The organism is Microbacterium sp. EG9 (genome assembly GCF_059759475.1).
Map to the genome: position 1 here is coordinate 2,029,657 of NZ_CM186217.1, position 56,116 is coordinate 2,085,772.

At 69.9% G+C, this 56,116-nt stretch carries 56 protein-coding genes and 1 tRNA gene (2 of these 57 running past the window's edge); 22 read left to right on the top strand and 35 right to left on the bottom strand.

The window, feature by feature from the left end; translation table 11 throughout:
• The 6 genes in view from AC6CQV_RS09580 to AC6CQV_RS09605 are tightly spaced (at most 10 nt apart) and all read right to left on the bottom strand, a layout consistent with a single transcriptional unit that may run on beyond the window.
• Positions 1 to 805, bottom strand: the 5' portion of a protein-coding gene (locus AC6CQV_RS09580; protein WP_498259331.1) for an aldo/keto reductase. Its footprint begins 170 nt before the window's first position; the window shows 805 of its 975 coding nt (coding positions 1-805); it begins with the start codon at positions 803 to 805; the stop codon falls past the left edge of the window.
• Positions 802 to 1,758 carry a Gfo/Idh/MocA family oxidoreductase gene (locus AC6CQV_RS09585; protein ID WP_498259332.1) on the bottom strand — a complete coding sequence of 319 codons (957 nt, stop codon included), beginning with the start codon at positions 1,756 to 1,758 and terminating at the stop codon, positions 802 to 804. Before AC6CQV_RS09585 ends, AC6CQV_RS09580 begins: the two co-directional genes overlap by 4 nt.
• On the bottom strand, positions 1,755 to 3,107 hold the full coding sequence (locus AC6CQV_RS09590; RefSeq protein ID WP_205282504.1) for a protocatechuate 4,5-dioxygenase subunit alpha/beta: 1,353 nt from the start codon (positions 3,105 to 3,107) through the stop codon (positions 1,755 to 1,757). Before AC6CQV_RS09590 ends, AC6CQV_RS09585 begins: the two co-directional genes overlap by 4 nt.
• Position 3,108: 1 nt before the next feature.
• Entirely contained in the window at positions 3,109 to 4,077 is a 969-nt protein-coding gene (locus AC6CQV_RS09595; RefSeq protein WP_498259333.1) for an amidohydrolase family protein, read from the bottom strand.
• Positions 4,078 to 4,080: 3 nt separating this feature from the next.
• Entirely contained in the window at positions 4,081 to 4,773 is a 693-nt protein-coding gene (ligK, locus tag AC6CQV_RS09600) for a 4-carboxy-4-hydroxy-2-oxoadipate aldolase/oxaloacetate decarboxylase (RefSeq protein WP_060959873.1), read from the bottom strand.
• Positions 4,774 to 4,783: 10 nt separating this feature from the next.
• Entirely contained in the window at positions 4,784 to 5,812 is a 1,029-nt protein-coding gene (locus AC6CQV_RS09605; RefSeq protein ID WP_060959874.1) for an amidohydrolase family protein, read from the bottom strand.
• 104 nt (positions 5,813 to 5,916) lie between these two features.
• Here AC6CQV_RS09605 and AC6CQV_RS09610 point away from each other — a divergent pair, with 104 nt between their 5' ends.
• Complete coding sequence (locus AC6CQV_RS09610) at positions 5,917 to 6,861, top strand: LysR family transcriptional regulator (protein ID WP_498259334.1); 945 nt, start codon at positions 5,917 to 5,919, stop codon at positions 6,859 to 6,861.
• Here AC6CQV_RS09610 and AC6CQV_RS09615 read toward each other — a convergent pair.
• A complete protein-coding gene (locus tag AC6CQV_RS09615; protein ID WP_498259335.1) occupies positions 6,858 to 7,514 on the bottom strand; it encodes a nucleotidyltransferase domain-containing protein in 657 nt (218 codons plus the stop codon). The genes AC6CQV_RS09610 and AC6CQV_RS09615 overlap by 4 nt on opposite strands.
• Before the next feature lie 398 nt (positions 7,515 to 7,912).
• Here AC6CQV_RS09615 and AC6CQV_RS09620 point away from each other — a divergent pair, with 398 nt between their 5' ends.
• Both AC6CQV_RS09620 and AC6CQV_RS09625 read left to right on the top strand, forming a co-directional pair.
• Positions 7,913 to 9,172, top strand: a complete 1,260-nt coding sequence (locus tag AC6CQV_RS09620) for a calcium:cation antiporter family protein (RefSeq protein WP_498259336.1) — start codon at positions 7,913 to 7,915, stop codon at positions 9,170 to 9,172.
• Positions 9,173 to 9,182: 10 nt separating this feature from the next.
• The gene (locus AC6CQV_RS09625; RefSeq protein ID WP_498259337.1) at positions 9,183 to 9,887 is read left to right on the top strand and encodes a metal-dependent transcriptional regulator; all 705 of its coding nucleotides are present in this window, start codon (positions 9,183 to 9,185) and stop codon (positions 9,885 to 9,887) included.
• 58 nt (positions 9,888 to 9,945) lie between these two features.
• Here the strand turns inward: AC6CQV_RS09625 and AC6CQV_RS09630 are convergent, their stop codons facing one another.
• Positions 9,946 to 10,416 (bottom strand): HEAT repeat domain-containing protein, encoded by a 471-nt coding sequence (locus AC6CQV_RS09630; RefSeq protein WP_498259338.1) that lies wholly within the window; start codon positions 10,414 to 10,416, stop codon positions 9,946 to 9,948.
• 720 nt (positions 10,417 to 11,136) lie between these two features.
• Positions 11,137 to 11,583: a barstar family protein gene (locus AC6CQV_RS09635; protein WP_498259339.1), complete on the bottom strand. Its 447-nt coding sequence runs from the start codon at positions 11,581 to 11,583 to the stop codon at positions 11,137 to 11,139.
• A 310-nt stretch (positions 11,584 to 11,893) separates the two neighbouring features.
• On the opposite strand from AC6CQV_RS09635, the gene AC6CQV_RS09640 reads away from it, so the two are divergent.
• Positions 11,894 to 12,826, top strand: a complete 933-nt coding sequence (locus tag AC6CQV_RS09640) for a hypothetical protein (protein WP_498259340.1) — start codon at positions 11,894 to 11,896, stop codon at positions 12,824 to 12,826.
• 14 nt (positions 12,827 to 12,840) lie between these two features.
• Positions 12,841 to 13,242, top strand: a complete 402-nt coding sequence (locus AC6CQV_RS09645) for a hypothetical protein (protein ID WP_498259341.1) — start codon at positions 12,841 to 12,843, stop codon at positions 13,240 to 13,242.
• 36 nt (positions 13,243 to 13,278) lie between these two features.
• Here the strand turns inward: AC6CQV_RS09645 and AC6CQV_RS09650 are convergent, their stop codons facing one another.
• On the bottom strand, positions 13,279 to 13,578 hold the full coding sequence (locus tag AC6CQV_RS09650) for a hypothetical protein (protein WP_498259342.1): 300 nt from the start codon (positions 13,576 to 13,578) through the stop codon (positions 13,279 to 13,281).
• Between the two features lie 155 nt (positions 13,579 to 13,733).
• Here AC6CQV_RS09650 and AC6CQV_RS09655 point away from each other — a divergent pair, with 155 nt between their 5' ends.
• Positions 13,734 to 13,922, top strand: coding sequence for a hypothetical protein (locus AC6CQV_RS09655; RefSeq protein ID WP_498259343.1), 189 nt, complete (start codon positions 13,734 to 13,736; stop codon positions 13,920 to 13,922).
• Between the two features lie 431 nt (positions 13,923 to 14,353).
• On the opposite strand, the gene AC6CQV_RS09660 is transcribed toward AC6CQV_RS09655, so the two are convergent.
• From AC6CQV_RS09660 to AC6CQV_RS09685, 6 genes are all read right to left on the bottom strand, one after another.
• A complete protein-coding gene (locus AC6CQV_RS09660; RefSeq protein WP_498259344.1) occupies positions 14,354 to 14,902 on the bottom strand; it encodes a HEAT repeat domain-containing protein in 549 nt (182 codons plus the stop codon).
• Between the two features lie 23 nt (positions 14,903 to 14,925).
• Complete coding sequence (locus AC6CQV_RS09665; protein WP_498259345.1) at positions 14,926 to 15,396, bottom strand: DUF4265 domain-containing protein; 471 nt, start codon at positions 15,394 to 15,396, stop codon at positions 14,926 to 14,928.
• Between the two features lie 144 nt (positions 15,397 to 15,540).
• Positions 15,541 to 16,185, bottom strand: a complete 645-nt coding sequence (locus AC6CQV_RS09670) for a T6SS immunity protein Tdi1 domain-containing protein (protein ID WP_498259346.1) — start codon at positions 16,183 to 16,185, stop codon at positions 15,541 to 15,543.
• A 666-nt stretch (positions 16,186 to 16,851) separates the two neighbouring features.
• Positions 16,852 to 17,322, bottom strand: a complete 471-nt coding sequence (locus AC6CQV_RS09675) for a DUF4265 domain-containing protein (protein WP_498259347.1) — start codon at positions 17,320 to 17,322, stop codon at positions 16,852 to 16,854.
• A gap of 661 nt (positions 17,323 to 17,983) precedes the next feature.
• Positions 17,984 to 18,056 (bottom strand) — tRNA-Thr (locus AC6CQV_RS09680).
• Positions 18,057 to 18,091: 35 nt separating this feature from the next.
• Positions 18,092 to 19,036 carry a DsbA family protein gene (locus AC6CQV_RS09685; RefSeq protein WP_101305849.1) on the bottom strand — a complete coding sequence of 315 codons (945 nt, stop codon included), beginning with the start codon at positions 19,034 to 19,036 and terminating at the stop codon, positions 18,092 to 18,094.
• A 246-nt stretch (positions 19,037 to 19,282) separates the two neighbouring features.
• Between AC6CQV_RS09685 and AC6CQV_RS09690 the strand changes: the two genes are divergently transcribed.
• Positions 19,283 to 20,383 carry an ABC transporter ATP-binding protein gene (locus AC6CQV_RS09690; RefSeq protein WP_060959902.1) on the top strand — a complete coding sequence of 367 codons (1,101 nt, stop codon included), beginning with the start codon at positions 19,283 to 19,285 and terminating at the stop codon, positions 20,381 to 20,383.
• Positions 20,384 to 20,470: 87 nt separating this feature from the next.
• Positions 20,471 to 21,781 carry a DUF4032 domain-containing protein gene (locus AC6CQV_RS09695; RefSeq protein ID WP_060959903.1) on the top strand — a complete coding sequence of 437 codons (1,311 nt, stop codon included), beginning with the start codon at positions 20,471 to 20,473 and terminating at the stop codon, positions 21,779 to 21,781.
• An 83-nt stretch (positions 21,782 to 21,864) separates the two neighbouring features.
• On the opposite strand, the gene AC6CQV_RS09700 is transcribed toward AC6CQV_RS09695, so the two are convergent.
• From AC6CQV_RS09700 to cysS, 3 genes are read right to left on the bottom strand one after another with little or no spacing between them, the layout of a single operon-like run.
• A complete protein-coding gene (locus AC6CQV_RS09700; RefSeq protein WP_060959904.1) occupies positions 21,865 to 22,503 on the bottom strand; it encodes an NAD(P)-dependent oxidoreductase in 639 nt (212 codons plus the stop codon).
• Between the two features lie 29 nt (positions 22,504 to 22,532).
• The gene (gene rlmB / locus AC6CQV_RS09705; RefSeq protein WP_060959905.1) at positions 22,533 to 23,525 is read right to left on the bottom strand and encodes a 23S rRNA (guanosine(2251)-2'-O)-methyltransferase RlmB; all 993 of its coding nucleotides are present in this window, start codon (positions 23,523 to 23,525) and stop codon (positions 22,533 to 22,535) included.
• Complete coding sequence (gene cysS, locus AC6CQV_RS09710) at positions 23,518 to 24,921, bottom strand: cysteine--tRNA ligase (RefSeq protein ID WP_492491072.1); 1,404 nt, start codon at positions 24,919 to 24,921, stop codon at positions 23,518 to 23,520. The genes rlmB and cysS overlap by 8 nt, the downstream gene beginning before the upstream one ends.
• 57 nt (positions 24,922 to 24,978) lie before the next feature.
• Here cysS and AC6CQV_RS09715 point away from each other — a divergent pair, with 57 nt between their 5' ends.
• Positions 24,979 to 25,452: a GNAT family N-acetyltransferase gene (locus AC6CQV_RS09715; protein ID WP_492491071.1), complete on the top strand. Its 474-nt coding sequence runs from the start codon at positions 24,979 to 24,981 to the stop codon at positions 25,450 to 25,452.
• 28 nt (positions 25,453 to 25,480) lie between these two features.
• Here the strand turns inward: AC6CQV_RS09715 and ispD are convergent, their stop codons facing one another.
• Together ispD and AC6CQV_RS09725 are read right to left on the bottom strand one after the other, a co-directional pair.
• Positions 25,481 to 26,671, bottom strand: a complete 1,191-nt coding sequence (gene ispD, locus AC6CQV_RS09720) for a 2-C-methyl-D-erythritol 4-phosphate cytidylyltransferase (RefSeq protein ID WP_498259348.1) — start codon at positions 26,669 to 26,671, stop codon at positions 25,481 to 25,483.
• 48 nt (positions 26,672 to 26,719) lie between these two features.
• The gene (locus AC6CQV_RS09725) at positions 26,720 to 27,202 is read right to left on the bottom strand and encodes a CarD family transcriptional regulator (protein WP_023954865.1); all 483 of its coding nucleotides are present in this window, start codon (positions 27,200 to 27,202) and stop codon (positions 26,720 to 26,722) included.
• 145 nt (positions 27,203 to 27,347) lie between these two features.
• On the opposite strand from AC6CQV_RS09725, the gene AC6CQV_RS09730 reads away from it, so the two are divergent.
• Positions 27,348 to 27,815, top strand: a complete 468-nt coding sequence (locus AC6CQV_RS09730) for a hypothetical protein (RefSeq protein ID WP_060959908.1) — start codon at positions 27,348 to 27,350, stop codon at positions 27,813 to 27,815.
• Between the two features lie 28 nt (positions 27,816 to 27,843).
• On the opposite strand, the gene AC6CQV_RS09735 is transcribed toward AC6CQV_RS09730, so the two are convergent.
• Both AC6CQV_RS09735 and AC6CQV_RS09740 read right to left on the bottom strand, forming a co-directional pair.
• On the bottom strand, positions 27,844 to 28,527 hold the full coding sequence (locus AC6CQV_RS09735; RefSeq protein ID WP_060959909.1) for a response regulator: 684 nt from the start codon (positions 28,525 to 28,527) through the stop codon (positions 27,844 to 27,846).
• On the bottom strand, positions 28,524 to 29,717 hold the full coding sequence (locus AC6CQV_RS09740) for a sensor histidine kinase (RefSeq protein ID WP_498259349.1): 1,194 nt from the start codon (positions 29,715 to 29,717) through the stop codon (positions 28,524 to 28,526). The genes AC6CQV_RS09735 and AC6CQV_RS09740 overlap by 4 nt, the downstream gene beginning before the upstream one ends.
• A gap of 168 nt (positions 29,718 to 29,885) precedes the next feature.
• On the opposite strand from AC6CQV_RS09740, the gene phoU reads away from it, so the two are divergent.
• The gene (phoU, locus tag AC6CQV_RS09745) at positions 29,886 to 30,587 is read left to right on the top strand and encodes a phosphate signaling complex protein PhoU (protein WP_060959911.1); all 702 of its coding nucleotides are present in this window, start codon (positions 29,886 to 29,888) and stop codon (positions 30,585 to 30,587) included.
• A gap of 84 nt (positions 30,588 to 30,671) precedes the next feature.
• Here the strand turns inward: phoU and AC6CQV_RS09750 are convergent, their stop codons facing one another.
• Positions 30,672 to 31,421, bottom strand: a complete 750-nt coding sequence (locus AC6CQV_RS09750) for a phosphoglyceromutase (RefSeq protein WP_492491069.1) — start codon at positions 31,419 to 31,421, stop codon at positions 30,672 to 30,674.
• Positions 31,422 to 31,462: 41 nt separating this feature from the next.
• Between AC6CQV_RS09750 and AC6CQV_RS09755 the strand changes: the two genes are divergently transcribed.
• Entirely contained in the window at positions 31,463 to 32,302 is an 840-nt protein-coding gene (locus AC6CQV_RS09755) for a class I SAM-dependent methyltransferase (RefSeq protein WP_492491068.1), read from the top strand.
• Positions 32,303 to 32,323: 21 nt separating this feature from the next.
• Here the strand turns inward: AC6CQV_RS09755 and AC6CQV_RS09760 are convergent, their stop codons facing one another.
• The 4 genes from AC6CQV_RS09760 to AC6CQV_RS09775 form a co-directional block, all read right to left on the bottom strand.
• Positions 32,324 to 33,466 (bottom strand): FUSC family protein, encoded by a 1,143-nt coding sequence (locus AC6CQV_RS09760; protein WP_498259350.1) that lies wholly within the window; start codon positions 33,464 to 33,466, stop codon positions 32,324 to 32,326.
• A 5-nt stretch (positions 33,467 to 33,471) separates the two neighbouring features.
• Positions 33,472 to 34,569: a CAF17-like 4Fe-4S cluster assembly/insertion protein YgfZ gene (gene ygfZ, locus AC6CQV_RS09765; RefSeq protein WP_498259351.1), complete on the bottom strand. Its 1,098-nt coding sequence runs from the start codon at positions 34,567 to 34,569 to the stop codon at positions 33,472 to 33,474.
• A 7-nt stretch (positions 34,570 to 34,576) separates the two neighbouring features.
• Positions 34,577 to 35,182, bottom strand: a complete 606-nt coding sequence (locus tag AC6CQV_RS09770; protein WP_061782263.1) for a nitrobindin family protein — start codon at positions 35,180 to 35,182, stop codon at positions 34,577 to 34,579.
• Positions 35,183 to 35,316: 134 nt separating this feature from the next.
• Positions 35,317 to 35,604, bottom strand: a complete 288-nt coding sequence (locus AC6CQV_RS09775) for a hypothetical protein (RefSeq protein WP_061782262.1) — start codon at positions 35,602 to 35,604, stop codon at positions 35,317 to 35,319.
• A gap of 124 nt (positions 35,605 to 35,728) precedes the next feature.
• On the opposite strand from AC6CQV_RS09775, the gene AC6CQV_RS09780 reads away from it, so the two are divergent.
• The 4 genes from AC6CQV_RS09780 to AC6CQV_RS09795 all read left to right on the top strand — a co-directional run bounded on the left by AC6CQV_RS09780 (position 35,729) and on the right by AC6CQV_RS09795 (position 40,146).
• Positions 35,729 to 36,427: a response regulator transcription factor gene (locus AC6CQV_RS09780; protein ID WP_060959915.1), complete on the top strand. Its 699-nt coding sequence runs from the start codon at positions 35,729 to 35,731 to the stop codon at positions 36,425 to 36,427.
• A 69-nt stretch (positions 36,428 to 36,496) separates the two neighbouring features.
• A complete protein-coding gene (locus AC6CQV_RS09785) occupies positions 36,497 to 38,665 on the top strand; it encodes an RNA degradosome polyphosphate kinase (RefSeq protein ID WP_498259352.1) in 2,169 nt (722 codons plus the stop codon).
• Entirely contained in the window at positions 38,662 to 39,600 is a 939-nt protein-coding gene (locus tag AC6CQV_RS09790; RefSeq protein ID WP_060959917.1) for an NUDIX hydrolase, read from the top strand. Before AC6CQV_RS09785 ends, AC6CQV_RS09790 begins: the two co-directional genes overlap by 4 nt.
• A 3-nt stretch (positions 39,601 to 39,603) precedes the next feature.
• Complete coding sequence (locus AC6CQV_RS09795; RefSeq protein WP_234057950.1) at positions 39,604 to 40,146, top strand: 4'-phosphopantetheinyl transferase family protein; 543 nt, start codon at positions 39,604 to 39,606, stop codon at positions 40,144 to 40,146.
• A gap of 135 nt (positions 40,147 to 40,281) precedes the next feature.
• On the opposite strand, the gene AC6CQV_RS09800 is transcribed toward AC6CQV_RS09795, so the two are convergent.
• The 3 genes from AC6CQV_RS09800 to AC6CQV_RS09810 are packed head-to-tail and all read right to left on the bottom strand — an operon-like array spanning position 40,282 to position 46,146.
• Positions 40,282 to 41,589 carry a M1 family metallopeptidase gene (locus tag AC6CQV_RS09800; protein ID WP_498259353.1) on the bottom strand — a complete coding sequence of 436 codons (1,308 nt, stop codon included), beginning with the start codon at positions 41,587 to 41,589 and terminating at the stop codon, positions 40,282 to 40,284.
• Positions 41,586 to 45,515: a Pls/PosA family non-ribosomal peptide synthetase gene (locus tag AC6CQV_RS09805; protein WP_498259354.1), complete on the bottom strand. Its 3,930-nt coding sequence runs from the start codon at positions 45,513 to 45,515 to the stop codon at positions 41,586 to 41,588. Before AC6CQV_RS09805 ends, AC6CQV_RS09800 begins: the two co-directional genes overlap by 4 nt.
• Position 45,516: 1 nt before the next feature.
• Positions 45,517 to 46,146: a hypothetical protein gene (locus AC6CQV_RS09810; RefSeq protein ID WP_498259355.1), complete on the bottom strand. Its 630-nt coding sequence runs from the start codon at positions 46,144 to 46,146 to the stop codon at positions 45,517 to 45,519.
• 192 nt (positions 46,147 to 46,338) lie between these two features.
• Between AC6CQV_RS09810 and AC6CQV_RS09815 the strand changes: the two genes are divergently transcribed.
• The 5 genes from AC6CQV_RS09815 (at position 46,339) to AC6CQV_RS09835 (ending at position 51,876) form a co-directional block, all read left to right on the top strand.
• On the top strand, positions 46,339 to 47,466 hold the full coding sequence (locus AC6CQV_RS09815) for a phosphate ABC transporter substrate-binding protein PstS (RefSeq protein WP_060960444.1): 1,128 nt from the start codon (positions 46,339 to 46,341) through the stop codon (positions 47,464 to 47,466).
• 171 nt (positions 47,467 to 47,637) lie between these two features.
• Positions 47,638 to 48,639 (top strand): phosphate ABC transporter permease subunit PstC, encoded by a 1,002-nt coding sequence (gene pstC, locus AC6CQV_RS09820; RefSeq protein ID WP_060960445.1) that lies wholly within the window; start codon positions 47,638 to 47,640, stop codon positions 48,637 to 48,639.
• Positions 48,636 to 49,736 (top strand): phosphate ABC transporter permease PstA, encoded by a 1,101-nt coding sequence (pstA, locus tag AC6CQV_RS09825; protein WP_060960446.1) that lies wholly within the window; start codon positions 48,636 to 48,638, stop codon positions 49,734 to 49,736. The genes pstC and pstA overlap by 4 nt, the downstream gene beginning before the upstream one ends.
• Positions 49,737 to 49,751: 15 nt before the next feature.
• Positions 49,752 to 50,531 carry a phosphate ABC transporter ATP-binding protein PstB gene (gene pstB, locus AC6CQV_RS09830; RefSeq protein ID WP_060960447.1) on the top strand — a complete coding sequence of 260 codons (780 nt, stop codon included), beginning with the start codon at positions 49,752 to 49,754 and terminating at the stop codon, positions 50,529 to 50,531.
• 508 nt (positions 50,532 to 51,039) lie between these two features.
• On the top strand, positions 51,040 to 51,876 hold the full coding sequence (locus tag AC6CQV_RS09835) for a type IV toxin-antitoxin system AbiEi family antitoxin domain-containing protein (RefSeq protein WP_498259356.1): 837 nt from the start codon (positions 51,040 to 51,042) through the stop codon (positions 51,874 to 51,876).
• A gap of 467 nt (positions 51,877 to 52,343) precedes the next feature.
• Here the strand turns inward: AC6CQV_RS09835 and AC6CQV_RS09840 are convergent, their stop codons facing one another.
• From AC6CQV_RS09840 to sigK, 4 genes are all read right to left on the bottom strand, one after another.
• The gene (locus AC6CQV_RS09840) at positions 52,344 to 53,228 is read right to left on the bottom strand and encodes an aminodeoxychorismate lyase (RefSeq protein ID WP_101305834.1); all 885 of its coding nucleotides are present in this window, start codon (positions 53,226 to 53,228) and stop codon (positions 52,344 to 52,346) included.
• A gap of 299 nt (positions 53,229 to 53,527) precedes the next feature.
• Entirely contained in the window at positions 53,528 to 54,166 is a 639-nt protein-coding gene (locus AC6CQV_RS09845) for a hypothetical protein (protein WP_060960450.1), read from the bottom strand.
• A gap of 61 nt (positions 54,167 to 54,227) precedes the next feature.
• On the bottom strand, positions 54,228 to 55,052 hold the full coding sequence (locus AC6CQV_RS09850) for an anti-sigma factor (protein WP_498259357.1): 825 nt from the start codon (positions 55,050 to 55,052) through the stop codon (positions 54,228 to 54,230).
• A complete protein-coding gene (gene sigK / locus AC6CQV_RS09855) occupies positions 55,049 to 55,648 on the bottom strand; it encodes an ECF RNA polymerase sigma factor SigK (protein WP_060960451.1) in 600 nt (199 codons plus the stop codon). The genes AC6CQV_RS09850 and sigK overlap by 4 nt, the downstream gene beginning before the upstream one ends.
• Before the next feature lie 331 nt (positions 55,649 to 55,979).
• Here sigK and AC6CQV_RS09860 point away from each other — a divergent pair, with 331 nt between their 5' ends.
• Positions 55,980 to 56,116, top strand: the 5' portion of a protein-coding gene (locus AC6CQV_RS09860) for a fasciclin domain-containing protein (RefSeq protein WP_060960478.1). 526 nt of this gene lie beyond the right edge of the window; only the first 137 of its 663 coding nucleotides appear in the window; its start codon is at positions 55,980 to 55,982; its stop codon lies beyond the right edge, outside the window.

Genomic DNA, 56,116 nt, shown 5'->3' on the forward strand with positions numbered 1-56,116 from the left:
TCGTCCCCGGGATCGCCACGACGTGCGGGCCGCGCGAGAGCACCCACGCCAGCGCGAGCTGGGCCGGCGTGTAGCCGCTCTCGGCGGCGAGGCGCCGCCACGCCGGCAGGAGCGCGGCGTTGGCCGACCAGTTCTCCCCCTGGAAGCGGGGCATCGCGCGGCGGATGTCGCCGTCGGGCAGGAGGTCGGGGTCGCGGATCGCATCGGCGAGGAAGCCGCGAGCGACCGGCGAGAAGGCCACCAGGACGATCCCGTCCTCCTGTGTGGCCTGCAGCATCCCGAGCTCCGGGTTGCGGCTCCACAGCGAGTACTCGTTCTGCACCGCCGCGATGGGCGCCGCCTGCTGCGCTTCGCGCAGCCGCGCGACCGACACCTCCGACAGCCCGATGGCGCCGATCTTGCCGCTCGCGACGGCGCCGGCGAGGGCGTGCACGCTCTCCCCGATCGGCACCGACTTGTCCCACCGATGCAGGTAGTACAGGTCGATGTGATCGGCCCCGAGCCGGCGCAGCGACGCATCCACCTGGGCGCGGAGGGTCTCGGGGCGTCCGTCGATCCGCTTCACGCCGTCGACGATCGCCATGCCCCCCTTGCTCGCCAGCAGCACCTCGTCGCGACGTCCCGCGATGGCGCGACCGACGAGCTCCTCGTTGCGTCCGCCGCCGTAGAGCGTCGCGGTGTCGAGGAAGGCGGCCCCGGCATCCAGCGCGCGCCGCACGAACGCGACGCCGTCCTCCACGGGCGGCGCGACCCCGTAGGCGTGGCTGAGCGGCATGCAGCCGAGACCGACGCGGGCGAGGGTCACGCGAGCTGCTCCTCGAGCATTCCCAGCACGCGATAGCAGTCGAACACCTGACGCAGCGACGAGTTCGGCTCGCGCCCCTCCCCGATCGCCGCGATGAACTCCCGGTCCTGCAGTTCGATGCCGTTCATGCTCACCGCGACGTGCGAGACGTCGATCGGCGTCTCGTTGCCGTCGACGAGATCGTCGTAGCGGGCGACGTAGGTGCCGGTGTCGCCGATGTAGCGGAAGAAGGTGCCGAACGGCCCGTCGTTGTTGAACGACAGCGACAGCGTGCAGATCGCGCCGGATTCCGCCTTGAGCTGGATCGACATGTCCATCGCGATCCCGAGCTCCGGGTGCAACGGCCCCTGGATCGCGTGGGCTTGCACGATCCTGCCCGCCTGATAGCCGAACAGATCGACCGTATGGGCCGCGTGATGCCACAGGAGGTGGTCGGTCCAGCTGCGCGGCTCGCCCTTCGCGTTGGTGTTCGTGCGCCGGAAGAAGTAGGTCTGCACGTCCATCTGCTGGATGTCGTACGCCCCGGCGGCGATCCGCTGGTGGATCCACTGGTGCGACGGGTTGAAGCGCCGCGTGTGCCCCACCATCGACACCCGGTCCGAGGCGAGCGCCGCCGCGAGCGTCTCCTCGGCATCGGCCAACGAGTCGGCGAGCGGGATCTCGACCTGGACGTGCTTGCCGGCCGCCAGCACCGCCTGCGTCTGCGCCGCGTGCAGACCCGTGGGGGTGGCGAGGATGACGGCGTCGACGTCGTCGCGCTCCAGCACGGCGTCCAGGCCGGTCACGGCCGTGGCGACGTCGTACTGACGCGCGGCCGCCTCGGTCGCCCCGGGGTCGGTGCCGCTGACGACCGTGACCTCGGCGTCGGGGATGTTCATGAGGCCGTCGAGGTGCTTCCTCCCGAAGGCGCCGGCGGCACCCACGACGGCGATACGGATCTTCTGGGTGCTCACGCGGGTACCTCTTCGACGGGACGGCTCTCGCTCTGAGACAGTACCGGTGCGGGCGCCGTCGGGTTCGAGATGACGAGGTGGCCGACGGCGGTGTTGGATGCCGGGACGTGGTAGAACCGGTGCTGCACGTCCGGCGCACCGCCGCCGAACTGGTCGTCCATCGCGCCGCGCGCGATGAGCCAGTCGACGAGCTCGATGCCCTCCGACCCCGCCTCGTCGACGTACTCCATGTGCGACCACTCCGTCAGACCCAGCGGGTCGGCGATGAGGTGGTCGAGGAAGGCGTTGTCCCATTCCTCGTTGATGAGCCCTGCGCGCGGGCCCTGCAGCTGGTGGCTCATGCCGCCGGTGCCCCAGATCTGCACGTTCAGCGGCTCGCCGTCCCATTTGTCCAGGGCGCGGCGGATGGCCTTGCCCAGCTCGTAGCACCGGCGCCCGGACGGCACCGGGTACTGGACGACGTTGACCGGCAGCGGGATGACGCGGCACGGCCACTCGTCGACGTCGCCGAAGACGAGCGACAGCGGGACGGTCAGGCCGTGGTCGACGACCATCTCGTTGACGAGGGTGAGGTCGAAATCGTCCTGGATGACCGACTGGGCGATGTGCGCGGCGAGCTCGGGATAGCCCTTCACATCGGGCACCGGCCGGGGGCCGTAGCCCTCGTCCGCCACCGGATAGTGGGCGCCGGTGCCGAGCACGAAGGTCGGGATGATGTTCGAGTCGAACGCGGTGGCGTGGTCGTTGTACACCAGGATGATCACGTCGGGCGTGTTCTCCTTCGCCCAGCGCCGCGTCCACTCGTACCCGGCGAACACCTTCTTCCAGTACGGCTCCTCGGTCTTGCCGTGGTCCATGGCCGCACCGATCGCCGGGACGTGGGAGGTGAACAGGGCCGAGGTGAACCTCGCGGGCGCGTCCTCGCGCATCGTCTCGGCCTTCTCGGTCGACGGCGGCGTCCACCCGTCGAGATCCTTCAGCCGCGCCCCCTCGGGGCGCCGGCCGCCGCCGACCATCATGTCGCGGTAGGCGGCTTCGCTCATGCCGGTCATCGAGCCGGCCATCTGCTGGAAGCTCATGCCGTGCGTGGCGCCGATCTTGCTGAGGAAGTAGATGTTGCCGCCCTCGGCCATCATCGCGTTGAGGTCGAGGTCGAGCACGGCCTGGCGCTGGGCGGGCGACAGCGGCCACTCGTCGAGGTACGCCTCGCGGTCGGCGAGGTAGCGCTCGCGGTTCTCGGGCTTCATCAGCGACATGGAGAACTGGTTGAGGTGATAACCCTTGCGCGCCTGATCGGCGTCGAAGATGATCGTGCCGGGGATCTTCTGGTAGGGCTTTTCGAGTGCCATGTCATGCTCCTTCGCGTGAGAGTTCGGGCCAGTAGAGCCGCAGCGGGTTGTCGACGAGCAGCTTGCGCTGCAGCTCGGCGGTGGTCGCGATCTGCGGGATGTAGTCGACCAGCAGTCCGTCGTCGGGCATGTGGTCCTTCAGGTTGGGATGGGGCCAGTCGGTGCCCCACAGCACGCGGTCGGGGAACTCCTCGACGACGCGACGGGCGAAGGGGACGACATCGGTGTAGGCGTGCTGCTCGCCGTCGAGGGCACGGGGGCCGGTGACGCTCAGCCGCTCCGGGCAGCTGACCTTCGTCCACACGTTGGCGTTCTCGCGCAGGAAGCGCAGGAACAGCCCGAACTCCTCGCCGTCGACGTCCTTCGTGACATCGGGGCGGCCCATGTGGTCGACGACGACGTCCGTCGGAATGGCGCTGAAGAAGTCGTACAGGTCCGGGAGGTCCTGGGCTTCGAAGTAGATCACCACATGCCACCCCCACGGCGCGACCTTCTCGACGATGCGCGAGAGCGCGTCGGTGGGGACGGAGTCGACGAGCCGCTTGACGAAGTTGAAGCGCACGCCGCGCACGCCCGCGGCGTGCAGGGCGGCGAGCTCGTCGTCGCCGACGTCGGCCCGCACCGTCGCGACACCGCGCGCCCGGTCGCCGGCCCGCTCGAGCGCGTCGACGAGAGCACGGTTGTCGGCGCCGTGACAGGTGGCCTGGACGATGACGTTGCGCGCGAAACCGAGGTGGTCGCGCAGGGCGAAGAGCTGATCGGCCGAGGCGTCGCACGGGGTGTACTTGCGCTGCGGCGCGTACGGGAACTGCGCACCGGGGCCGAACACGTGGCAGTGCGCGTCGACGGCACCGGCGGGCAGCACGAAGGCGGGGGTGCGGGGACCGTCGAACCAGTCGAGCCAGCCGGGGGTCTTCTCGAACCCGCCGGTGGTCTGTCCGTGCCGCACGGCCGCGTCGGATGCCGTCATCTCTCAGTCCTCCACGTATTCCAGGCCTGCCGCGGCCAGCGGCTCGCGCATCCCGTACAGGTCGAGCCCCAGGACGCCGTCGCGGAACCGCTGCCGCTTGCTCTCCTCGTTGGCCTCGCGGGCGGCCGCGGCGTCGGCCACCGCGCCGACCAGCGCCCGCGGGACGACGACGACGCCGTCGACGTCCGCAACGATGACGTCGCCCGGATTGACGAGGGCGTTGGCGACGACCACCGGGACGTTGACGGAGCCCAGCGTCGCCTTCACGGTGCCCTTCGCGTTGATGGCGCGGGAGAAGACCGGGAAGTCCATCCGCTCGAGGTCGGCGACGTCGCGCACGCCGCCGTCGATCACCAGGCCGGCGCAGCCGCGGGCGGCGAGCGAGGTCGCCAGCAGCTCGCCGAAGAACCCGTCCTCGCTCTCGGTGGTGCAGCCGGCGGCGATGACGTCACCGGGCCGCACCTGCTCGGCCGCGACGTGGAACATCCAGTTGTCGCCCGGTTGCAGCAGCACGGTGACCGCCGGACCGCACAGCGTCGCGCCCGTGTAGACGGGGCGGATGTAGGGGCGCAGCAGCCCGACCCTCCCCATCGCCTCGTGGACGGTCGCGACGCCGAAGTGCGAGAGCCGCTCGACGTCGGCGGGATCGGGGCGGTCGATGACGGTGCGGACCAGTCCGAGATCGTTCAGACGCATGGGGTGCCTTTCAGAGACCGCGGGCTGCGAGGGCCCGATCGATGCGGGGGTAGACGCGGCGCGCGTTGCCCTCGAAGACCTGCTCCCGCTGCGGCGCGGTCAGGGTGGGCGTGGCATCCACGTAGCGCCGGGTGTCGTCGAAGTAGTGGCCTGTGCGCGGGTCGACGTCGCGGACGGCGCCGATCATCTCGCTCGCGAAGAGGATGTTCTCGGTCGGCACGACGCGGGTGAGCAGGTCGATGCCGGGCTGGTGGTAGACGCACGTGTCGAACAGCACGTTGCCGAGGAGGTGCTCCTCGAGCTCGGGCTTGCCCAGCGCCATGGCGAGGCCCCGGAAACGGCCCCAGTGATAGGGCACGGCGCCGCCGCCGTGCGGGATCACGAAGGTGAGGTCGGGGAAGTCGCGGAAGAGGTCGCCCTTCAGCAGCTGCATGAACGCCGTCGTGTCGGCGCCGAGGTAGTGGTCTCCGGTCGTGTGGAACTGGGGCTTGCACGACGTGGACACGTGGATCATCGCCGGGATCTCGAACTCGACGAGCTTCTCGTACAGCGGATACCAGGAGCGGTCGGTGAGCGGCGGCGCGTCCCACCGTCCGCCCGACGGATCGGGATTGAGGTTGACGGTCACCGCGCCGAGCTCTTCCACGGCCCGGGTGAGCTCGTCGATCGTCGTCGCCGGGTCGACCCCGGGCGACTGCGGCAGCATGGCCCCCATCAGGAACCGGTCGGGGAAGAGCGCGCTCACGCGCGCGCAGAGGTCGTTGCAGATGCGCGCCCACGTGGCGCTCACCGTCGCGTCGCCGATGTGGTGCGCCATGAACGACGCCCGCGGGCTGAACACCGTGACGTCGCTGCCGCGCTCGTCCATGAGCCGCAGCTGGTTCGCCTCGATCGTCTCGCGGATGTCGTCGTCGGAGATCCGCAGCGCGGCCGGGTCCGGCTCCGCCCCCTCGCCGGCCGCGAAGGCGATCTGCAGGTCGCGCCAGGCGCCCAGCTGTGCCGGTGCCGTCGTGTAGTGGCCGTGGATGTCGATGATCAACGCTGGTCCTCGCCGTTCGGATGTTGCCTTACAGCGACGGTAGTCAGCGCCGTCACTGCGGTCCAATAGATTCTGCGTAAGACATCTATCGATATCCTCTATAGATGTCGCTTCCCGACCTGAACCAGTTGCGCACGTTCGTCGTGCTGTACGAGCTGCGCAGCCTGACGGCCACCGCCGACCGGCTGCACGTGACGCAGCCGACGGTCAGCTACACGCTCGCCCGCCTGCGCGAGCGCTTCGGCGATGTGCTCTTCCGACGCGAGGCGAACGCGATGGTGCCCACCGCGCGCGCGACCGCGTTGTTCGCGCCGCTGCACGAGGCGCTGGCGCAGATCGACGCGGCCGTGAGCGAGGCCGACGTGTTCGATCCGGCATCCTTCAGCGGAGAACTGGCATTGGGGCTCACCTCGATCGGCGAGCAGACGTTCCTGCCGCCGATCATGGCGAGCCTCGAGCGGGCCGCCGCTCATCCGCGGCTGCGTGTGGAGCGCGTCGACGCCGACCACGTCGAGCACGAGCTGGTGCGGGGCACCGTCGATGTCGCCATCTCCGTCTCGCACCTCGTGAGCGCGCGGCTGTGGCGCTCGCGGGTGCGCAGCGTCGAGTACGTCGCCCTCTCCTCGCACGCCCACCCGCTCCCTGAGACGGGTGCGGACATGTTCGCCGGGCGACGCTTCGTGCAGGTCTCCTCGCGCGGCGGGCACATCTTCCCCGAGCAGTCGCTGGCCGAGCAGGGCCTGATCGACCAGGTCGCGCTCAGCGTCGTCGAGTACGCCACCGTCCCGGCGGTGCTCTCCGCCACCGACCTCGTCGTGCTGCTGCCCCGACACGTCGCCGAGGTCTTCTGCGGCTGGTTCCCCGAGCTGCGGATCGCCGAGTTGCCGTGGCCTGCGCAGAGCTCCCCGGTCGCCCTCTACAGTCGGCGCGAGGCGAGCCTCACGCCGGCGCAGCGCTGGTTCCGCTCACTCGTGCTCACCGCCGTGACCTCCGGCGAGTACGAGCCGGGTCACTCCGCCGAGCCCGACCGGCGACCGCTCGAGGACTAGACGGCCCGCCCGCGGTTCCAGCTGGATTTGGCCGGGGTCAGCGGACTGCGCACGTGGATCGCCCAGGTGGAGTGGGGGTGGATGGTGAGGATGGCCCGCTGCCACCAGGACCGCTTCTCCTCCGACAGGTGGGGCAGCACGGCATCCTTGTCGAGGTCGTCCTCCGGCCGCGGACGCAGCGCCTTCCACACGAGTTGCACCTCCGGAGCTCCCGTGGGGATGCCGTCCAGGTCGAGGATCGCCGCATCCCACGGCAGCTGCAGGCGCGAGTCGCGACGGTACAGCCACGCCCGGTCCGAGCCGTCCTCCACGTTGAGTCGCACCAGCCACTGTCCACGCGCGTCGTCGTGCACGAGCACCCGCTGCACGTCCGCATCCGCGGCGATCCGCTCCCACGGCACGAACTCGCCCTCCTCGCCCGACACCCACACGCTGTGGCCGTCGGGAAGCGCGGCGATCAGGGCCGGGAGCTCGCGCGCCGTCGTGCTCGCGTCGAGGTTCGTGCGCGGGCGAATGGTCTCTCCCAGCCAGCGGTCGAGTGCCGCCCCGCCCGAGAGCCACCACCGCGCGGACGTCTGCGCGAGCACGTCCGCCACCCGCTCGGGCGACGAGGTCGCCCATGCGGTCGCGGGCGTGGGTTGCGGCTGAGACACGTGCCGGCGACAGGATTCGAACCTGAAACCCCCGCACGACGGGAGCCACCTCTGGGCCGGGCCGTCGCACCACGATGCGCGGTGTCGACGCCCCCACACTATCGACTGCGGCCCACCGCCGACCACCCGCCGACGCCGCGCGGGCGTCCCACCCGCACCCCGTGCGAACGTGTGTGACGCGTCCAACTCTCAGGTGCCCGTAGACACACCCGAGGCGCGACGGGAAGGCTCAGGGGCGAAGGGGAGTAGTTCCGCCCGGCTCTGCGGGCGCGTCTGCGTCGACATGCTGACGATCACGATGATCCGTCCGGCGCAGCACCTCGACTCTCGAGGCGAACGAGACCTTCGGCCCTTTGTCGCGGCCGTGGTCCTTCCTCGGTCGCCCCGACGGAAAGACGATGATGCCCCCTGCCCTCATCCTGCGGATCACGGTATGCCTCGCGATCGCCGCCCCGGCCATCGGCTTGCGCATGACCGGCACCCACACCGTGCCCGTGCTCGACATGCTCATCTTCGGCGCTGCCGTGGTCGCCGCCGCATTCCTTCTCGCGTGGGCCGCCGAAGCGGCGCAGAAGGACATCTCCGGAGCGCTCGCCATCGCCATCCTCGCCCTCATCGCGGTGCTGCCCGAATACGCGGTGGACCTCTACTACGCGTTCCGCTCCGGGTCGGATGCCGCCTACCTTCCGTTCGCCGCCGCGAACATGACCGGGTCGAACCGGCTGCTGCTCGGCTTCGGGTGGCCGCTCGTGGTCATCGTCGGGATCGTCGTCGCGAGCCGGGCCGCGCGCAGGACCGGCGCCCGGGCGCAGCGATTCCTCGTGTTGCCGTCGGAGAGTCGCCTCGACATCGGCTTCCTCGCACTCCTCGCCCTCACGGCTTTCGCGATTCCGCTCCGGGGCGCCATCCCGATCTGGTTCGGCGTCGTCCTGATCGCCGTGTTCATCGCGTACCTCTGGCGCGCCGGGCAGGTCCCGTCCGACGGCGAGGAGGAGTTCGTCGGCGCGGCCGCGCTCATCGTCGATCTGCCGAGGCGAGCTCGCCGCGCCAGCGTCGTCGGATTGTTCGTCGTGTCGGCGGCGATCATCCTCGCCTGCGCCGAGCCGTTCGCCGAGGCGCTCGTCGCGTCGGGCAGCACGCTCGGAATCGACAGCTACTTCCTCGTCCAGTGGCTTGCTCCCCTCGCTTCGGAAGCGCCGGAGTTCATCATCGCCGTGATGTTCGCTCTTCGCGGCATGGGGGCAGCCGCGATCGGCACGTTGATCGCGTCGAAGGTGAACCAATGGAGCCTGCTGGTCGGATCGCTCCCCATCGCCCACTTCTTCGGCGGCGGAGGCCTCGCCCTCGCCCTCGATGCCCGCCAGGTCGAAGAGTTCGTCCTGACGGCGACCCAGACCCTCCTCGGCGTCGCGATCATCCTCGCGCTGCGCTTCCACCTCTGGTCGGCCCTGTCTTTGGCGGCGCTGTTCGCGGTGCAGTTCTTCGTGACCGACACCGGCGGCCGCTACGTGCTGAGCGCGATCCAGGCGTCCGCCGCGATCGTGGTGCTGTTCGTGCACCGCCGACACCTCCTGGTCACGCTCTCGGCTCCGTTCCGTCGACCGTCGGCGCGCACGTCGGATGCGGCATCCCTCCCCCCGCAACGCGCGACTGCCTAGGATGACGGGAATGTCGAAACCCGTCGTGAGCCGCATGGCCGAGGACTATCTGACCCTCATCTGGAAGGCCCACGAGTGGCCGGGAACGTCCGCATCCACGACGGAGATGGCCGCCGCCCTGGGCGTCACCGCGTCGACCGTGTCGGCGAACCTGAAGAAGCTCGCCCGCGACGGCCTCATCGCCTACGAGCCCTACGGCTCGATCGCCCTCAGCGACGCGGGTCGCACGGTCGCCGTCGAGATCGTACGTCGGCACCGCATCATCGAGACCTACCTGACCGAACGGCTCGGGCTCACCTGGGACCAGGTGCACGACGAGGCCAACCGCCTCGAGCACGCGGTGTCCGACCTCGTCCTGGATCGCATGGACGAGGTGCTCGGCCACCCGACGTTCGATCCGCACGGCGACCCGATACCGGCCCGCGACGGATCCGTCGCCACCGTGGACTCGCGGCTTCTCACGCAGGTCGCGACGGGAGAACGCGTCACGGTGATCCGCATCTCCGACCGCCATGCCGACGTGCTGCGCTACCTCACCGACAAACGCATCGTCCTTGGTACGACCCTGACCGTCATCCACCACTCGCTCGCCGCCGGCGCCCTCGTCGTCACGATCGGAGACGACCGGCGCGAGCTGACGGCCGAAGCCGCCGCACACGTACGAGTCGTTGCGGCCGACAGCGGCGAGGCCGAAGAGCGCGACCGGCCACGCTGAGCACCTCTCGACGTCTCGTCGCGCGTCGCCTGACTCGAACACGCCGGCGGACGCGACCCTATTCGAGAACCTTCTGCGCCTCTTTGCGTACCCACGTGCGGTCATCCTGGAGAAGTCCGCCGAGCACCGAAGCGGGCAACCGCACCTTTCGCTTACGGAGCGCCGACACGGCATGCCCGTTGACGTCACGATCAGACAACAACCCCAGCAACACCTGATCCGCCTCCGGACGCTTCGACTTGGCGAACCCGAGCACAACCATCTCTCGTCCCCGCCCATACCGCACATCCGTCGCCAGATCGACCAGCTCGTCGAAGTACGCATCGTCCCAAATGATCTCCAGAGCGCTCCCTGTAGCCCACCGTGCTCCCAGATTGGTTGGGTCAGATGCGCGCCGGAAGAACCGAATGAGCGCCGGAATAGCGACCGGCTTCGCCCACGGCACACTCAGTGCGCGGACGATCTCCTCTGCTTCGCGATCATCCGTCTCTCGTTCCAGAGCATCCACCAACACGGGGATGGCGCTCACGTATCGGATGCCAGAACGTCGCAAGTCCGCGAGTGACGAATATGCGTAGCCGAGGGTCGCGAGCTGCAAGAGGATCGGCTCCTTGCCGGATGGGTGAATCACATTCATGGCGGTGTGAACCGATCGATCGGGCCGAGAAATCGACTCCTGCAGGGCCGGAACTCCGGCCTACCCGACGCTAGCATCGGGCGAGCTCGGGAGACATCGCGAAAGCCCGACGGGCACGAAGCTCGAGTTCCAATCGGCGATCCGACCGTCCGCCTCGTTTGGCGACACCTCTGTGTAGTCAGGCGGCGCAGACGCGAGCCCGGGGACCCTGCCGAGGAAGAAGTAGGCGCCCGACGCCTCGAACGAAAGAGATGCCCCCGGCGGCGGCCACATATCGAACTCGAATCGCACAATCCCGGCGCGACGATGGGTGGTGGAACTCCCGACCGGCCAGGCCGACAGCGTACCGCTTCGCGCTGGGCCCGACCATGAAAGCTCTCGAACACGCCGTGCCACAAGCACACCCGTGTTCGCATCCCGCACCTGCAACGACGGGCGCATCTCGAAAAGGAGCCCGGCAACACCCGTAACGGCATCGAACCGGACAGACAAGAGCTGAGCTTCCTGCAGGGCGCCTTCCTGAGCGAAGGGATCGACCTCAGCAGCCGGCAACGCCGCTAGATCAACGCCGTGAGGGCTGAGCACGTCTGCAAGAGGAATCACTGCCGAAAACTAGCCGATCGTTCCGTCGGCGTCTACCGTTCCGAGATCCGAGACGCCGGCCGCTTCCCATCGTGCAATCGATGCCGCGATCGTGGGACCGTCACCGGCAAGAACGATATGGAAGGGAACAGCCGGACGGTCCCACCATTCCCTCAAGGCGATCGGTGTTCCCCACTCCCGCGCAGCATCCTCGAGCGACGAGACCAGCCACCTCAGAGACACCGGCGACTCATCGGCAAGCACTTGATCCGGCTCAGTTAGGAGAACAACGAGCCCAACGTCACGAGAGAACTCGTCCGCTTCACGGATGCACTCGTCGAACGCATCCTTGTTCTCAACGAAGTAGGTGGGGAACTGCAGAGCAGCCGCGAACTCGTCGAACACGCCCGCCACGTCCCTCATCTTCCGCCCGCGCACGACGCGCACCGCGACTCCCAGCCCGTGCTCCACTTCCACCGGGCCGTGGCGATCTCGTCTCGTCTCCCGGCAAGCACGACGAAGGTGCTCCCCGTCCGCACGGGTTCAACAAGGCTTGTCACTCCATGGCCCCTCGAATAGTCACGAACGTCGAGTAGTGGTCGCCGGTCCAGTATGCAGACCCGTCTGATCACGTCACAAGACGCCCCAGTTCTCGTAACATCGCAGCCCGCGGACCTGTGGCTCGAATCTCGTCAAAAGTATGAGGCTGAATTCACCGATCGGTCGGTAAGCTCAAAGTGATCGAAGCTGCGCGAGCGGTCTGTGCATACGTGCCGAAGGGTGGCCAATGATGCAGAGATTCTCAAGAGACACCGAAATCGGTGCTCGACGCGTGACGATGGCGATCGCGGCGGTCGTTACGACCGGAATTCTCACGCTTGCTGGAGTGTATCCGGCCGCAGCGGATGACACCAATGCCCTCAGCGCCGTACAGAAGGCCGCTCCAGATGCATTCGCTTCCATCGCGGACGCGACCGCGTCCGCTGATGGAATTGAGGTGACGGTCAACGGTGCAGCGGTTTCCATCCCCATCGAAGCAATCGACGGGCTGACGACTGACGCGGGTGACGGAGCCGTGCAGATCGGGCTACCGTTTGCGGAAACGGCCGACTCGGGATCCTCTTCAGCAGCCGGCACGATGACGTACGACAACAACAACGACACAAGCACCGTCGCTCTTGTGCACGACAGCGGAACGATTCAGGTGGCCACCGTCATCGGTTCCGCGCTTGCACCTACCCGATACGAGTACCCCATCGATTTACCTGCTGGCACCGAGCTCGTCATGAACGACGCCGGCGCCAAGATTGTCGACCGGGGTACGGGCGATACCGTCGGCGAGTTTTCAGCCCCTTGGGCAAGAGACGCACGAGGCGCGGCCGTTCCGACCCATTATGTGGTCAACGCGTCGACACTCATCCAGGTGGTGGAGCTCGATGGGAACTACGCGTACCCCATCGTTGCGGACCCCAGCTACACGCCTTACGATATCTACCTTTCTCACAGCACCGTTGTTTCGATGTACAACGCAATCAACAACATTCAAGGGGCTTGCAGCTTGCTGCCGCTTCCCTACTGGGTAGGAGTGGCATGCGCTAACGGCTTCCCAGGCAAGACCGCGGTGACCCAAGCGTATTGGCAGAACAAGCGAATCAAAGCGACCTACTGGAGCTGTGGCTTCAACTACTGCAGCTACTACACCTACGCAGTGGTTAAATAGGAAGGCGGGGTGTCATGCGATTGAGTTCAGCGCCCGCGAAAGCAGGCGTCCTGTTCGTCGGACTTCTTGTCGTCGTCTCGGGCGGTCTCCTCTTTATAGCTGCCGACTTCACGGCCGGTCTCATATGGACAGTTCTGACCTTGTTGGCGCTGACGGTCGTCGCGGCGCGCACTTTTCGCGGCGAACATGAGGGTCCGTCACGACCCGTGTGGCAGATGACCGCAGAGCCGACAGCGAGCTACGTGATCGGTGTGATTCTATTGGTGCAGAGCGGGTACGCCATGACGATCGCGCAAACGACACCCAGTCCTTGGACGGTCTACATCGCGGAGACAGTGCTATTCCTCCTCGGTCTCGCCTTCGTGAACTCGGGCCTGCGGCTGACCCGCGCGGCGAATCGCGAAGCGAAGCACTGAGGTATGAGGGCCACCCACGGGCGCCGCTCATGTGTTTCAAAAGGGGCTGTGGTCACCGTGCTCTTGCGGTGGTCGGGTTTTGGTCTTGATAGCGCGGATGGACCGCTCATTGAGACTGACGGCGATCTCGTCGCCACCGACGCTGATGGAGATGCGCCCCCTCTCTCCTTGGGCCGGATCATGTCGATGGCGACGATGCGGGTGAATGCGCAGACGCCTCTTTCCCCACGGAATGTCCGGCGGCAGGTAGCCGCAGATTTGACATTGAAGTTGCGATTCTTGGGGTATCGAAGTGGTCCAGGCATCGTTCGCCGGCAGGGTTTCACTGGCGGTCACAGCCAGCCTGCTTCGGAGATCATCAGCGCTTCCTCCCGCACCGACTGCGGAACCCTTTGGGACTACCGGCGGCGGCCTTCCAAGCGACCGCCGCGGCCAGCGGGCCGTGCACCGACCTCTGGAACTCGACTGCGCGGCGTCGGTAGAGTCGGATCATGAGGGCGAACATCATCGGCGGGGTTCTGCTCGTACTCGTGGGCATCATGCTCACGGTCCTCAGCTTGCCCTATGCCTCGCAGGGCTTCATGGGGTTTGTAGGAATAGCGAGCGGTGTGGTTATCGCCCTCTCCTCCATCAAGCCGTTCCTGGCTGCTCGAGCGATCCACGCACATCGAGCTCCGTAAGCGGTCACTTCCTTCAGGGGCACGCAGTTGGACCCCCTCTTTCGCGCAGCCTCGCATCTCGCGGGAAACGACCATATGAGGGGGGTGAGACGGGCGGCATCTACCGATACTGCTCAGGTACGCGGTGCAGACGGTCGAGCGCTGAGAGACCGTCATCGACGAGCGTGGGTTTGAACAGAGGCGCACCGGCGGCGAGCCACCGATCGCGGAAGCGACGCGAACTGGAGGGCGTTGAGTCCTCGTATCCATGTTCAACACGGCAGCAAGGACAAATATCCCAGGACGGGTCGTTTCCGCTCGTTCCCCACGGAAGGTCCGGCGGCTGGTAGCCGCAGATTCGACAATAGAGTTCCGGTTCATGGCGCATCGACGTCGTCCAAATTGCTCGAATGCCGACTACGGATCTGACGTGCCCCAGCGTAGCCAACCGGCTACGCCTCCAGAACCTTCTGCGCCTCTTTGCGCACCCACGTGCGGTCATCGTGGAGGAGTCCGTCGAGCACAGAAGCGGGCAACCGCACCTTTCGCTTCCGGAGCGCCGACAGAGCATGCCCGTTGACGTCACGATCAGACAACAACCCCAGCAACACCTGATCCGCCTCCGGACGCTTCGACTTCGCGAACCCGAGCACGATCATCTCTCGTCCCCGCCCGTACCGCACATTCGTCGCCAGATCGACCAACTCATCGAAAGCCGCGTCATCCCAGGAGGTCTCCAGCGCGTTACCTGCGGCCCAACGAACACCCATATTTGACGGCACGTCAGCTCGACGGAAAAACCGAATGAGTGCGCTCGTCGCCGTCGGTCGCGCCCACGGAACGCTCAGCGCACGGACGATCTCCATCGCGACACGATCATCATCTGATCCTTCGAGCGCCTGTACAAGCACGGGGATCGCGCTGACGTACCGGAGCCCAGACCGACGCAGGTTTGCCAGCGAGTCGAAATGATACCCAAGGCGGCCGAGCTCTTCCAGCACTACCTCCTGGCCTCCTGGCGCGGTCACACTCTGCCCGTCTCGTAGAAGAGCCTGCCGTCAGCCTCCTGGGTTTGCAGATAGTCGGCGACTCGGGAAGCGACCCTCTGATTCTCCGCGTCGATCGCGATCAGCTTGGGGTTCCCCCGCTCCACCGCTCCTCCAAGACCCATCACACGGTTCTGGACCTCGGCCTGCGTCTCGGCTGAGAGGTCAGAGAAGAGCACGCGGAAGACGTAACGCCCTGAATGCTCCGTCACGCGACGGACGCTGAAAGCTCCTTCCGACGTCGTCTCGGTTTCGACGACGTCTCCGAGCGCGACGTCGTAGAGGAAGAACGGTATGCAGCAGACCTCGAATGTCGATTCGGTCAGCTGCCGGCACCACAGCTGCTCATATCGGTCCTGCTCCGGCAACGGCGCGACGACGATGAAGTTGGCACGCTCTCGCCAGATGGGCTCGTGGTGCGCCGTGTACTGCCTGGGTGTTCGATTCACTGTGGGCCTCCACGCCGCACGTCCCGAGAGCCGTCTCTCGGCGATGCCGGATAGCGATCCGCGCCCTCACGGCGTTGCAGGGCAGACAGATCCTCCGCTCCTTCTCGGATGACGGCGCGAGCATCGAGCTGCTGCTTCTGCCCTTCAGCTGTCGCCACGACCGATGCTCACGCTCCCCAGTCCAGTCCCCGGTTGCATCGCTCTCGTCGCCAGCCACAGCTGACCCGTGACTCCCCAGTAGACCGCCATGTCTGTGAGCTCCAGGTTTGTCACAGCATCCGCCCCCCCGAGGAACAACGGGACTCGGTACCCAACGCAGTAGTCATGGCTGATCGGCAGCGTAGGCCCGCACTCATTCACCCACTCCAAGAAGAAGCCTGACGCAAGCGCAGCGTCTTCGTATTCGTGCAGCGTTGAGTCATGGAAATCGTCGAACGTCGCGGGGATCGTCAGGATCTCTCCCGTCCCGGGTTCGACGAGAAGCACCGATCGGAAACGTGCATCTTCCGCAGCCGCGGCGTCGAAGCCGAACTGACGCCCGAGCCAATCGAAGGCGAAGGGGCGGATGTCCGTCGTCGGGAACATCTCTGAGATCCACTGTGCTGCGGCCGGGCCCGACTCATCGTCATGCAGACGGTAAAGACCCCCACGAAACGAGGCCCCTGCGAACTCGTCCATGAAGGACGAGTATCCGGGCACCGTAAGCAGTGCGTCATCGCGCCAGGGCAGGCCTGCACTCGACACCACGTCGCGTCGTGCGCCGAACACGCGTCGGAACTCATCGAACATGAGGCTCCTTACCTATCGACATATTGCCACGCAGACCCACGCCTCCGCCGCTCAGCGCCATCAACACGCCTCCGCCGCTCGGCGCCATCAATCTGAGCGCGTGAAGTGAACCCTCTGGTCCTCATCTTGCAAGCTCCACGGATAGTAGACGAGGTGCATCTGGCCAGCGAGAACGTCTCTTTCGAGAAAGAACACCGGCGACACAGGACATCCGGATCGATTATCGGCGAAGACGTCTATCTCGAACCCAAGCGCGTCATCTCTCTTCGGATACCCGCCCCATGTACCTTCCCAATGAGCGCGATCTGACCAGTCCAAGTCGGCTATATGAACACCCGACGCGGCGGTGTAACACCCGAGCTCGATGGGCCAATCTGCAGAATGAAATCGGCCGCCGGGTTCGAAGGTGAGCGTAATACTCTGCCTCCTGGGATATGCGAGGACCCAGTCGCCAACGACATCTGCTCTGGAAATTGCCGCCACACGATATGTCGGATTCATCACCCATAACACGCCGAGAAGCACCAATAATGCTGCAGCGATGCCGCTGACGTGCGCAATCTGGCTCTCGGCCTTTCACTCACCACTGTATTTTTTCCATCCATTCGAAACAGAATCGATGGTCGATGAAATCATGCTGCGGCAAATTCCGCTGCAGCCTGGCGGTCACAGCCACCCCGTCTCGTAGATCATCTCGCCCACGCGACTCTCGGCCTGCAGCCACTCGCCAATCCGGGAAGCGCGAGCCGGGCTGTCAGCGTCGATCGCCAGCAATGTCGGCGTCGCCCATTCGATCAACCCTCCCGCGCCGATCGTCCACTGCTCGACCGCGCGACGGCTGTCCCGCGACGAGTCGAAGAAGTGCACACGAAAAACGAAGCGACCCGACCGTTGTCTCACGCCGCGAAACACGAAGCGACCCTCAGAGGTGGACTCTGTCTCGACGATGTCCCCCAGCGCCACGTCGTAGAGGAAGAACGGTATACAGCAGACCTCGAACGTCGACTCGGTGAGCCGCCGACACCACAACTGCTCGAATCGCCCCTCCTCGGGCAACCGCGCGTTGATGATGAAGTTCGCACGCTCCCGCCACACCGGGTTGGGATGAACCGAGTACCCACGGTCCGCGTTGGTCATTCTGGTACTCCCCACCAACTCGGCGCCAGCATCGTGAGCGTGATCCGCCGACACCGACCGGACTTCCAGATCGGCCGTTGACGCTCAGACATCCCCGAAGTCGCCGCCGCGCCGAGTCATGAAGACCCCGATCGAGATCCAGACGATTGACGCCACGGAGGCGCCCATGATGAACGAGGCGGCATCCATACCCCAGACCCTACATCTCGAGCACGGTTGGGCGAAGGAGTCAGCCGGTCAGGGCTTACAAAAGTGCAGGCCGCAGGATGTGAGCCTACAACCCCCGAATTATCGCGGCGGTCTTCTGATCAACCGACATTCTGCCCCGAACCGAAGTTCGTGACAGGCGTTCCTGGAAAGCAGATGCTGGCACTCGGTCAGAGGTCGAAAACGGGATGGCGCCGGATCGGGGGGTAATGCCGATCACGCATCCGGGTCCTCATCATCGTCGTGACCGCCCGATCCTCTCGCCAAGGTGACAGCGCCGAACAGAATGAGCACGGGGGCGATCCATCCGAACCAAAGGGCGTAAAGGGGACCGTATGAAGGATTGAAACCGGCGAGAATGGCGATCAGGAGGATGCCGAAGCAGGCGAACCCGCCAACCACACCCACCCGCGAGGATCGCGGAAGTCAGCTGGTCAGGGTGCCAGATAAACGGTGCCGGCTACAGGACTTGAACCTGCAACCCCCGTATTACAAGTACGGTGCGCTACCAATTGCGCCAAGCCGGCGGGGCCGCTCCAGTCTAGCCAGCGGTCCGGGCCGCTTACGGCGCCTTCGTCGGCGTGAGGGAGGGCGTCGGGGTCGCGGTCTGCGACTTGTAGTACGACCCGCTCGCGCTCGTGAGGACGAACTGGGAGAACTCGGCGGCATCCGACATGTCGCCGACGTACTGCTGGCCGTTGACGACGACCATCGGCGTGCCCGTCAGCGTGAGACCGTCGGTGCCCGGGATGCTGCTGATCGCACGCTCCGTGGCGCCCTTCACCCACGCCGAGTACGACTCCGTCTCGATGCACTCGCGCAGCTTCTTGGGGTCGTCCGACCCGTTGGCCTGCGCGATGTCGGCGAGTTCCTTGTTGGAGAACCCGTCCGAGTCGACGGCGGGCTGGCGGGTGAGCAGCTCATTGTTGAAGCTGAAGAACTTCGCGGGGTCGAGGGTTGCGACGCACGCGGCGGCGCTCGCGGCGCGCAGCGAGTACTTGGTCCCGTTCGACTTCGCGGTGAGCATCGACACCGGGTGGTAGGTCAGCGTCGCGGCACCGTCCGAGACCCACGACGACAGCTGCTGCGCGTTCGCGAGCTGCCACTGGCGCGCGGCGGGCGCGAGGTAGTCGACGTAGACGTGGATGTTGACGACGGATGCCGAGGCGCTCGGTGCCGGCGTCGCGCCCGGCTCGGCCGCAGCGGTGGGCTCGGGGGTGGCGCCGTCGATCTCGTCACCCGACGATGTCACCGAGACGGACGTGACCGCGAAGCCGTCTGCGGTCGCATCGGCGGGCTGGAGCTGCGGACGGTCGTCGTTGGACCGGATCGCCCACGACACGGCCACCGCGACGACGACCACCGCGGCCGCGACTCCGACCGCCAGCGCGAACCGCTGGACGAGCCGGACACGCGACTGCTTGGCGTGCACGAGCTGCGCCTTCTCGCGGACCGCGTCGCGGCGGCCGGCAGGCGTGGGCTCGTTCGGAGTGTCGTCGTGGGACATGGGACCTTCTGAGAGAAGCAGCTCGGGGTGCGTGCCGCCACACGTCGCGATCGTCGCGGACGGGGCTGGGCGATGCCTCGATGCTAGTCAGCCAGCCTGGGAAATGCCCAGACGGAGCCTCCTCCTCACCCGCGAGAACGTGCGATACTGAGAGCGCGTCCACCGAAGGGCGTGCGGGTCAAGCCCCCGCTCATTCCATCACTACGGATCGTCCGGCACGTACCTGCCGGTGAAGGAGAAGAAAACATGGCGTCCGTCACGTTTGACAACGCAACCCGCCTCTACCCCGGCGGCACCCGCCCCGCGGTCGACAAGCTGAACCTCGAGGTCGCCGACGGCGAGTTCCTGGTCCTGGTCGGCCCCTCCGGTTGCGGTAAGTCCACCTCGCTGCGCATGCTGGCCGGCCTCGAAGAGGTCAACTCGGGCCGCATCCTCATCGGCGACCGCGATGTCACCGACATCCCGCCGAAGGACCGCGACATCGCGATGGTCTTCCAGAACTACGCGCTGTACCCGCACATGACGGTCGCCGAGAACATGGGCTTCGCCCTGAAGATCGCCGGCGTCGGCAAGGAAGAGCGCGCGCAGCGCGTGCTCGAGGCCGCCAAGCTGCTCGACCTCGAGGAGTACCTGACGCGCAAGCCGAAGGCGCTCTCGGGTGGTCAGCGTCAGCGCGTCGCGATGGGTCGCGCCATCGTCCGCCAGCCCCAGGTCTTCCTCATGGACGAGCCGCTGTCGAACCTCGACGCCAAGCTGCGCGTGCAGACGCGCACGCAGATCGCGTCGCTGCAGCGTCGCCTCGGCGTCACCACGGTCTACGTCACGCACGACCAGACCGAGGCCCTCACGATGGGTGACCGCATCGCCGTGCTCAAGGACGGCCTCCTGCAGCAGGTCGGCACGCCGCGCGACCTCTACGAGAAGCCGAACAACGTGTTCGTCGCCGGCTTCATCGGCTCGCCCGCGATGAACCTGTTCCCGGTCGACCTCGCGAGCGCGGGCGGCATCCAGTTCGGCACCGCCGTCGTCGACGCCGACATCGACCGCCCGACGAGCGCGACGCAGGTCACGGCCGGCATCCGCCCCGAGGACATCATCGTGAACCCCGCCGACGGCCTCGGCCTGTCGGTGACGGTGGACCTCGTCGAGGAGCTCGGCGCGGACGGCTACCTCTACGGCCACACCGACATCGCCGGCAAGCGCACCGACATCGTCGCGCGCGTCGACGGTCGCAGCCACCCGAACGCCGGCGAGACGGTCGTCCTCGCCCCCGTGCCGCACCACGTGCACGCGTTCGACATCGAGTCCGGCGAGCGCCTCACCAAGAAGGCCATCGCCTCGGCCTGATCCGACGACGACGCGGCGCGGGTGGCTCCGGTTCAGCGAACCGGCCCCCGCGCCGCGTCGTATCCCCCGACGAAAGCGAAGACCGGCGTGGTCCACTCCCTCACGATCACTGCGAGCAGCGTCGACGCGGGCCTGCTCGCCCTGCCCTGGTCCACTCCTCTCGACGAGTGGGGCAAAGACACGATCGTCTCGCTCCCGAAGGGCCTGTCCCGCCACCTCGTCCGCTTCGCCGACCTGTCCGGACGTGTGGTGGCCGTCAAGGAGACCACGGGAGAGATGGCCCGTCGTGAGTACGACATGCTCGGCTCACTCGGCCGCCTCGACGTCCCCTGCGTCGAACGCGTCGCGGTCATCGACGGCCGCCGCACACCGAAGGGCGAGCCGCTGCCGGCGGCCCTGGTGACGGCCCACCTCAAGTTCTCCCTCCCCTACCGCGCGCTGTTCACCCAGGTGCTGCGCCCCGACACGGCCGGACGTCTCGTCGACGCCCTCGCGGCTCTGCTCGTGCGCCTGCACACGATCGGCTTCTTCTGGGGCGACGTCTCGCTCTCCAACACCCTGTTCCGCCGGGATGCCGGGGCCTTCGCCGCCTACCTCGTCGACGCCGAGACCGGCGAGCTGCACGAGGGCGGCCTCACGCGCGGCCAGCGCGAGCACGACCTCGATGTCGCGCGCACGAACATCGCCGGCGAGATCATGGACCTCGAAGCCGGCGGACGGCTCGAGGGCGGGGTGGATGCCGTGGCCATCGCCGACGGCATCATGTCGTCGTATCACTCGCTGTGGGCGGCCCTCACCGACAAGGAGAGCTTCGCGGCGGGCGAGGCCTGGCACATCACTGAGCGCGTGAAGCGCCTGAACGACCTCGGCTTCGACATCGGCGAGATGTCGATCCGCACCACGTCCGACGGCACGAGCGTGTCGATCCAGCCCAAGGTGGTCGACGCGGGGCACCATCAGCGCCGCCTTCTGCGCCTGACCGGGCTGGACGTCGAGGAGAACCAGGCGCGGCGGCTCCTGAACGACATGGACGAGTTCCGCGCACGCGTGTCGCGGCTGGGCTCGGACGAGGAGATGGTCGCGCACGAGTGGCTGACCCGCGTCTTCGAGCCCGTCATCAAGGCGATCCCGTGGGATCTGCGGGCGAAGCTCGAGCCGGCCGAGGTGTTCCATCAGGTGCTCGAGCACCGCTGGTACATGTCGCAGGCGCGCGGACAGTCGGTTCCCATCGCGGAGGTCGTCTCGTCCTACATCGACGACGTGCTGCGTCACCGCCGCGACGAGGCCACCGTCATGGGTCCGCCGACGGAGACGATGGCCATTCCGGTGATCACCGCCGCGATCGGCACGATCGACGACGACGAGGATGACGACGTCGACTGGCGCGATCTCGTCTGACGCGGCGTTTCGTCGAACGCCCGCCCGTCGAACCCCGTCCGTTGAGCGAGGCGCGCAGCGCCGAGTCGAAACGCCCCCGCCCGTCAGTAGCCGACGGTGAAGCGCTCGCGGACGTGCTTCGGGTTCTCGATCTCGTCGAGGATGGCGACGGCGAGGTCGGCTCCGGAGATGAACGACTCCCCCTCGGCATCCGTGACGAGGACGTCGCCGCCGTCGCGGTAGCGTCCGGTCCGCTCGCCCGGGTTGAACGCGCCGAAGCCGCCGGCCGGGTGGATGAAGAACCAGTCGCGGCCGGTCTGCTCGGCCTGCAGGTCTTCCAGCACGCCGATCATCTCCAGGGCCTCGGCCTTGAACTCCTCGGGGAAGCCCAGGTCGATCACGCGCTGACCGCCCGGTGCCACGAGGCTTCCGCCCGCGCCGCCGACGACGCCCAGCCGCACGCTCTCCGGCAGCACCGTGTTGAGGGCCTCGAGGTTGGGGCGCACGAGTCCCTCCATCGCACCGCGCGGAGCGACCGTGCTGACCACGACGTCGACGCCTTCCAGCTGCGCGACGAGGCCGGGGATGTCCAGCAGGGTGCCCTCGATGTAGGTGGCGCCCGGAACGCGGTCGGCGGCGACGGAGCGCGACACCGACAGGACGGTGTGCCCGCGGTCGACGGCCTCCGAGACGATGTGACGGCCGGCGAAGCCGGTGCCTCCCAGAACAGCGATGATGGCCATGTGGAGCGGTCCTTTCGTTCGACTCCGCGTCACTCGGACGCGGCGCGGATGGTGGCGACCTGGTAGAGCGCGACGGATGCCGCGATGCCGGCGTTGAGCGACTCGGTGGCCGAAGAGATCGGGATCGAGACGATCTGGTCGCAGGTCTCCGTCACCAGGCGGGACAGGCCCTTGCCCTCGGAGCCGACGACGATGACGACGGGGCGGTCGGCGAGCTCGAGCTGCGGCAGGGCGACGTCTCCGCCGCCGTCGAGACCGAGGACGAACACGCCCTGCTTCTTGAACTCCTTCAGGGTCGTCGTGAGGTTCGGTGCCATGGCGACCGGAACGCGGGCGGCGGCTCCGGCGCTCGTCTTCCACGCCGCCGAGTTGACGCCCGCGGAGCGGCGCTGCGGGATGATCAGGCCCTGGCCGCCGAAGGCCGCCGTGGAGCGGATGATCGCGCCGAGGTTGCGCGGGTCGGTCACGCCGTCGAGCGCAACCAGCAGCGGGGTCTGGCCCGTGGCGATCACCTGCTCGAGAAGGTCCTGCGGGTGCGCGTACTCGTACGGCGGCACCTTGAGGGCGACGCCCTGGTGCACGCCGTCGAAGCCGGCCATGCGGTCCAGCTCGGGCCGCGTGACCTCCATGACCGGGATGCCGCGCTGGGTCGCGATAGACAGCATCTCCTTGACGCGGTCGTCCATCTCGACGCGCTGCGCGATGTAGAAGGCGGTGGCCGGGATGCGCGCCCGCAGCGCCTCCAGCACGGAGTTGCGCCCGGTGACGTTCTCGGTGTCGTCGCCCGCCTTCGCCTTCGGGGCGCGCGACGGCCCCGGCTTCTGTCCCGGCCGTCCCTTGCCGCCCGCGGCCGCGTAGCGCTCGGCCGCGGCCTTGCGCTTGCCGGCGACGTGCCAGCTGCGGTCCTCGGCCTTGGGGGTCGGCCCCTTGCCCTCGAGCGCCTTGCGCCCGTGACCGCCCGTGCCCTTGAGCGGGCCCTTCTTCTTGCCCTTGCCCGCGGAGGGGTTGCCCGGCTTAGCCATCGTTCAGACTCCAATGGGTCCCGTCGGGACCGTCTTCGAGGACGACGCCGGCCGCCGCGATCGCATCGCGGAGGCGGTCGGCGCTCGCCCAGTCCTTGTTCGCGCGCGCCTCGGCGCGCTGGGTGATCATCGCCTGCAGCAGGCTGTCGAGCGCACGGCCCTGTGCGTCGTCGGTGTCGCCGCGCCAGCGCGGGTCCGCGGGGTTCATGCCGAGCACGCCGGTCATCCGCCCGACCTCGACGAGCGTGCGCGCGGCGGCATCCCGATCGCCGGCGTCGAGGGCCGCATTGCCCGCCCGCACGGTCTCGTGCACGACGGCCAGCGCCTGCGGAACGCCGAGGTCGTCGTCCATCGCGGCGGCGAAGGCCTCCGGCAGGTCGGCGACGACGAGCGGGGTCGGGGTCCCGAGCACGCGGGTCGCGCGCTGCTGGAAGGTACGGATCCGATCGAGGGCCGCCTCGGCGTCGTCGAACGACGCGGAGGTGAGATCGAGCGTGGAGCGGTAGTGGGCGGCGCCCAGCGCGTAGCGGACGACGAGCGGATCGCGTTCGGCGAGGACATCGGCCGCCAGCAGATGGTTTCCGAGCGACTTCGACATCTTCTGGTCGCCGACGGTGACGAGCCCGTTGTGCACCCAGTAGCGGGCGAACGCGTCGCCGGCCGCCGTGGACTGGGCGAGCTCGTTCTCGTGGTGCGGGAAGCGCAGGTCGATGCCGCCGCCGTGGATGTCGAACGATGCGCCGAGGTAGCGCCTGCTCATCGCGGAGCATTCGATGTGCCAGCCGGGACGACCGGGCCCCCAGGGACTGTGCCAGACGGCATCCGCAGGCTCGCCCTGCTTGGCGCCCTTCCAGAGCGCGAAGTCGCGCGGGTCGCGCTTGCCGCGCGCATCCGCGTCGGCGGCGGGCTCCATCGCGTCGATGCTCTGATGCGTGAGCGCCCCGTAGGACGGCCACGATCGCACGTCGAAGTAGACGTCGCCGGCGGCGGCGTAGGCGTGCCCACGCGCGATGAGGGTCTCGATGAGCTCCTGCATCTGCGGGATCGACCCGGTCGCCCGCGGCTCGTAGGTCGGCGCCAGGATGCCGATGGCGGAATACGCCTGGCCGAACTCGCGCTCCATGCGGTAGGCGAGGGCCCACCACGGCTCGTCGTCCGTCGCGTTCTGCAGCACCTTGTCGTCGATGTCGGTGACGTTGCGCACGAAGGTGACCCGGCCGAACCGTCGCCCCAGCCAGCGCCGCAGCAGATCGAACGCGAGAGCGGCACGCAGATGATGGATGCCGGGACCCGACTGCACCGTCGGACCGCAGACGTACATGGTGACGTTCGCCGGATCCTGCGGGGCGAAGTCGCGCAACGCCTGCACCTGGGTGTCGTAGAGCCGGACCGTCACCGCTCCAGCCTACCGGCGCGGGCGCCGACGGACGGCGGCGTGGGACACTGGCGGACGATGAACGCCCCCGACGACATCCTCATCCGCCCCGACGACCTCACCGGGCAGGCCACGCGCGCTCTGGTCGCGGCCCACCTCAGCGGGATGCACGCCGCGTCGCCCGCCTGCAGCGTCCACGCGCTCGACATCGACGCGCTGCGCGATCCGTCCGTCTCGTTCTGGTCGGCGTGGATCGCCGGCGAGATCGCCGGGATCGGCGCACTGAAGCGGCGCGACGCGCACCGCGGGGAGCTGAAGTCGATGCGCACCGCCGAGCGTTCCCTGGGCCGCGGGGTCGGTCGCGCGCTCCTCCGCCACATCATGGCCGAGGCGGCCGCAGCGGGGATGTCGAGCCTGTGGCTGGAGACGGGCACGACCGAGGAGTTCGCCGCGGCGCGGCACCTCTACGCCAGCGAGGGCTTCGTCGCGTGCGGCCCGTTCGACGACTACGTGCCCGACCCGTTCTCGACGTTCATGACGCGGGAGCTCTAGCACCGCGGGAACCGCGCCCGTCCACCCCTCAGCGGGGGACGACGACCGCGACGGCGAACGCCGCGACGCCCTCGCCCGTGCCCGTGAATCCCAGTCCGTCGGTCGTCGTCGCCGACACCGTGACAGGGGCGCCGAGCGCCGCCGACAGCACGCTCTCCGCCTCCGCCCGACGTGCGGACAAGCGCGGCCGGCGCGCTTGCACCTGCACCGAGACGTTACCCACCGCGTAGCCGGCCTCGGCGACGAGCGCGCGGGTCCGTGCGAGGAAGACCGCCGCGTGGGCACCCGCGTACTCCGGCTGATCGGTGCCGAAGTGGGTGCCGATGTCGCCCAGGCCGGCGGCGGCGAGCACGGCGTCGACGATCGCGTGGGCCACGGCATCCCCGTCGGAATGACCCTGCAGTCCGGGCTCGCCCGGCCAGGCGAGTCCCGCCAGCCAGAGCTCGCCCTCGCCGCCGACGGCGTGCACGTCGGTGCCGATCCCGACGCGGGGCAGCGCCGCCGCCACGGTGCCGGCAGGACGGGCGCCGAGGAGTGCGCGAGCACGGTCGAGGTCTGCCGGCGTCGTGATCTTGAAGCCCCGTTCGTCGCCGGCCACGGTCCAGACGGCGGTGCCGGCGCTCTGGACGAGCGCGGCGTCGTCGGTGTGATCGGCGGATGCCGCGGCGTAAGCCGCATCGATGACGGTGCGCGAGAAGCCCTGCGGGGTCTGCGCGGTCGCGAGGTCAGACCGGTCGACGGCTTCGCGCACGGCCTGGCCCGCGACCCGTTTGACGGTGTCGACCATCGGCAGCACCGGCAGGACGGCGTCCTTCCCGTGCTCGAGCGCGTCGATCACGCGGGAGAAGACCTCCGGCGGCGTGAGCGCGCGGGCTGCGTCGTGCACGAGCACCCGCTCGACGTCGGGCCACACGGCGTGCAGACCGGCCGCCACCGAGGCCTGCCGCGTCGGGCCGCCGGCCACCACCGAGACCAGGTCACGGCGGGGGCCGGCCGCGGCGAGAGCGTCCGTGAGCGCATCGCCGACACGGTCGGCGGGTGCGACCACGATCACCTGAGCGGCCGGCGCCGCGAAGACGCCGTCGAGGGCATGACGCAGCACGGTGTGCTCATCGAGTCCGACGAAGGCCTTCGGCACACCGACGCCGAGACGCTGGCCGGAGCCCGCGGCGACGACGATGACGGCGACGTGCGGGACGGGAAGAAGTTCGGAACTCACATCGCGACCCTACCGAGCCGCGTCCGCGCGGGCGAGCCCGCGCGGCGGTCAGCTCGCGAGGACCTCGTCGAGCACGCCCGAGGCGTGGTCCTCGTCGGCCTTCAGCGCGAGAGCGATCTCCGAGACGAGGATCTGACGTGCCTTGGCGAGCATGCGCTTCTCACCCGCCGAGAGGCCGCGGTCCTGATCGCGGCGCCACAGGTCGCGCACCACTTCGCTCACCTTGATCACATCGCCGGAGGCGAGCTTCTCGAGGTTCGCCTTGTACCGGCGGGACCAGTTGGTGGGCTCCTCGGTGAACGGCGCGCGCAGCACGTCGAACACCCGCTCGAGACCGTCCTTGCCGATCACGTCACGAACGCCGACCAGGTCGACGTTGTCGGCAGGGACCTCGATGATGAGGTCTCCCTGCGTCACGTTCAGCTTCAGGTACTTCTTGGTCTCGCCCTTGATGATCCGGTCCTTGACCTCGATGATCGTCGCGGCCCCGTGGTGCGGATAGACGACCGTCTCGCCAACCTCAAAAAGCATGCAGTTATGTCCTTTCGGCAAAGTCCAGAATACCACAGGCGACATACGCTAAGGTTCGCCGGTTCGAGGCCGAGCCGCCGGGCGGCGGGGGCGGCGCCGGCTCCCGGCATAGAATGAGGACACACCGACTCGTCCAGGAGGATCCGTGAACACGCGCCGTCTCGCGTCCGTCGCCCTCGCCGCCGTTGTGGTCCTCTCCACGGCCGGCTGCAGCATGATCTCGCCGCAGGCCACCACCATCACCTACTCCCCCGCGGAGGGCGTCAACATCGCCCACTCGGAGCCGCTGAAGGTGCGCAACGCGCTCTTCGTCGCGAACGAGGACGGCACCGAAGCCAACTTCCTCGCGGCGATCGTCAACGACACCGACAGCGCCGAGAGCCTGCTCGTCGGCGTCGACGGCACCACGCAGCGCGTGCGCGTGCCCGCCCGCTCCACCGTGAGCCTGGGCTTCGACGGCGCCGACCCGCTGCTGTTCACCGGGCTGTCCTCGAAGCCGGGCACCGACGTGAAGGTGTCCTTCCAGTCCGGCACCGGTGAAGCGGTCGAGGATCGCGTGCCCGTCCTCGACGGCACGCTCTCCTACCTCGCCGACTTCGTCCCCGCGAGCTGATCGCCGCGGGCCGGGCGCCCGGCGGCGCTCAGGCCTCGAACCGGTATCCCAGCCCGCGCACCGTCAGCAGCATGACCGGCTCGCTCGGGTTGCGCTCGATGCGGGACCGGATCCGCTTGATGTGCACGTCGAGCGTCTTCGTGTCGCCGAAGTAGTCGCTGCCCCACACCCGGTCGATGAGCTGGCCGCGGGTGAGCACCCGGCCGGCGTTGCGCATCAGCACCTCGAGCAGCTCGAACTCCTTCAGGGGCATCGGGATCGTCTCCCCGTCGACCGACACCGTGTGCCGGTCGATGTCGAGCACGACGCGGCCGCCGTCGACGATGCTGTCGTCCAGGCCGAGATCGGGCCCCTCGCTGCGGCGCAGGACGGCGCGCATGCGCGCGAGGAGCTCGCGCGACGAGTACGGCTTGGTGACGTAGTCGTCGGCGCCCAGCTCCAGGCCGACGACGATGTCCACCTCGGAGTCCTTCGCGGTCAGCATGATGATGGGCACCTTCGAGCTCGTCCGCACCACGCGGCACACCTCGGTGCCCGGCATCCCGGGGAGCATGAGGTCGAGCAGGATGATGTCCGCCCCGCGCGCCGCGAACGCCTCGAGGGCGGCGGGGCCGTCCTCGGCGATCTCCACCTCGAAGCCCTCCCGACGCAGCAGGTAGGCGAGCGGGTCGGCCAGGTCGGGCTCATCCTCGACGATCAGGACGCGGGTCATCGCTTCTTGTCTCCTTTCGCCCGCGAGACGTGGCGGGCGGCTTTCTTCTTGCGTTTCTTCTTGACCGGGAGGTCGTCGGGCGGAGCGACCGCGGGAAGGCGGACCGTGAAGGTCGAACCCCGACCGGGACGCGACCAGACCTCGACCTCGCCGCCGTGTCGCTGCACGGCGTGCTTCACGATCGACAGGCCCAGCCCCGTGCCGCCCGTGCGGCGGGAACGGGCCTGATCGGCGCGGTAGAAGCGCTCGAAGACGCGCTCCTGCTCGTCTTCGGGGATGCCGATGCCACGGTCGGTGACCGCGATCTCCACGATCTCCCCGTCGGTCTTGACGCCGACACCCACCTGGCCGCCCTGCGGGGAGTACGCGATGGCGTTGGCCACGAGATTGGCGATCGCCTCGGTGAGCACCTGCACGTCGCCGCGCACGTAGGCGTGACGCGCACCGCCGCGGGCGACGGAGATCGCAGCGGAGTCGGCGGCGACGGACTGCGACTCGATGGCGGCGGCGACCACCTCGTCGACCGAGACGTCGCGCAGCTCGGTGAGGTCATCGGCGGACTGCAGCCGCGACAGGTTCATGATCCGCGAGGTCAGCTGGCTCAACCGCGCCGCCTCCGCGCTCAGACGGCCGGCGAAGTGGCGCACCTGGTCCGGGTCGTCGGCGGCCGACTCGACGGCCTCCGCGAGCAGGCTGACCGCGCCGACCGGCGTCTTCAGCTCGTGACTGGTGTTGGCCACGAAGTCGCGGCGCATCTCCTCGACGCGCTCGCGCTCGGTGATGTCGCGGATGACGATGAGGATCAGGCGCGGGGTGATCACGCTCGCCCGCGCCGACACCAGACGCGGCTCGACCCCGCGGCGCAGCCGCATCGTCTGCGTCTCGGGCATCTCGCTGCGCCGTACCGACCGGGCGAGCGCGCGCAGGTCGTCGTCCGGCAGGGCGAAGTCCTCGTGCATGCCGAAGAGCGCGGCCGGAGCGGAGACCGCGACGATCTGCAGGGAGGTGTCGACGACGACCGCGACCTCGTCCATCCCCTGCAGGACGGCGGCGGTGCCGTCGGGCAGCGCCGTCGACGCGGCCACGCGCGCACGGTCGCGCGCACGCAGCGCGATGAGCACGAGCGTCGCCACACCGCCGCCGAGAACGAGGCCGAGGATCAGGGCGATCACCGGCTGCAGGGAGTCCATGCCTCCCAGCGTAGGGTGGACGGACACCGCAGATTCACGTTGCGGATCACCGCCCGACACCCCGGCCGCAACGTTCATCGCTGCGGCACCGATCGTTAACCTTGGCCCGCGATGATCGCCGGGTCAGCGGAAGGCACCGTGCCTGCCCGCCGGAAGAGAGGCACCCTGATGCGCGAAGTTTTCCACCAGTCGCTCGAGGACGTGCAGTCGCGTCTCGTGGAGATCGCCGAACTCGTCACGGAGGCCATCGACAAGGCCACGCGCGCCTTCGGCACGAGCGACGTCGCTCTCGCGGAGGAGGTCATCGAGGCCGATCAGGTCATCGATGAGAAGGCGGTCGCCCTCGACGAGCTCGCCATCCAGATCCTCGCGCGCCAGCAGCCGGTCGCCCGCGATCTGCGCATCGTCGTGGCGGCGCTGCGCGTGTCGGCCTCCCTCGAGCGCATGGGCGACATCGCCGAGCACATCGCCCAGCTCACCCGGATGCGCTTCCCGGAGCGCGCGATCCCGAAGGGCCTCAAGGGCACGTTCACCAAGATGGGCGAGCTCGACGTCGAGGTCGCGCAGACGCTCACCGAGCTGCTGCGCACCGAGGACCTCTCCTTCGTCGAGACGCTGCGCACGCTGGACGACAAGGTCGACGACCACCACCTCTCCGTGTTCGAGAAGGTGCTCAGCGAGAACTGGCAGGGCGAGGCCGGCGCGACCGTCGACGCGACCCTGGCCAGCCGCTACCTGGAGCGTTTCGCCGATCACGCCGTCTCGGTCGCCAAGAAGGTCGCCTACCTCGCGACCGGGGACTGGACGCCGGACACCGACACCATCGCGGTCATCATCGCCGAGGGCGAGGCGCTCGACGACGTCGAGTGAGGCTCCGCCCCGCCGGGGCGCACACGAAGAGGGGGGATGCCGGTCGGCATCCCCCCTCTTCGTCGTTGCGCTCGCGCGCCGCGCTCAGCCCTTGCCCTGGCTCGCGACGGCAGCGGCACCGGCGGCCGCGGCCTCGGGGTCGAGGTACTCCCCCGGTGCGACGGGCATGAGGTCTGCGCCGAGGCGGTACACCAGCGGGATGCCGGTCGGGATGTTGAGCTCGGCGATGTCGGCGTCGCTGATGCCGTCGAGGTGCTTGACCAGGCCGCGCAGCGAGTTGCCGTGTGCCGTGACGAGCACGGTCTTACCGGCCTTCAGGTCGGGGACGATCTCGTTCTCCCAGTACGGGAGCAGACGGTCGATGACGATCTTCAGCGACTCGGTGCGCGGCACGTCGCCGTCGATGCCGGCGTAGCGCGGGTCTCCGACCTGGCTGTAGGGCGAGTCGTCGGCGAGCTCCGGCGGCGGCACGTCGAACGAGCGGCGCCACAGCATGAACTGCTCCTCGCCGAACTCCTCGAGCGTCTGCGCCTTGTCCTTGCCCTGCAGGTCGCCGTAGTGACGCTCGTTGAGGCGCCACGAGCGCTTCACGGGGATCCACAGACGGTCGGCGGTGTCGAGGGCGATGTTCGCGGTCTGGATGGCCCGGCTCAGCAGCGAGGTGTGCAGCACGTCGGGCAGGATGCCGGACTCCTTGAGCAGCTCACCACCGCGCGCGGCCTCGCCGCGACCCTGCTCGGTGAGGCGGACGTCCACCCATCCGGTGAACTGGTTGGTCTTGTTCCACTCGCTCTGCCCGTGGCGGAGGAGGATCAGCGTGTACGGCGCGGTCATGCTCGTCATCCTACCGGCGCGGGCGCTGGCATCATGGGGGGATGCCGCCGGAGAAAGCCCCCGCCCGCGGCGTCGTCGGTCAGATCACGCGAGGCACGACCAACACCAACCGGCTGCGCCGCATCGACCGCTGGATCGCGCGGCATCCGGTGCTGCGCCGCGCCGCGGATCCGTTCGTCGTCGACCTGGGCTACGGGGCGAGCGCCGTGACGGTGCTGGAGCTCGAGCAGCGGCTGCGGCGCGTGCGTCCCGATGTCGACGTGCTCGGACTGGAGATCGATCCCGGCCGCGTCGAACGGGCGCGCGCCCAACTCGACGGCGTGCGCGCGGGCCGCGCCCCGTTCGCCCCCGACGCGCGGGTCGCGTTCGCCCGTGGCGGGTTCGAGGTGCCCGCGCCGCACGATCGGCGTCCCGCCGTGCTGCGGGCGTTCAACGTGCTGCGGCAGTACGACGAGACCGACGTGCCGGCGGCCTGGTCGCGCATGGCGCGACGACTTCAGCCCGACGGCATCCTCGTGGAAGGCACGTGCGACGAGCAGGGGCGGGTGTGCACCTGGCTCGAGATCGGCGCCGACGCCGTGCCGCGCACCCTGACGCTGTCGCTGCGCCTGTCCGCGCTCGAAGCGCCCGCGATCGCCGCCGAGCGGCTGCCGAAGGCCCTCATCCACCACAACGTCCCGGGCGAGCCCGTGCACGGCTTCCTGCGGGCGCTCGACGAGGAGTGGACGCGCGCCGTCGCGACCGCGTCGTTCGGTCCCGTCCATCGGTGGCGCACCGCCCTGCTCGCGCTGCACGGCGCCGGCTGGCCCGTCGGCGGACGCGCACGCTGGCGCCTCGGCGAGGTCACCGTGCCGTGGACGCTGGTCGCCCCGGCCTCCTGACCGACCGCTCGGCGATCCCGCTCAGACCCGCGGGATGGCGGCACGCGCCTCGTCCGCGGGCATGCCCGCCGCGGTCATGAGGTCGACGGCGAGGGGGCGCATCGCCCCGATGAGGGTCTGGTCGACGGCCGAGCTGCGGTCCGCGAGCACCCCGGGATCGAGGCGGCCCGCGACCGCGCGGACGGCCTCCCGCGCCGCCGGCTCGTACGAGATGTCGCCGAGCGCGTCGGCGATCAGCCGCGCACCCGCGCCGAGCTCGTTGAGCAGGTCGGCGGCGATCGGCCGCGCGGTGCGGTCGTCGCACAGGTAGACGATGCGCCGCGCGATCACACGGAGGTTGCGGGTTGCGAGGTCGACGTGCACGCGCACCCGTTCCTGACGCTCGAACTCCGGACGCTGCGCACGCAGGAACGGCGAGATGCGTGCGATCTCCGAGCCCGACTCGATGCCCGCGCGCCACTGGTCGACGAGCCCCTGCAGCGCCCGCGCCTTCCTGAGCCCGCGCTCGGCCCGACCGGGGTCACCGCGCCGCAGCGCCTGCACGAGGGTCGCGAGGGCGCCGTCGAACGCCGCGAACAGCTCCGCGCCCTCCCGCGTCACGGCACGCAGCGGACTGCGCGGCAGCAGCGCCGTGACCAGCAGGGCCGTGACGCCGCCGACCACGCCGTCGATCATCCGCAGGAACGGCACGCTCACGGGGATCACCATGACGATCGCCGACTGGATCGCCGCCGCGATGGCGAAGGCCGGCTGCGGCGACAGGAAGCGGGCGATGACGAGGGATGCCGCGAGGGTGAGACCCAGCTGCCACCAGCCGATGCCGGCGACCAGCACGATGATCTCGGCGACGAGGATGCCGACGATCATGCCGATGACCGTCTCCAGCACGCGGCGCGGGCGCGCGTCGCGCACCAACCCCAGACTCGAGACGGTGACGGTGGCCGCCAGCAGCGGCGCGGCGTGGCCGAGCACGTAGTGGGCGAACGAGAAGGAGACCGTCGCCGCGACGACGATCTGGACGATCGCGGGGGCCGACGCGACGACGCGGTCCACGCCGACGCGGGGATGCCAGCGCGCGCGCCATCCGGTCGCGATCGCCGCGGTCGGCGGCGACGCGGGGGGCCGGGGCTTCCCGGACGGCTCGGGAGGGGGGACGGCGGCCACCGCGGTCAGCGACGCCGGGACAGCCGCGGCATGCGGGGCACGGCGGCCGTGCGGCCCGCGTCGGGCGGCACGATGACCTCCTGCGCGGCGGCGACGACACCGCCGTCGACGGCGACGGTGAGCTCGGCATCCGTCGGCGTCGTCCGCTTGACGTACGCGAGCGCGATCGGCCCCTCCTCGTGGTGGCGCGCGACCGAGGTGACGGCGCCCACGGCATCCTCGCCGAAGAACACCTCCGCTCCCCGTTCGGGAAGCCGCGCGTCGCTCCCGTCCAGCTGCAGCGACACCAGACGCCGGGGCGGATGCCCCAGGTTGTGCACCTTCGCGACGGTCTCCTGCCCGCGGTAGCAGCCCTTGTCCAGATGGACGGCACTGCGCAGCCAGTCGGCCTCGTGCGGCAGCGCGCGGCCGTCGGCCTCGGTGTCGGCGCGCGGACGCCAGGCGGCGACGCGCACCGCGTCGACGGCCATCCACCCGGCCACCGCCTGCGATCCGAAGGCCGCGGCGGCGGCGATGTCGGCGGCGGTGTCGACCGTGACGACGGCCTCGGACCAGTCGTAGGCGGTGCCGGGATGCGGGGTCGCGGGCGCGTAGCCCCACCCACCGACGCCGACCTCGGGCCAGGGATCGCGCCAGACGGCGAGCGCCGGAAGCGCCGCGACGGCGTCGCCGGTGCCGCCGATGACCCGCATCCGGTCGGACAGGTCGTGCAGCTCGACGCGCAGGCGGAAGCGCATGCGCGTGAGCCACGTCAGCAGCGCGTCGGCGTGCGAGCGGTCGACGATGAGCCAGGTCCGCTCACCGTCGTCGACGACGGATGCGGCGTGCTCCACGTGTCCCTGCGGATCGAGCACCAGCAGCTCGGTGCTCACGCCGGGGGCGAGCGCGGCGAGGGCCTGAGACGTGATGGAGTCCAGCCACGTGAGCCGGTCGACCCCGTCGACGGCGAGCACGACCCGGTCATCGAGGGGCGCCAGCGCACGACCCGCGATCAGATCACGCTGTTCACGGGTGGGGGCGGCGACGTGCGCCAGTCCGCGCTCGTCGACGACCGCGCCGGGAACGCGGGCGAAGGGGCTGGAGGATGCGGTGTCGTCGGTCACGGCGCGATCACTCGACCCGCGCCAGTCGCGCCGAGGCGTGCGAGGCGAGCTCTCCGCCGAGCGCGGCGATGTCCCAGGCCCACAGCAGATGGCCGTCGACGAGGCCGTACATGCGGGTCGCGGCGGTGTACGCCTTGGCGCTGGCCGGACGCACCACCGCATCCGTCGCGATGTCGATGCGCGGCCCGCGCACCTGTCCGACGTACAGCTCACTGACCCCGTCGGAGTGGACGAGCGCCACCTCGAGGTCGAATCCGCCCTCCGCGTTGCGCAGCAGCTCGACGTCGTCAGCGGTGCGCGGCGTCGCGCGCGCGACGGATGCCGGCAGCAGCGCCGGACCCGCGTCGCCGCCGTCGGCGGGCCGGGCGAGACGCCAGTAGCCGGTCTCGGCCACGAGCGGCGTGCGCGCGCCGTCGTCGGCGAGGAGCCAGGCGCTCGCGGAGTAGTTCACGTAGTCGCCGCCGTCGTGGCTGAAGCTCACGCGATGGGCGAACTCGCCGCCGAACGAGACGTCGTCGGCCTCGTAATCGATGACCCCGGTGCCCTCCCAGACGCCCAGGAGCCACGAGAGCGGGACGAGATCCGCCGGCAGGTCGGTCGGCAGGTCCAACATGGTCGTCAGCGCTGGCCGCGGTAGAGGTTCTTGATCACGACACCCGACACGAAGACGATCGCGAGCGAGGCGAGCGCGAGCAACCCGACGAAGAAGAGTTCGAGCGCAACGAGGTCCATACCCTCACTCTACCTTCACGAGAACATGCTGGAGAGTCCGAGGCCGAGGCCGATCAGCCCCATCACCACGAACGCGCCCAGCGCGCTCGCGGCCACACGGCGGAGGAAGCCCTGCGAGTGCCCCTGCACCAGTTGCACCACGAACGCGAGGATGAGGCAGGCGGCCATGCCGACCGGCATCCATGCGGCGCGCCATTCGTCGGGGGCGAGGATGCCGATCGCGATCGCGATCACGGCGCCGGCGACCCAGACCCCGACGATGCCGCCGTATCCGGCGCGGGGCGCCAATCCGGGAAGCGTCATGGGTCCATTCTCACCGACGCGCCGCGTCCGCGCACTCACCGCGTCCGCACGTGCGCACGTCGCCGCCGCGCCCGGGTTCTAAGATGGGGGCACGGTTCGGGCATCAGGACCGGAAGGGACCCCATTGGCTCAGCTGCTCGTCTTGAGTTCCGCCCCGGGCGGCAGTCCCGTCCTGCCCGCGCTCGAGCTGCTCAGTCATCGTGTGCGGCAGATCCCGGCCGAGCCCGCCCAGCTCGTGAACGCGCCGAGCTCCGATGTGATCTTCGTCGACGCGCGCACCGACCTGGTGGGCGCCAAGTCGCTGTGCAAGATCCTCAACACGACGGGGCTCGACGCCCCCCTGGTGCTCGTCGTCACCGAGGGCGGACTGACGGCCGTGTCGACCGACTGGGGCATCGACGACGTCATCCTCGTCGGCGCGGGCCCCGCCGAGGTCGACGCGCGCATCCGGCTCGCGGTGGGGCGGCAGTCGGCGGCGCAGGTGTCCAGCCGCATCCAGACCTCCGGCATCACGATCGACGAGTCGTCCTACTCGGCGAAGGTGCACGGCAAGCCGCTGGATCTCACCTACAAGGAGTTCCAGCTCCTCCACTTCTTCGCGACGCACCCCTCGCGCGTCTTCACGCGCGAGCAGCTGCTGAGCGAGGTGTGGGGATACGACTACTTCGGCGGCACGCGCACGGTCGACGTACACGTGCGGCGTCTGCGCGCCAAGCTCGGCGACCTCGAGCAGCTCATCGGCACCGTCCGCAACGTCGGGTACCGGTTCAACGTCTACGAGGACGACCAGATCCCCTCGCCCCGCGAGGCCTCCCAGGCCTGATCTCGTCGCGGGCGCACGATCGACCACGCGGTTAACGCGGCGGTCACCTGGCCCTGACATGATGAGGTAATGATCGACACCGACGTTCTGGACACCGGGCTGGGCGACGAGGACGACGACGACTTCGACGAGATGGTCGAAGACGGCGACGCGCAGCTTCCCGAGCACCGCTACATGGACCGCGAGCTCAGCTGGCTCGCGTTCAACCAGCGCGTGCTGGAGCTCGCGGAGGATCCCTCGCTGCCGGTCCTGGAGCGCGCGAACTTCCTCGCGATCTTCGCCAGCAACCTCGACGAGTTCTTCATGGTCCGCGTCGCGGGGCTCAAGCGACGCATCGTCACGGGGCTCGCCGTGCCGACCAACGTGGGCCGCGCTCCTCAGGACGTGCTCGCCGACATCTCGGATGCCGCCCACGCGCTGCAGCTGCGTCAAGCGGCCGTCTGGCTCGACATGGTGCAGCCGGCCCTGTCCGACGCCGGCATCGACGTGATCTCCTGGGACGATCTGACCGCCGCCGACCGCGACGAGCTCTCCGACTACTTCCAGTCGCAGGTGTTCCCGGTGCTCATGCCGCTGGCCGTCGACCCGGCACACCCCTTCCCGTACATCTCGGGCCTGTCACTGAACCTCGCGATCCGCATCCGCAACGCCAAGACGGGCCGTCAGGAGTTCGCGCGCCTGAAGGTTCCGCCGATGCTGCCCCGTTTCGTCGCCGTCCCCGGCGAGCCCGGGCGGGCGCGTTACCTGCCGCTGGAGCAGCTCATCGCCAACCACCTCGGCGACCTCTTCCCGGGCATGGAGATCCTCGAGCACCACACGTTCCGTCTGACGCGCAACGAGGACGTCGTGATCGAGGAGGACGAGACCGAGAACCTCATCCAAGCCCTCGAAGCGGAGCTCCTGCGCCGACGCTTCGGTCCCCCGATCCGCCTCGAGGTCACCGAGGACATGGACGACGTCACGCTCGACCTCCTGATCGCCGAGCTCGACATCACCGAGCAGGAGGTGTACCGCCTGCCGGGCCACCTCGACCTGCGGGGCCTGTTCGACCTCTCCCGCATCGATCGGCCCGAACTGCACTACCCGGCCCACGTGCCGACGACGGCGCCGGCGTTCCAGCCGCTCGAGCAGAACGGCCGTGCCGACTTCTTCGCGGCGATCCGCAAGGGCGACGTGCTCGTGCACCACCCGTACGAGTCGTTCACGACGAGCGTCGTGAGCTTCCTCGAGCAGGCGGCGCGCGACCCGCACGTGCTCGCCATCAAGCAGACGCTGTACCGCACCTCGGGCGACAGCCCGATCGTCCAGGCGCTCATCGACGCGGCCGAACGCGGCAAGCAGGTGCTCGCACTGGTCGAGGTCAAGGCGCGCTTCGACGAGGCGGCGAACATCGTCTGGGCCCGAAAGCTCGAGAAGGCCGGCGTGCACGTCGTGTACGGCCTCGTCGGGCTGAAGACGCACTGCAAGCTCCTGCACGTCATCCGCGAGGAAGACGGGATGCTGCGCAGCTACAGCCACATCGGCACCGGCAACTACAACCCGAAGACCAGCCGCATCTACGAGGACTTCGGGCTCTTCACCGCCGACGAGCAGGTGGGCCGTGACCTCACGCGCCTGTTCAACGAGCTCAGCGGCTACGCGATCGAGAAGAAGTTCAAGCGCCTGCTCGTCGCCCCGTTGCACCTGCGCAAGGGACTGCTGCGCCAGATCGAGAACGAGCGGCGCCACGCCCTCGAGGGCAAGCCGGCCCACATCCGCATCAAGGTCAACTCGATGGTCGACGAGCAGATCATCGACGCCCTGTACCGCGCCAGCCAGGCCGGGGTGCGCGTCGACGTCTGGGTGCGCGGCATCTGCTCGCTCAAGGTGGGGCTGCCCGGCGTGAGCGACAACATCACGGTCCGATCGATCCTCGGCCGCTACCTCGAGCACTCCCGCATCTTCGCGTTCGCCGGGGCCGGCGAACCGCAGGTGTTCATCGGCAGCGCCGACATGATGCACCGCAACCTCGACCGCCGCGTCGAGGCCCTGGTCCGCGTCGTGGCGCCGGCCCAGATCAAGGAGCTCGTCGACCTGTTCGATCTGGCGATGAGCGACGAGACGAGCTCCTGGCACCTCCAGGCCAGCGGCGAGTGGCAGCGACACAGCACGGATGCCGAGGGCAGGCCGCTCATCGATCTGCAGGACCGCACGATGACGCAGGTGCAGCGTCGGCGGCGGGCCCGGGCGGTGCGATGACCGACACCGCCGTCTACGCCGCCGGCGGAGTGGTCTGGCGCGTCGTCGACGGCAAGCTCCGCGTCCTCGTGATCCACCGCACGGCCTACGCCGACGTGACCATCCCGAAGGGCAAGGTCGATCCCGGCGAGAGCCTGGCCGAGACCGCCGTCCGCGAGATCTTCGAGGAGACCGGCATCCGGGTCGCGCTCGGCATCCCGGTCGGCGTCTCGCGCTACCGCATGCCCAACAAGCGGCAGAAGATCGTGCACTACTGGTCGGCGGAGGCGACGGATGCCGCGATCCGCGCGTCCGCGTTCGTGCCCAACAAGGAGATCGCCGCGATCGAGTGGCTGTCGCCGCGCAAAGCGCTCGCGAAGCTCTCGTACCCGGTCGACGTGGAGATCCTCGAGGAGTTCCTGCGCTACGTCGACGACGGTGTGCTCGCGACGTTCCCGATCGTCGTGCTGCGCCACGCCAAAGCGCTCCCCCGCGAGGACTGGGACGGTGCGGATGCGGCGCGTCCCCTCACCGCACGCGGGGCGAAGCAGGCGGCGGCCGCCGTCGGTCCGCTCCGCGCGTTCGGCGTGCGCAAGATCGTCTCGAGCGACGCGGTCCGCTGCGTCACGACCGTGACGCCGCTGGCCGCAAGCCTCGGCAAGGAGATCCACCGCACGAGTGCGCTCAGCCAGGACGCCTGGGAGGACGGCACCTCCGACGTGCGCGCCGTCATCGGCCGGCGCGTGCGCTCGCGCAAGCCCGCGGTGCTGTGCAGTCACGGACCGGTGCTTCCCGGCATCCTCTCGGAGCTCGCCCTCGCGACCGGCACCCTGCACGGGTCGTACCTGGGCAGCGCCTCGGCGCTGGACACGGGAGCGTTCTCCGTCGTGCACCTGTCGGCGACCAATCCGGGGTCCGGCATCATCGCGATCGAGACGCACGAGCCGAAGCTGTAGCCGGTGGAGGGCCTGCGTCTCGCGTGGGGTCCGGTGCCGCCCGGGCGGATCGCTCGCCGCGAGGCCGCGTGGGCGCTGCTGCGGACGCTGCTGGCGGAGGCCGGGGCGCCCGAGGTCGTGCTGACCAACCCGTGCCCCCGGTGCGGGGGTGCGCACGGCCCGGTGCAGCTCCGCGGGGCGCCCTGGTGGGCGGCGGTGACCTACGCCGGGGCGACGGCGGTCGTCGGCATCCTCCCCCGTGACGCCGCCGACGGGTTCGCCCTCGACGCCGAGCCGTTGCACGATCCGGTGCGCGAGGCGGCCGGCGGCATCCCGGGAGGGCTGCGGCGGTGGGTTCGCGCCGAGGCCGCGCTGAAGGCCGACGGCCGCGGACTGGCGGTGGATGCGGCATCCGTCGCGATCGCCGGCGACGACGGCGATCGCTGGGTCGCCCGGCTGCCGGGCACCGCGCGGGTCGTGCACGGGGCGGAGGTCGAGGGTCCCCCCGGGGTCCTCGTCTGCGCCGCCGTTCTCACCGACGCGGGACGAGTCGCCGCGGGCGCGTGACGATCGTCGGAGATTCGTGCCGAAAGCGCTCGCGGCACGCGGCCATCGGCGTCGGTGCGGTCACAACTCCGACGTTCGTCACGGGCTACCGGCGCGGGCGTAAGCGCGGCGGGTGCGGGCGCGGCGGGTGCGGGCCTACGGCCGCGGCAGCGGCGGCAGCTCCGCGCGGTCGAGCCACGGCGTGAACACGTCGTCGAGGTCGCGGCCGGCGACGCGCTCGGCGAGCGCGCGGAAGTCGTCGGTCGTCGCGAGTGCGTGCCGATACGTCTCGACCCAGTCGTGGAGCACCCGCGCGAACGCCGGAGGACCGATGCGGCACCGCAGGGCGTAGAGGGTGAGCGCGCCCCGCTTATAGACGCGGTCGTCGAACATGAGATCGGGTCCGGGGTCGCTGAGCAGCAGATCCTGCGGCAGCGCCCGCAGACGGGCGTGGTGCTTCGCCGCCTTCTCCGCCACCGTCGCCGCGCCGGACCGCTCGAACCACAGCCACTCCGCGAAGCAGGCGAAGCCCTCGTTGAGCCAGATGTCGCTCCAGCGCCCGATGCCGACACTGTTGCCGAACCACTGGTGGGCGAGCTCGTGGGCGATCAGCCGCTGCTCCTCGGGCACGAGGTGGTTGCTGCCGAAGACCGCCAGGCCCTGGGCCTCCAGCGGGATCTCGAGCTCGTCGGGCGTCACGACGAGCGTGCACGCCTCCTGCGGATACGGGCCGAAGGACTCCTCGAACAACGCGAGCATGCGCGGGACGTCCGCGAACGCCCGCGTCACCTCGCGGCGGAGTCCGGCGGGGGCGAACACCCGCACCCCGTCGCCGTCGCCGTCGTCGCGGGATCCGAGCAGGGTCTGCTCGTACGGGCCGATGTGCACCGCGACGAGGTAGGTGGCCACCGGCACGGCGGACACCGACGTGACCGTCACCCGTCCGCCGGCCGTCGCCTGCGCGGCCGGTCGTCCCGTGAGCACGGGGAGGTAGCCGGCATCCGTCGTCACCGCCAGTCGCATCGGCGCCCGCGCGTCGGGACGGTCGTTGCAGGGGAACCACGTGGGCGCCCCGGTGGGCTGCGAGGCTACGAGCGCGCCGTCCTCGAGCTCCTCCCACCCGATCGTGCCCCAGCGGGAGCGCCGCGGGGCGGGGGCTCCGGCGTAGACCACCTCGATCGAGAACCGCTCCCCGGGCTGCATGCGGTGCGGCAGCGTGACGCGGAGCTTGCGCGGACCCTGCGCGAACCGCGTGCGACGGTCGCCGTCGACGCGCACCCGCGAGGCCCGCAGCCCCACGAGGTCGATGCTGACTGCCGACACCGGTGCGGCGGCGACCGCGTTGATCGTCGCGCGCCCCTCCAGCCGGTTGGTGCGCACGCGGTAGTCGATCGCCACGTCGTAGGACTCGACGTCGAAGCCCGGATCGCCGCTCTCGGGGGCGTAGGGGTCGTGCCCGCTCACGAGGTGGACTGGTACGCGCGCACCGTGACGGCGTTCCAGGGACCGATGGGATTGCCGCTCCAGCGCGATCCCACCGGCACGGTCTCGCCGCGCATGACCAGGGATGCCGGGCCCACCGTGGCGTGGGCGCCGATACTGGCCGCCGGGAGGATGACGCTGTGGGGTCCGAGGGTCGCCCCGGCCGCGAGTTCGACGGTGTCCATGCTCATGATTCGATCATGGAAAAGGTGCGTCTGCACGACGCATCCCCGGTTCACGGTGGATCCGTCCCCGAGAGTCACCAGATCGGGCTCGGGCAGCCAGTAGCTGTCGCACCAGACGCCGCGGCCGATGCGCGAGCCGAGCGAGCGCAGCCAGACCGCGAGCGCCGGAGTGCCGGTGGCGGCCCGCGCGAACCACGGCGCGGCCACCATCTCGGTGAAGGTGTCCGACACCTCGGTGCGCCATACGAAGCTCGACCACAACGGCTGCTCGCCGGCGCGGATCGGGCCCACGATCAGCCACTTCGCGGCCGTGGACACGCCCGCGGCGACGGCGCCCGCGCACAGCAGGACGACGCCGGAGAGCAGGATCGCGACGCCGAGTCCGGCGACCTCGATGAGGGCCGCCAGCACGAAGACGACCAGCAGACCGATCGCGCAGGTGACGACGACGGGGACGAACCTGCACAGCTCCCAGAGCGTGCGCGCGACCCGCAGCCGCACGGGCGGCCGGTAGGTGCGCGACTCGTCGCCCTCCGCCGAACGCCGCCGCAGCCGGACCGCGGGCGAGCCCAGCCACGACGATCCCGGCTTGGCCTTCAGCGGCGCGGCCGACAGGACGGCGACGAGGCCGTCGCGCGGCACGCGGTGCCCCGGTGCGGCCATGCCGGAGTTGCCGAGGAACGCGCGCTTGCCGATGCGCACGGGCCCCAGCCGCATCCAGCCGCCGTGCAGCTCGTAGGAGGCGACCATCGTGTCGTCGGCGAGGAAGGCACCGTCCTCGATGCGGGTGAGGGAGGGGATCAGCAGCACGGTGGATGCTTCGACGTCACGGCCCACCCGGGCCCCGAGCAGACGCAGCCAGACCGGCGTGAACAGGCTCGAGTACAGCGGGAACAGGATGGTGCGGGCGGAGTCGAGCAGGCGCTCGATCGTCCACGCCTGCCACCCGATGCGGCTGCGGACGGGATGGACGCCCTCCCGCAGCCCGACGGACAGCAGGCGCACCGCGAGCACCACGACGGCGGCGAAGACCAGCCCCGCGACGATGACGCCCGGCACGAGCCACACCAGCGCACCGCCGAGCGCCGCCGCCAGCGACGAGGCGCCCACCATGCCGCGGGCGACGACGAGCCCGCCCGCCGCGAAGGCGACCAGCGGCAGCAGGGCAAGACCCAGCGCCGACGCGGCGTAGGCCCACAGCCAGCGGTTCGGCGCGGGCGCCCGCTCGACCGGCCATTGCGCCGACGTGCCGCCGACGCGCACCGCCGGCGAGCCGGCCCAGGTCTGGTCGGCGCGGACGCGGCCGAACACGGCGGAGCCCGGAGCGATCTCGGCTCGGCGGCCGATGCGCGTTCCCGGAGCGAGCGTGCTGCGCGAGCCGACGGTGGCTCCGGCGCCGATGCGGATGCCGCCGATGCGCACGACATCGCCGTCGATCCAGTACCCCGACAGGTCGACCTCGGGCTCGATGGCCGCGCCGTCCCCGATGTCGAGCATGCCGGTGATCGGCGGCAGGGCGTGCAGATCGACGCCGCTGCCGATGCGGGCACCGAGCGCCCGTGCGTAGTAGCTCACCCACGGCGCTCCGGCGAGCCCGACGGCATCCACCTGGTCGGCGATCTGCTCGGCCAGCCAGAGTCGGATGTGCACCCAGCCGCCGCGCGGGTAGTCGCCGGGGCGGACGCCGGCGAGCAGCAGGCGGGCGGATGCCGCGGCGATCGCCATGCGGCCGAACGGCGTCGCGAAGAGGACGAGGCCGACCACCAGCAGCCACAGCGGCGCATCGGGCAGGACGTCGAAGCCGGGGACCAGCTGCAGCAGGGCCGCAGCGGTGAGCAGGTACAGCATCCATCGGATGCCGGAGAGGATGAACAGCGGGACGGCGAGCACGGTCTGCGCCCACTGCGCGCGCCGCGGCGTGGGCTCGGGGCGGTGGAACGTGGTCGACGCCTCCTCCTGCAGGCCCGATCCGAGCGCCTTCGCCATCGCCCCGAGACGGGGCACGTCGTAGATGTCGGCGACCGAGAACTCCGGCACACGCGTGCGCAGCCGCGACACGAGCTGCGCCGCGGCGAGCGAACCGCCGCCCAGGTCGAAGAAGTCCGCCTTCCGATCGACGACCGGCATCCCGAGGACGGCGAGCCACTGCTGCGCGAGCCAGGCCTCGCCCGGGGAGAGGTCGGAGGCGGGCAGCTCGACGTTCGGCAGCGGCCACGGCAGCGCGGCACGGTCGACCTTGCCGGAGGTGCGCACCGGCAGCTCGTCGACCACCGCGAGGAGCGGGACCATGGGCGCGGGCAGACGTGCGGCGAGGTCGGCGCGCGCCGCCAGGCGGTCGAAGTCGGGCGGCGCCGCGAGGTAGCCGACGAGCACGGGGACCCCGGCCTCGGTCGTGCGCACGGCGGCCGCGGCGCCGGTGACACCGGGCAGGTCCTGCAGCGCCGCCTCGACCTCGCCGAGCTCGATGCGACGGCCGCCGACCTTCACCTGGTCGTCGGCGCGCCCCTGGAAGACGAGGCCTTCGGACTCGTAACGGACGAGGTCGCCGGAGCGGTAGGCGCGGTCCCATCCGAGCGTCGGCAGGGGGGCGTACTTCTCGGCATCCTTGGCGGGGTCGAGGTAGCGCGCGAGACCGACGCCGCCGATGATGAGCTCACCGACACCGCCCTCGGCGACCGGCTGCCCGTCGGCGTCGACGACCGCGAGCTTCCACCCGTCCAGCGGCAGGCCGATGCGCACCGGCACCGAGCCGTCGAGAGGCGCCGCACACGCGACGACCGTCGCCTCGGTGGGGCCGTAGGTGTTCCACACCTCCCGGCCGTCGGCGACGAGGCGCGCGGCCAGCTCGGGCGGGCAGGCCTCGCCGCCGAAGATGAGCAGACGCACGTTCTCGATCGCATCGGCCGGCCACATCGCGGCGAGGGTCGGCACCGTGGAGACCACCGTGATGCCCTGCCGCAGCAGCCACGGCGCGAGATCCTCCCCCGAGCGCACGAGCGACCGCGGCGCCGGCACCAGGCACGCACCGTGACGCCACGCCAGCCACATCTCCTCGCACGACGCGTCGAAGGCCACCGACAGCCCGGCCAGCACGCGGTCCTGCGGCCCGAGCGGCGCATCGGGCACGAACAGGCGCGCCTCGGCATCCACGAACGCGGCCGCGGAGCGGTGACTGACCGCGACGCCCTTGGGCACGCCCGTCGACCCCGACGTGAAGATGACCCAGGCGTCGTCGTCGACGCTCGGCGGCGGCACGGCGATGATCGCCTGCGTCGCCGGGTGCGGCGCCGCCCCGTCGAACAGGCCGCGGCCGACGGCCGTGTCGCCGGATGCCGGGGAGTACTCCCCCGCTCCCGAGACGACGCCGCTCACGCCGGCCTCCCCGAAGACGAGCTGGGCGCGCTCGTCGGGGTCGTCCGCGTCGACGGGCACGTAGGCGGCGCCCGCGGCGATGATCCCCAGGATCGCGATGTAGAGCTCCTTCGACCCCGACGGCATCCGTACGCCCACGCGGTCGCCGCGGCGCACCCCCGCGTCGTGCAGACGGGCGGCCGTCGCCCCGACCCGCGCCATCAGCTCGCGGTAGCTCAGCGCACCCGAGCCGTCATCGATCGCGGACGCCTCGGGGAAGGCGAGCGTGGTCGCCCGGAGGACGTCCAGAAGGGTCCGGGCCGGCGGCGCGGCGGCCGACCGGTCCAGTGCCGTCTGCGCAGAGCCCGTCACGTCAGGAGAGCAGATCGATCAGCTGCGCCTTGGTCAGACGCGAGTACCCGGAGCGGCCGTCGGTGCGGGCGCGATCGCGCAGCTGCGCGACCGTGAGCGCCGCGAGCTCCGACGCCGGTCCGCCCGGCTCCGCGTCGGCGTCCGCGGGGGTGTTCGCGGCGGCGGTGGCGCCCGGAGCGGCCAGCTCGGACGCGAGTGCGTCGGATGCCGCGACGGCCTCGGCATCCGCGCGCGCCGCGGCCCGCTCCGCACGGCGGGCAGCCTTCTTCAGTGCCTTGGCCTCCGCGGCCTCGGCGGCAGCCCGGGCGGCGGCCCGCTCGGCCTCCGCCGCGCTCTGGCGGGCTTCGGCGCGAAGCCGCGCCTTGCGGTCGGCCGCCGAGACGGCCTTCGCGACCGCGCGATCCAGCCGGCGCACGGCGCGTTCGGCCTCGCGGGTCACGGCGCGCGGTTTGCGGCGCAGACGCTTCTTCGACACGTCCGCGGCGTCGCGCGCCTCCTCGATGTACTCCTCCAGGCCGGCGGCGAGCTTCTTGGGAAGGCTCTTCGCCGTCTTGGCCGCTGTCTTCGCTGCCGCGGATGCATCGGTGACGGCGTCGCGCGCCGCGCGCTCGGAGGTGGTCTTGGTGCCCATGGCGCTCATCGTAGGCGTGCCAGGTGAACCGTCGGAGAACCGGTTCCGCGCCGCGACGGCGGGAGCACGCGATCGCACGGCATCGTTAACCCGTCGTTCACCTCCACAGCGCCGGCCGGTAAGAGTCGCTGTCTAGCGTCGGGGCGTGCCCTGCACCGGGCCGCATCTCCCGAACAACGTGAAGGATTCACAGTGAAGCTCACCCGTATCTCCCAGCTGGGCGCTCTCGCGGCCGTCGCCGCCCTCGCCCTGACGGGCTGCGCGTCGTCCGGCGGCAACACGCCGGCCGAGAGCGCGAGCCCGACGGCGACCAGCTCGGACGTCGCCTTCCAGATCGACCCGAACCTGAGCGGCACGATCACCGCCGGCGGCTCGAGCGCTCAGTCCAACGCGCAGCAGGCCTGGACGACCGCCTACAACGCGACCGCCAAGAACGTGACGATCAACTACGACAAGTCGCAGGGCTCCGGCGGCGGCGTCACCAACTTCCTGAGCGGCGCGTACGACTTCGCCGGCTCCGACTCGCCGCTGAACGCCGACCAGACGGCGCAGTCGAAGGCGCTGTGCACCGAGGGCGGGATCAACATCCCGATCTACCTCGACGGCGTCGCGATCATCTTCAACATCCCCGGCGTCACCAAGCTGCAGCTGAGCGGCGAGACGATCGCGAAGATCTTCGCCCTCCAGATCACCGACTGGTCCGACCCGGCCATCACGAAGGACAACGGCACCGCTCTGGCCGCCGGCGCGATCACCACGGTCGCCCGCTCGGACGGCTCCGGCACGACCCAGAACTTCACCAACTACCTCGCCGCGACCCAGTCGTCGGTGTGGACCTTCCCCGCGGGCAAGGACTGGCCGGTCGAGGGCAACGTCTCGAAGCAGAAGGGCGGCTCCGGCGTCGTCGAGGCCGTCAAGGCGGGCTCGGGCACCATCGGCTACGCCGACCACTCCGCGATCGGCACGCTGAACGCCGCCTCGATCGTCACCGACGGCACCGCGGTCGCGTACAGCGGCGAGGCCGTCTCGAAGACCTTCGAGGCCGCCGCGGTCGACAACTCCAACGGCGTCGCCGGCGACCTGTCGAAGAAGTTCGACTACAGCAAGCTGACCCCGGAGTCGTACCCGATCCCGCTGGTCTCGTACGCTGTCGTCTGCTCCACCTTCAAGGACGCCGCGCAGGCGGAGCTCGTGAAGTCGTACCTCGGCTTCGTCACCAGCTCGCTCGGCCAGTCGGTCGCGGAGAAGAACGCCGGATCGGCGCCGCTTCCCGAGTCGGTGCTGGCCGACGCCGCGAAGACGCTCGCGGCGATCAAGTAACACCTCGTCCCGGTCCGGTCTGCGCGGCTCACGCTGCGCAGACCGGACCTGGCTGAGCAGGGTCGTCGATCCCCGGATCGACGGTCCTGCTGAGCCGGACAGCACAGCCCGACTCTGCGATCTTCCCGACCCGAGGAGAACACATGACCCTGCCCGACCTGGGGGTTCGTCGTGGCTGACGTCAAGACCGCACCCGCGCAGAAACCGGCATCCAACATCGTCGGAAAGCGTCGCGCCGGGGACTCCGTCTTCCTCGGCCTGTCGACCACCGCGGCCGTGTCGATCATGATCATCCTGGCCGGTGTCGCCATCTTCCTGATCCTCAAGGGTCTGCCGGCGATCACGGCCAACTGGAGCGAGGGCGACCTCGCCGGATACCAGAACAAGGACTGGACCAGCTTCTGGGACTACGTCGCCCCGTTGCTCTGGGGAAGCATCTGGGCAGCTCTGATCGCCATGGTCCTCGGCACCCCCGTGGCGATCGGCATCGCGCTGTTCATCTCGCACTACGCCCCGCGTCGTATCGCCGGCTTCCTCGGCTACATCATCGACCTGCTGGCCGCCGTCCCCTCCATCGTGTTCGGCCTCTGGGGCATCATCGTGATGCGGCCGCTGCTGCTGCCGCTCGCGGACTTCCTCAACCAGTACCTGGGGTGGATCCCGCTGTTCCAGGGTCCGGTCTCGAGCACGGGATCGACGATGCTCGCCGGCGGTGTCGTGCTCGCCGTGATGATCCTGCCCATCGTCACCTCGATCACCCGCGAGATCTTCCTGCAGACGCCGCGCCTGCACGAGGAGGCCGCCCTCGCCCTCGGGGCCACCCGCTGGGAGATGGTGCGCCTGGCCGTCATCCCCTATGCCCGCAGCGGCATGGTCTCGGCCACGCTGCTGGGCCTCGGGCGCGCCCTCGGCGAGACGATGGCCATCGCGCTCATCATCTCGCCCAGCCTGATCTTCTCCGTCGCGCTGCTCACGGACGGCTACAACTCGCAGACGATCGCGGCGAACATCGCCCTCAACTTCCCCATCGCCACCGATCTGCAGCGCTCCGCCCTCATCGGCACCGGCCTGATGCTGTTCGTCGTCTCGCTCGCCGTGAACATGCTCGCCCGCTACATCATCGGGGCGACCGGTCCAGGCTCGAAGGGCCGCAAGAGAGGAAAGCGCTCGTGACCGAGCTCAGCACGCCCGTCGCAACGACCTCGACGCCGCCGCTGTCGCTGACCAGCGGCCAGCTGCCCCGCTTCATCGAGCCGATCGTCCTCGCCGTCTCGCTCGCGGTGATCGCGGCGCTGCAGCTCGTGCTCGGCGGGTTCAACGTCGCGACGTGGCTCATCTTCAGCGCCCTCGTCTACCTGCTGGCGATCGGGGTGTTCTCCGCCATCGTCGAGGGCCGGCGCAAGTCGACCGACCGCGTCGTGCGCGGCCTGGTCACGGCGGCCTTCGTGCTCGCCGTCGCCCCGCTGATCTCCACGCTGTGGACCGTCGTGTCCAAGGGCATGGGCGTCATGTCGTGGGACTTCGTGACGAAGGTCGGCGGCACGACGTTCGACCCCGACACGCTGGCGGTCGTCTCGACCCCGGGCGCGCTCCAGGCCATCGTCGGCACCCTCATCATCACGGGGATCGCCGCCCTGATCTCCGTGCCGATCGGCATCCTGGCGGCCGTCTACCTCGTCGAGTACGCCCAGCCGAACAACCCGCTGCGACGCGCCATCACGTTCCTGGTCGACGTGATGACCGGCATCCCGTCGATCGTCGCCGGTCTGTTCGCGTTCTCGCTGTTCGCCCTGATCGTCGGACCCAAGGCGTTCAGCGGCTTCTCGGCATCCATCGCCCTGTGCGTGCTCATGATTCCGATCGTGATCCGCTCGACGGAGGAGATGCTGCGCCTCGTGCCCGCCGACCTGCGCGAGGCGTCGTTCGCCCTCGGCGTGCCGCGGTCGACCACGATCATCAAGGTCGTGCTGCGGACGGCGGCGAGCGGCATCATCACCGGTGTCGTGCTGGCCGTCGCCCGCGTCATCGGCGAGACCGCGCCGATCTTCATCGCGGCCAGCTTCACCGACAACTTCAACTCCGACCCGTTCAACGGACCCATGCAGACCCTTCCGGTCATGGCCTACACGGCCTACAGCTTCCCCGGACAGGACATCGACGCCTCCCAGGCCCAGGCCTGGGGTGCCGCGCTGCTGCTGGTCATCCTCGTCGTCATCTTCAACCTGATCGCCCGGATCGTCGCGAAGGTCTTCGCGCCGAAGGCACGCTAAGCAAGGAAGGCACCAGTGTCCAAGCGCATCGAAGTCGAGAACCTCAACGTCTACTACGGCGATTTCCTCGCCGTGGAGGGCGTGTCGATGGATATCGAGCCCCGCGCCGTCACGGCGTTCATCGGCCCGTCGGGCTGCGGGAAGTCCACCTTCCTGCGCACGCTCAACCGCATGCACGAGGTGATCCCCGGCGCCCACGTCGAGGGCAAGGTCCTCGTCGACGGCGACGACCTGTACGGTCCCGGCGTCGACCCGGTGCTCGTGCGCCGCCACGTCGGCATGGTGTTCCAGCGGCCGAACCCCTTCCCCACGATGTCGATCAAGGAGAACGTGCTGGCGGGCGTGAAGCTCAACAACAAGCGCATCTCCAAGAGCGACGCGGATGCCCTCGTCGAGCGCTCCCTGCAGGGCGCGAACCTGTGGAACGAGGTCAAGGACCGCCTCGACAAGCCCGGTGCGGGCCTGTCGGGCGGCCAGCAGCAGCGTCTGTGCATCGCGCGCGCGATCGCCGTCTCCCCCGACGTGCTCCTCATGGACGAGCCCTGCTCCGCCCTCGACCCGATCTCGACGTTCGCGATCGAGGAGCTCATCCAGGAGCTGAAGTCCGACTACACGATCGTCATCGTCACGCACAACATGCAGCAGGCCTCCCGCGTCTCCGACAAGACGGCGTTCTTCAACATCGCCGGCACGGGCAAGCCCGGAAAGCTCATCGAGTACGACAACACCGACACGATCTTCACGGCCCCGTCCGTTCAGGCCACGGAGGACTACGTCTCCGGCCGCTTCGGGTGAGCGACCGCTGATCGCTGTCCGGCCCCGCCGCGCTCCGTGCGCCGCGGGGCCGCGTCGGTCGTGGCGGGCTGGGGTCGTGTCCCGGCTCGGTTCGGGTCCGAACTGCAAGGGCTCCCCTGCGACACGCCGACACCACAGCATCCACCCTGGCGTGTCTCTCGCCCGACCTTGCAGTTCGGTCCCCCGGATGCCGCCGCACCTGTGACCACCCCACGCACCCACCCGCGCCGCCCGACCGCCCGGACGCTGGGGCGCTGGGGCACTCGGCTGCTCGGGCGCTCGGGGGCTGGGGCACTCGGCTGCTCGGGCGCGGAACCAAACTGCAAGGGCTCCCCCGCGACACGCCGGCACCACAGCATCCACCCCGGCGTGTCCCTCGCCCGACCTTGCAGTTCGGGTCGGGCGTGAGCCGGCCGCAGGCTCCTCCACAGACGGCCGACACACGAATCCATGCACGGATGCCAGGACATGGCCCGTCACCGTCACGCAGAGCGGCGACGATGTCGGCATGTGCGATGTCCGACCGGCAGTGATGACGACCGCGATGCTGCGGCGATCGGGCCTGTCGCGCGCCCAGCTGCGAGAGCAACTGCGAGCCGGCATCCTCGAACGCCGACGCCGGGGCGTTTACGTCATCGCCGATGCGTGCGATGCCGCGCGCGCGGTGGCCGGGCACGGAGGGCGACTCGCCTGCATCACGGCCGCGAAGCACCTCGGGCTCTGGGTGCTGACCGCCGACCCGCGGGCGCACGTCTGGCTCTGCGATGGGCAGCGGACGTATCACCCCAACGGATGCGGGTGCGTCGAGCACTGGGACGACGGGCCGCTCGGCCCGCCGGGGAGCACGCCGTCGATCCCGCGGCTGCTGCTGCAGATCGCGCGGTGCCACGGCGTCGAGGAGTTCTTCGTCGTGCTCGAGTCGGCGTTGCGGCTCGGTCAGCTCGACGACAGCGGCCGTCGGTGGCTGCGCCGGCGCAGCACCGCCGCGATGCGCGAAGCGCTCGACCTCGCACGGGATGACGCGGACAGCGGCCTCGAGTCGTTGCTGCGGTGGCGGCTTCGTCACCTCGGCCTTCGCGTACGGACCCAACGGCGCATCGCGGGGGTCGGCGTCGTCGACGCGCTCATCGGCGACCGGCTGCTCGTCGAGGCCGACGGCGTCGACAATCACGATGGCGCGCCGCACCGCCACAAGGACCTCGTCCGCGATGCCACCGCCGCCGTCTGGGGCTTCATGACGCTGCGGTTCGACTACGCCATGATCGTGCACGACTGGGACCTCGTCGAAGCTGCGATCGTCGGCGCCCTCGCGACACTCGGCCGCGCCGAGCAGCATCACCCCTGACCGCACTGCCACGCCCGCGCCTCCGCCGCCACCCCGCACCCGACCCCCTCACCGAACTGCAAGGGCAGCCCCGCGACACGCCGGCGGCCCCGCATCCACCCCGGCGCGTCGCCCGCGAGGCCTTGCAGTTCGGGCCGCGAGCGCCCGGCCACGGCTGCGCCTGCCCTCACCGCTCGCCACACCGTCGCGTTCGCGCCCGCGCCGCCACCCCGCACCCGACGCCCCGCACCGAACTGCAAGGGCAGCGCCGCCACCCCGCACGCCACGCCCCTGACCGCACTGCAAGGGCAGCGCGGCGACACGCCGGCGACCCCGCATCCACCCCCGCGCGTCGCCCGCGAGGCCTTGCAGTTCGGGCCGCGAGCGCAGAACGCGCCCGCGAGCCGCAGCCGAAGCCGCAAGCCCCGCCCGCGAGCCGCAGCCGCAAGCCGCGCCGGCAAGCCCCAGCCCCAGCCCCGTGTGCCGGTTCAGTCCCGCGGACTCAGCAGGTAGTCGTTCATGGATGCCGTGAGAGCGGCATCCATCGGCACGTCGACATCGTCGATCGCCGTGATCGGCGCCGCGAGGCGCACGCTGGAGACGAGCCACGCGGCATCCACGGTGTGCAGCTCCGCCACGGGGATCGTCTCGTAACCGGTTTCGAAGCCCTGGGCGGCGAGGTGCTCGAACAGGCTCAGCTGCGTCGTGCCGTGCAGGATGCCGGCGTTCGGCGCGGGGGTGAGGAAGGCGTCTCCGCGGCGCAGGATGAGCGACGCGGTCGGTGCCTCCAGCACGTAGCCGTCGCTCGTCGTGAAGATCGCGTCGTCGGCGCCGCGCCGGCGGGCCTCGCGCAGCGCCGCCATGTTCACGGCGTACGACAGCGTCTTCGCGCCCAACAGCAGCCACGGCGCCCGCGACGGCACGTCGAGGGCGTACCCGCGGTCGAGGGTGACGACACGGATGCCGCGCGACCGCGCGATCGAGAAGTCGGCAGCCGGAGCCGCGGTCACCCACGCGGTCGGAGTGGGACCGTGCTCGATTCCCCGGCTCAGGATGAGCTTGATGACCGCCTCCCCCGCACCGCAGGCGGACGCGGCGAGGGCCACGGCCTGGCGCCACTGCTCCGCGTGGGGCACGGGGAGGTCGCACAGCTGCGCCGAATGGGCGAGCCGGGACAGGTGCGCCTCGACCTCCTGCGGGTGACCGTCGATGACGCCGATCGACTCGAAGATGCCGTCGCCGCGCTGCGTGCTGAGCTCTCCGACGGTCAGCGCGGGGGCGGCGGGATCGACCTCGGTGAAGGTCGCTGCGAAGTCGGAGCGGGTGTCGTCCACGTCGGCGGGGTCGATCATCAGCGCGAAGTGCCAGGCCATGCCCCGAGCCTAGACCGCGGGAATACCCCTCAGGGGGCGTCCGTTACACTGGAACAGCCGGGCCGCAGTAACCCCGGGCTCCATCTTTCGCCGCTCCGAGCGGCCTCGCGCCGAGAGGCGTTCTGCGGCCCGGCACTTCTGTGCCGGGCACCCGCGACATCCTCGTTTCGACTCGCCGCTACGCTCCTCGCTCAACGACCGGGCACCGCCGACATCCGCGTTTCGACTCGCCGCTACGCTCCTCGCTCAACGACCGGCCACCGCCCACGGGCCACCCGCCACCGGGAGGAGCCGCCGGGTCAGGTCAGCGCGTCACGTCGCCAGAGGCCCGCGCACGCGGTCAGGTCTCCGGCGTAGGTGTCCAGGCGCAGGGCGCGGGTCGTGAACGCGCTCGCCCGCTCGGGCTCGGCCGCGTCGTAGTCGTCGGCGACATCGGCGGCGCCCGCCGCCTCGACCCGACAGAACGACGCGGCACGCTCCAGCGCGACCGCGAAGTCGCCCGTGAACACGCCCCGCAGGATCTCGTCGACGAGCGTCATGAGCTCTTCCGGCCCGGCCGGCGTGGGCGCGCCCGCGACGACGTCGTCGACGGAGGGCAGCACGACCCGCCCGCGCTCGTAGAGCAGCGCGGCGGTCGCGGCGTCGTCGCGGACCATCAACTGCAGCAGATACAGCCGCCACAGCGTGCCCGGAAGCGACTTCGCCGGCGAGTGCGACCACAGCTCGGCGACCGTCTCGAGCCCGTGCGCATCGGTGAAGGTGACGAGGCGGTCGACGACCGCGTCGGTCGGCTCGTTGCGCACCCTCGTCACCAGGGCGGATGCCGTGGCATGCGCGATCCGCGAGACGTCGGCCGGATCCGTGGACCCGAATCGGCGGTCGAACGCGTCCGCGGGTCGACGGACGGGGCGGTGGTAGTCCCGGGAGTCGTCGCTCATCGCTCCAGGCTACCGGCGGCCTGCCGGGGCGGGGCCGAGGCCCTGACCGCCGCAGTCGCGGTCACACCGTAGGGATCGCGATGATCGGCGCGGTGGTCGGCGAGCCGTCGGGCGAGCCGCCGGCCTGCTCCACGGTCACGGCGATGGTGTCTCCGGGCTGCATCGTGCCGTCGAGCTGAGCCGTGGCCTTCGCACCGGAGGCGTCGAAGGTGCCGGCCGCGATCGGCTGATCGCCGCGCACGAACCACAGCTCGAACGTGCGATCCGCGGGGATCTCCGGCAGGCCCTCGGCCACCAGCACGACCTTGCCCACGCTCTGCGACCAGTGCGCGGTCGCCTCGCCGCCCTGGAAGTCGACCTGTGCGGATGCGGCATCCGGCGCCGACTGGATCTGCTCCAACGCCGTCACGGCGGCCGGCGTGCGCCACAGGCTCGTCACCGCACCCGTTCCCCAGCCGATCCCGATCAGCAGGGCGACGGAGGCGACGAGCGCGAACAGCCCGCGCGTCCACGCGCGGCGCTCGACCGTCTGGACGACGTCGGTGGGCGGCGGCTCCTCACCGTCGGGGGCGGGCGGAGCGGCATCCGTCTCGTCCGCGGATGCCGCGGCATCCGCACCGGCGTCCGTCGGCGCGGACGGGTCGACCTCGATGGCACGCATCAGTCGCGAACGCAGGTCGACGGGCGGCGCGACCGGCGCGACGGCGTCGGCGAGGATGTCGATCGTGGCAGCGTCGAGGGCGACGACGTCGTCCCACTCGGGATGGGCTTCGAGGGCGGTCTGATAGGCGCGCTCGTCATCGGCCGACAGCGCGTTCATCGCGTGCCCTGCCGACAGCTCGGCGAACTCGTCTTCTCCGATGTCTCGGTGGTCGCGGTCGTTCATGACGTCACCCCCATCTCCTGCCTCAGGCGCGACAGACCGTCGCGCATTCTCGTCTTGATCGTCCCCAGGGGCGATCCCACCAACGCGGCGATCTCGCTCTGAGAATATCCCCCGACATAGGCGAGCAGCAGCGCTTCTCGCTGAGGGTCGGGGAGTGCGTCCATCGCCCGGGCGACGCGCCTGCTCTCGATGCGCAGGGCGACCTGGTCGTCGACGCTGTCCTGGCCCGTGTTCAGTTCGCGCAGACCCGCCTTCTCGTCTCGCTCCGTGCTTGCGCGTGTGGAGCGCACGCGATCGACAGCGCGACGATGGGCGATGGTGAGGACCCAGGACCGTCCCTGACCCTTATTCGGAGCGAAACCGGAAGCGGATTGCCACACTTCCAGGAAGACGTCTTGAAGCACTTCCTCGCTCAGCGCGCGGTTCACGAGCACCCGCAGGATCAGACCGAAGGCGCGGGGGGCGAGCATGTCGTAGAGCTGCCCGAAAGCCGTCCGGTCTCCCGCCGCGATGCGCACCAGGAGCTCCCCGGCGTGATCACGCGCCGGTGAGTCCTCGGGTACGTCCACACCGTCGATGACCATCTCTCTCAGCATGCCGTATCAGGGTCCCTCTGTCGTGCATCGCGGCCGCGGGTGGCCCATCCGGCGGCGAACGAGTATGCTCCCGCCGCCCGCGACCGCCGAGGTCGCGACGCGCCCGGGTCATGTGCTGTTCGTCGCCGGACCGGGATCGGATTGCGCCGCCGGAACGGAGGCCGAGACGGGCGAAGAGACCCTCGGTCTATAAGGGGGGCGGATGCGGAGGCGCAAACGGATTCGGAACTTTTTCCCATCCGATGCGCGGCGGGCTCCGAAGGACTTGTCGAGACCGCACCTGCGGCTCTGCAGGACCAACAACCGCACGTCAGCTCACATGGAGGACATCATGCTCAGCACCACGAAGAAGATCACGGCGGCCCTGACGCTCACGATCGCCGGCGCGTTCGCGCTCTCGGCATGTTCGATGGGCTCCTCGACCAGCGCCGAGACCACGCCCCCCGCGATGACGCAGGAGACCCAGTC

Bases quoted from the DNA above. Each gene is read 5' to 3' on its own strand.
- AC6CQV_RS09590 (WP_205282504.1), bottom strand. From the start codon at position 3,107: ATGGCACTCGAAAAGCCCTACCAGAAGATCCCCGGCACGATCATCTTC.
- AC6CQV_RS09595 (WP_498259333.1), bottom strand. From the start codon at position 4,077: ATGACGGCATCCGACGCGGCCGTGCGGCACGGACAGACCACCGGCGGG.
- ligK (WP_060959873.1), bottom strand. From the start codon at position 4,773: ATGCGTCTGAACGATCTCGGACTGGTCCGCACCGTCATCGACCGCCCC.
- AC6CQV_RS09610 (WP_498259334.1), top strand. From the start codon at position 5,917: ATGTCGCTTCCCGACCTGAACCAGTTGCGCACGTTCGTCGTGCTGTAC.
- AC6CQV_RS09620 (WP_498259336.1), top strand. From the start codon at position 7,913: ATGATGCCCCCTGCCCTCATCCTGCGGATCACGGTATGCCTCGCGATC.
- AC6CQV_RS09625 (WP_498259337.1), top strand. From the start codon at position 9,183: ATGTCGAAACCCGTCGTGAGCCGCATGGCCGAGGACTATCTGACCCTC.
- AC6CQV_RS09640 (WP_498259340.1), top strand. From the start codon at position 11,894: ATGATGCAGAGATTCTCAAGAGACACCGAAATCGGTGCTCGACGCGTG.
- AC6CQV_RS09645 (WP_498259341.1), top strand. From the start codon at position 12,841: ATGCGATTGAGTTCAGCGCCCGCGAAAGCAGGCGTCCTGTTCGTCGGA.
- AC6CQV_RS09655 (WP_498259343.1), top strand. From the start codon at position 13,734: ATGAGGGCGAACATCATCGGCGGGGTTCTGCTCGTACTCGTGGGCATC.
- AC6CQV_RS09670 (WP_498259346.1), bottom strand. From the start codon at position 16,185: ATGTTCGATGAGTTCCGACGCGTGTTCGGCGCACGACGCGACGTGGTG.
- AC6CQV_RS09675 (WP_498259347.1), bottom strand. From the start codon at position 17,322: ATGACCAACGCGGACCGTGGGTACTCGGTTCATCCCAACCCGGTGTGG.
- AC6CQV_RS09685 (WP_101305849.1), bottom strand. From the start codon at position 19,036: ATGTCCCACGACGACACTCCGAACGAGCCCACGCCTGCCGGCCGCCGC.
- AC6CQV_RS09690 (WP_060959902.1), top strand. From the start codon at position 19,283: ATGGCGTCCGTCACGTTTGACAACGCAACCCGCCTCTACCCCGGCGGC.
- AC6CQV_RS09700 (WP_060959904.1), bottom strand. From the start codon at position 22,503: ATGGCCATCATCGCTGTTCTGGGAGGCACCGGCTTCGCCGGCCGTCAC.
- rlmB (WP_060959905.1), bottom strand. From the start codon at position 23,525: ATGGCTAAGCCGGGCAACCCCTCCGCGGGCAAGGGCAAGAAGAAGGGC.
- AC6CQV_RS09715 (WP_492491071.1), top strand. From the start codon at position 24,979: ATGAACGCCCCCGACGACATCCTCATCCGCCCCGACGACCTCACCGGG.
- AC6CQV_RS09725 (WP_023954865.1), bottom strand. From the start codon at position 27,202: ATGCTTTTTGAGGTTGGCGAGACGGTCGTCTATCCGCACCACGGGGCC.
- AC6CQV_RS09735 (WP_060959909.1), bottom strand. From the start codon at position 28,527: ATGACCCGCGTCCTGATCGTCGAGGATGAGCCCGACCTGGCCGACCCG.
- AC6CQV_RS09740 (WP_498259349.1), bottom strand. From the start codon at position 29,717: ATGGACTCCCTGCAGCCGGTGATCGCCCTGATCCTCGGCCTCGTTCTC.
- phoU (WP_060959911.1), top strand. From the start codon at position 29,886: ATGCGCGAAGTTTTCCACCAGTCGCTCGAGGACGTGCAGTCGCGTCTC.
- AC6CQV_RS09750 (WP_492491069.1), bottom strand. From the start codon at position 31,421: ATGACCGCGCCGTACACGCTGATCCTCCTCCGCCACGGGCAGAGCGAG.
- AC6CQV_RS09755 (WP_492491068.1), top strand. From the start codon at position 31,463: ATGCCGCCGGAGAAAGCCCCCGCCCGCGGCGTCGTCGGTCAGATCACG.
- AC6CQV_RS09770 (WP_061782263.1), bottom strand. From the start codon at position 35,182: ATGTTGGACCTGCCGACCGACCTGCCGGCGGATCTCGTCCCGCTCTCG.
- AC6CQV_RS09775 (WP_061782262.1), bottom strand. From the start codon at position 35,604: ATGACGCTTCCCGGATTGGCGCCCCGCGCCGGATACGGCGGCATCGTC.
- AC6CQV_RS09785 (WP_498259352.1), top strand. From the start codon at position 36,497: ATGATCGACACCGACGTTCTGGACACCGGGCTGGGCGACGAGGACGAC.
- AC6CQV_RS09790 (WP_060959917.1), top strand. From the start codon at position 38,662: ATGACCGACACCGCCGTCTACGCCGCCGGCGGAGTGGTCTGGCGCGTC.
- AC6CQV_RS09810 (WP_498259355.1), bottom strand. From the start codon at position 46,146: ATGGGCACCAAGACCACCTCCGAGCGCGCGGCGCGCGACGCCGTCACC.
- AC6CQV_RS09835 (WP_498259356.1), top strand. From the start codon at position 51,040: ATGTGCGATGTCCGACCGGCAGTGATGACGACCGCGATGCTGCGGCGA.
- AC6CQV_RS09840 (WP_101305834.1), bottom strand. From the start codon at position 53,228: ATGGCCTGGCACTTCGCGCTGATGATCGACCCCGCCGACGTGGACGAC.
- AC6CQV_RS09845 (WP_060960450.1), bottom strand. From the start codon at position 54,166: ATGAGCGACGACTCCCGGGACTACCACCGCCCCGTCCGTCGACCCGCG.
- AC6CQV_RS09850 (WP_498259357.1), bottom strand. From the start codon at position 55,052: ATGAACGACCGCGACCACCGAGACATCGGAGAAGACGAGTTCGCCGAG.
- sigK (WP_060960451.1), bottom strand. From the start codon at position 55,648: ATGCTGAGAGAGATGGTCATCGACGGTGTGGACGTACCCGAGGACTCA.